Raw genomic sequence first — 57671 nt, forward strand, 5'->3', positions numbered from 1 at the left:
AGACTTAGCAAAAGATATTGCTATGCACATCGCGGCATCAAACCCAATCGTTGTATCACAAGATCAAGTACCAGAAGATATCGTTGCGAAAGAAAAAGAGATCTTTATCGCTCAAGCGCGTGAAAGTGGCAAGCCTGATGAGATCATTGAAAAGATGATCACAGGGCGCATTCGCAAGTTCTTGGATGAGCAAAGCTTAGTTGGTCAGCCGTTTGTTAAAAACCCTGATCAAAAAGTTTCAGATCTATTGAAAGCAAACAACGCAACAGTAACTGGCTTTATTCGTTTTGGTGTTGGTGAAGGCATCGAAAAAGAAGAGACTGACTTCGCAGCTGAAGTGATGAGCCAAGTTCAAGGAGCATAATTAATATGTCACACCTGACACTTAAGCGTGTTTTAATCAAATTAAGCGGCGAGTCGCTATCAACGGATGGCTTCGGTATCCAAGTATCAGCGGTTCAAGGCATTGTAAATGATATAAAAGAAGCGCTAAGTTCAGGTGTGCAGTTGGCTATAGTCATCGGCGGAGGCAATATCCTAAGAGGTGGGCGTGCTAATTTTCAAAATCAAATTGAAAGAAGTACCGCTGATACCATGGGTATGCTTGCGACGATGATTAACGCATTGGCGTTATCAGACATATTAACGTACGCAGGTATTGACAATGAAGTGTTATCCTCGCGCGGCATTGATGGCGTGCTAGAGTGCACCAATCCAAAACGTGCAAAACGCTATTTAAATGAAGGCAAAGTGGTGATTTTTGCTGGTGGCACAGGCAATCCCTTTGTGACAACCGATACCACCGCAACGCTTCGTGCCATTGAAATTGATGCCGATGCCATTTTGAAAGTGACGACTGTTGATGGTGTTTATGATAAAGATCCAAATAAACATGATGATGCGGTTAAATTTGACAGTTTGAGTTTTAATGAAACGCTCAAACGTGAATTGGCAGTAATGGATTTAGGTTCGTTTGTACAGGCACGTGATTTTAATGTCCCTATTTGTGTATTTAATGTAAATAATTCAGGTGCCCTATTACGTGTGCTTCAAGGCAAAAGAGAAGGCACTTGGGTTAGAGACTAGGAGAAACTCATTATGATTAAAGAGATTTTAGCGGATGCTAAAGACCGTATGGAAAAAAGTTTAGAGAGTCTACGTCATGATTTGGCAAAGATAAGAACAGGACGTGCTCACCCTGACTTATTGGCGCATGTAACGATTGATTACTATGGCATTGAAACACCGATTGCACAAGCCGCTAATATTACGGTTTTGGATGCGCGCACATTAGGTATTACGCCGTGGGAAAAAGGCTTGGCTTCAAAAATTGAAAAAGCAATTTTAATGTCTGATCTAGGGCTTAATCCAGCAAATATGGGGGATAGCTTACGTATTCCAATGCCAGCATTAAATGAAGAGCGTCGTAAAGAGATGGTTAAATTAGTGCGTTCAGAGGCGGAAAAAGGGCGCGTAGCGATTCGTAATATTCGTCGTGATGCGAACTCTGATATCAAAGATTTGTTAAAAGACAAAGAAATCTCTGAAGATGAAGCAAAAAAGGGCGAAGAAAATATTCAAAAATTGACCAATGACATGATTGCAAAGGCAGATGTCATCGTTCAAGAAAAAGAACAAGACTTAATGGAAATTTAGTGCTATATGCCAAATGAAAACATGCCCAAGCATGTTGCAATTATCATGGATGGTAATGGGCGTTGGGCAAAAAAGAGACTTTTCCCACGTACAGCAGGACACAAAGCCGCAGTCAAAAGTGTGCGTGCTGCAATTGAATTTGCCGTTGAGAAAAAGATTCAAATACTAACACTTTTTGCTTTTGGGCGTGAGAACTGGTTGCGTCCACAAGAAGAAGTTGACACGCTGATGACGCTATTTTCAGAGGTGCTTGTGAATGAAGTAGCGATGATGCAGGATAATAATGTGCGATTACATGTTGTCGGTGATCGTAGTCGCTTATCTGATGAGGTCGTTAACAATATCAGCAATGCTGAAAAAGAAACAGCACACTGTAGCGGACTGCAATTGAATGTTGCGATTGATTATAGTGGTCAATGGGAAGTATTAACTGCCGCTAAAAAGCTATTACAACAACTACAAAGTGGCGTATTGCAGGCTGATGAGATTGATCAAATCAGCGAAGAAGATTTTAATGCATGTTTGATTAAAGAAATTCAAACGCCAGTTGATTTATTGATTCGTACCAGTGGTGAACAGCGGATTAGCAATTTTATGATTTGGCAGTTGTCATATGCTGAGTTATACTTTTGCGACAAGTACTGGCCTGATTTTTCAAAAAAAGATTTTAAGTTGGCGCTAGATGAATATCAAAAGCGCACAAGACGCTTTGGCAAAACGGATGAGCAAATGAAGGGGAAAGTGTGAAGGAAAGAATTATTACTGGAATTATTTTAGGTCTTATCGTGCTATGGGCGATTTTTCGCTTAAGTGATACGATTTTTGATACCGCAGTGGCAATTATCTTATTGTTTGCTGCATGGGAGTGGGCTGCTTTTGCTAATGCAAAAACATTGCCTAAACGCATCCTATATTTGGTCATCACATTGGTTTTAATTTATCTATCACAATATGTTAAGCTGTCGATATTGATACTATCCTGTCTTTTCTGGATTTTCGCACTTTATTTGATACTGCGTTACTCTAATGTGCGTTTTAATGCGCTATCGAATAGCTCGCGTTACTTGATGGGTTTTTTTGTGATTGTACCACTATGGGTATCGGTTTCACTTTTACATCAACAAAAACCCTCATTTCTATTGTTAATGATGTTGGTGGTAACACTTGCCGATAGTGGTGCCTATTTTGTAGGGCGCCAATATGGCAAGAAGAAACTGGCGCCGGTGATTAGCCCTAAGAAAACGATAGAGGGTTTAGTGGGCGGTGTTATCTTTGGTGGCCTCGCGGGTGTTGTTTGTGCACTTATTATCAGTCATAGTCGCTATGAGCAAACCATTTTGATTATTCTGTCTTTTGTGATTGTATTGATTGCACTCTTGGGTGATCTTTTTGAAAGCATGATCAAACGCGAATGCGGTGTTAAAGACAGTGGCAATATTCTACCAGGGCATGGTGGTGTTTTAGATCGTATGGATAGTTTGTTTTCAAGCCTGCCAGTGTTTGTGTTAGTTTTGTTAGCATTTGGACTGTTGAGCTTGCATTAAAGACCCATATTTTTTATCGAGAAATTAATAACTGTAATTGTTCAAGATAGTTTGACTCATCAGGTGGCATATGATTTTTTTGCGCACTCCAGATCGATTCTGCTAGATGATCCATCATCATGTGCTGCACCTTATGCTCATCACGCTGTTGCTGGCAAAGCTGTTGGTAAATCTGATGGATACCATTAGGGCGATTAGTAACAACTTGCTCAATTAATCCCATATGCAGCCCCATATGCAGAAAGGGGTTGGTTTCACCGATTTCTGGTGGGAAGTCTTTGTCTAGATTATCCAGATTTGACAGATAATGATGATACTCAGGATGATGCTCTATAATCCGTGTGATTTGCGTTTCAAGGTCAGTTAATGGCTGCTTGATTAAATACTTATGCCAACTGTCAAAGTATAGTTTTCTAAGTTCTAAACGATCGGAGCTAAAAATCATAAATAGGCTTCTTTTTGTTTAAATTCACATAAATCATAAATGGGGCATGTGCCGCATTTTGGCTTTTTCGCAGTGCAGATATAGCGACCATGTAAAATAAGCCAATGGTGGGCGTCTTTTAAAAACTGTTTGGGAATGACTTTAAGTAAATGCATCTCCACTTCATCGACATTTTTGCCAGGGGCTAAATTGATGCGATTGGCAATGCGAAAAATATGCGTATCAACTGCCATGGTTAGCTCACCAAAAGCCGTGTTTAACACAACATTTGCGGTTTTTCGTCCAACACCTGGTAATGCTTCCAACGATTTGCGATCACGTGGCACAAGGCTGTTATGTTTTTCAATCAACAGCTGACAGGTCTTTATAACGTTTTTAGCTTTTGTTTTATATAGACCAATCGATTGAATATATTCCATAAGGCGTGCTTCACCCAGTGCCAGTATAGCTTCAGGAGTATTCGCAACGGGATAAAGCTTATCAGTGGCTTTGTTAACACTAACATCCGTGGCTTGTGCTGATAAGATCACAGCAATCAGAAGCTCAAAGTCTGAGCTGTAATTTAGCTCAGTTGTCGGATTAGGATTATTATGCTGCCAAATCTCAAAAATTTTTTGACGCTTTGCTTTATTCATGAGTGTCAATTAATCCATTTTTTTCTTAGCTTTAAAGTTTGCTAAGGCTTGCTCAATATAAGCTTTCTTATCAATGTTCATATTGCTTAAACGAATATTTTGTTGATGTTTTTTGGTTTCATTTTCTTTTTGCTGTTTAAGACGTATCGCACGTTTATTATGCTTATTGCGATAGTGTGCTTTTTGTGCTTCATATTGGACATCAGTTAATGCGTGAGATTGTGCCTCTAAAGGGAGTTCATGCATTTCGATACAATCCATAGGGCACGGTTCAACACATAAGTCACATCCGGTGCATTCTTCATTGATCACCGTATGCATCAATTTTTTAGCCCCCATAATGGCATCGACAGGACAAGCTAAAATGCATTTAGTGCAGCCAATACACAGATCTTCATTGATCCATGCGACTTTCTTTGGCGCATGCGTGCCACAGCTTTGATCAAGGCTTAATTTTTCTCTTTGTAATAATTTTGCCAATGCATCCGCACCTTGTTGCCCCCCCGGTGGACAGCGATTGTGCTTCTCACCATTGGTAATGGCTTTGGCGTAATCATAGCAATCTTGATAACCGCATTTAGTGCATTGGGTTTGTGGTAAAAGCGCATCGATGGCGTCAATGGATACAATCATTGGAGTATTAAATTATTTCATTCATCTGATAAGTTGGGCATTGTAGCACAAATCATGATTTTTGTAACAAGCACGCAGAAACTGCACCTTGCTTAGTTTGTTTGAGCATAGTGAAATGTGACAGTGATGGCGGTGGGTTGTTGGTTGCATATTCAGCATAAATAACGCAATCATTATCGATATTGACATTGTGAAGGATGCTAGAGAGTGACTGCTCCAATAGATCACTACTAAACGGCGGGTCAAGAAAAATAACATCATAGTTATCGCAAGTTTTAAGATGAGTTAAAACATCTCTTTGATAGATAGTGGCATTTTCTATGTTGAGTTTGTTTTTATTACTGTTTAAATGCTTTATCGCCTGAGCGTCAAGCTCAAAGAAATCACAAGATTTTGCCAAGCGTGATAGGACTTCAAAACCTAGCGTGCCACTGCCTGCGAAAGCGTCAAGACAGTCTGTGTCAACAACATAAGGCATAAGCCAATTAAATAGTGTCTCACGTAAGCGATCTGAAGTTGGGCGCAGAGTAGAGTTATTTGCGCCACTAAATTCAATTTGGCGTGATTTGTACTTGCCAGCAATAATGCGTACTTTGCTTAATGGTGCTTTACTAGTGTGTGTTTTAGAAAGAGGGCACATTGTTTTATTCTCGCATTTTCCAAAATAAGAAGCCCAAAATAATCAAAAAGATAATGCTTGGAATAGCTGCACCCCAGAATCCTGAGAGGTTATAAACAAGACTAAAGGGGCCAAAGGTTTGGTTAATTATATAGAAGCTAAAGCCAAAGAGCATGCCGATGATAAATTTATAGCCCAAGGCTGATGAGCGCATCGATCCTAAAGAGAAGGGCACTGCAATCAACATTAAAATAATCAGTGAGAGCGGTTGAAAGAAAGTCTGCCAAAATTTAAGCCAAATGCGATTGGCACTTTGCTGACCTTCTTTATTGACTTTGATATAGTCAATCAGCTCGCTTAAATTAAGATAATCAGTATTGGAGGTAATGATCTTAAGTAAAAAGGGTGGTAATAGGTTGTTCCAGTATTGTTGTTTATCATGGTAAACAATGCTGCTATCTTTGCCAATTTGCGTGCTTGAGACATCATTAACTTGCCATTGCTTATTAGTAAATAATGCATTATCGGCATGATCAATTGCTGTGAGCTGATTGTTGTCGATGGTATATTTAGTGACGTCTTTAAGCTTGCCATTAGCATCGTTTTTGCCAACATGGATAAAGGCGTTGCCTTCACGAATCCATAAGGTTTGCGTATCATACAATACCAATGCTTCATTGCCACCGGTGGCAAGTGTTTTGTTAATCGTTGCCTTTTTTTGGAAATACGGTGCAATATAGGCGCCAGTTAAAAATGTTAAAAACGCTAAACCAAAAGCTGCCAAAAGTACGCCTTTAGCAATTTGTGTGATCGATTGACCTGAAGCGCGCATGACGATCAATTCACTATTATTGGCTAGAAGCCCCAAGCCCATGAGTCCTCCCAATAAAGCGCACACCGGCATGATTAGGTAAATATTGGCAGGCACCTCATAGAGAACGTACAAAAAGGCAGCTAATGCGGTGAAGTTGCCTTTGCCAATGTCACCGGCTTGTGCAATATAAGTAAATAAAAAGAAAATGGCAGTTAATGCCAAAATCATAATAAAAGACGTATATAAAACGGTTGAGGCGACATATAAAGTTAAGCGTTTCATGCGTTGACCTCTTTGGTTTTCTCTTCAAAGATACGTCCGTTGTATTGTTTGAGTATCAAAAGCATAATGCCGGCAAAGACAATATGTACCCACCAAAGTCCAAGCCAACTTGGAATGTTGCCATCATTAAGCCATGATTTGGATAAAGATAAGAGGTTAAAATAAAGAATAAATACAATAAGGGCTGGAATGATTTTACTATAGCGACTTTGGCGTGGGCGCATTTTACACATCGCTAATGCGATGAGCGAAGATACGAGTATTGCCAAAGGAAAGCTTAAGCGCCATTGCAGCTCAGCCTGATAGCGTGGTTCATTGCTATTTATTAGCTCTGAAGTGGGGACAGATTCGATCGAGTTGTTGTAGCCTACGCTAACCTTGGTTGGAATAAATTGTGTCGCTTCAGTGAAATGACCTTTCTGCACCTCGGCAACACCTGGTTTTGCATCATAGAAATAGCCATTTTTAAGTACTAGATATTGATTGCCATCAGGTCTTGTTTCGGCATATCCCGTAGGGGCTGTGATAATCGTGCTGCCATTGTTGGGTTTTTGCTGATAAATGAAAATATCATGCAAAGTGCCATCAGGATCGGTTGACTTGGTATAAACGACTTGTTTGCCATCACTAAAGGGTGTGATTTTTCCTGGCTGAATAAAGCTTAAAAGCGAGCTTTTAGTCGTTGTCTTTTGTACCAGAAAATAGTTTTGATCCATTTTTGGTAAAACCAATAACGTTAAAATAAGCTCTATTGCAAAGAGACTTAATGCGGGAATCATGATGAATTTCAATAAGCGAAACCAGCTAGTACCACAGGCAAATGTAACAGTGAGCTCATTGTTTGCAAACATCTTGCCGTAAACAATCAAAATGGCAAAGAAAAAGGCGATTGGTAGTAAATAGGCGATATATTTGGGTAACATAACTGAAATCATTTTAAAAACAGCATCAGCTTCGATATTTCCGCCAGAGACGATCGATAGGTAACGCACAAACATGTTGCTGATGACAATCAACAGTAGGATAAGAATAATCGCCATCGTCATATTCACAAGCTCGCGATTAAGATAACGTAATAAAATCAAAATTTATCCTCTACAAACCATTATGTAACCAAATAAAAATCTAAGTTAATTAACTCGATACTAAAAACTTAGTGTATTTTACACGAATGTGTCAGAAAATCAGTGTTTTTGTCGGTTATTTTAAAGAAGTTGCATATGTTATGGGAGGATGCCCGACGATTTAACTTTAGCTGTAAATGCTGGAATGTAATCCAATGTTTTTATTAAAAATTTTGACTATACTCTAGTTTTTTTGTTTATTTATGTATATATTGCTGAGTTAAGTCGTGTTTTGTTGTATTTTTTATAGAGTTTGATCCAATGATTGATTTTTTGTGGCAGACACATCACCGCTTGGTTGGTAATGTGCAAACTAAATATAAACGCTTTATTTATCCTCAGTTAGATAGTGCTAGCCGACTTGTTGGAATCATTGGTGCGCGAGGTGTCGGTAAAACCACGTTGCTGTTGCAACATATACGTTTAAATGAGTCGTTGCATAAAAACTCGTTTTATTTTTCTGCTGATAATCTTTACTTTAATGAAAATACTTTACTGTCTGTCATTGATCAAAGTTATCATCAAGCTAATATTCGACATTTTTATATTGATGAGATACATAAATATCCTAACTGGAACCAAGAACTTAAAAATATACATGATTCTTATCCAGATATTAAAGTATTTTTTTCAGGGAGTTCAAGCATAGATCTTGTAACGGGCAGTTACGACTTGTCACGTCGAGCCCATTTATTATCTTTACCAGGACTATCATTTCGTGAATATTTAAATTTTATTCAGGAGCTTGATTATCCTGCGATCAATTTTGATGATTTAGTGAATAATCATCAAGAGATTGCAAGAAAGTTATCTTCTATTCCATTGCTACTTGAGCGTTTTAGACAGTATTTACTTTATGGATATTATCCTACTGTATTTGAGCTTGGTCAGGCAATATTGTATGACACCTTGCAAACGGTGGTAGAAAAAACGATTTATGAAGATATTGCCTTTCACTTCAATTTAAAGACGAGTTCTTTACTTCACTTTAAGCGAATGTTAAATTTTTTGGCAAGTTCTCCGCCTGCTAAAGTAAAAAGCAACACCTTTGCAACACGATTAGGCATCGACAATAAGACAGTTGATAATTATTTACAAATATTAGAGAAAGCTCACTTGATTAAAAAGCTTTATGCCAGTGGCTCAGGTTCACAGGTCTTATCCAAGCCAGATAAGCTTTATCTGGATAATACAACCTTGTTGGCAATGATTAACACATTATTATCAACTGATTTGGATATAGGTGTGTTACGTGAATTAGCTTTCTTGCAGTTTGTTCAAGGAGCAAAACTTCACGCATATTACCCTAAAGTTGGTGACTTTCAGGTTAAGGAGTTTACCTTTGAAATTGGCGGGAGAAACAAGACCGGCAGCCAATTAACTATGCTTAAAAATAATAAATACTTAGTCAAAGACGATCTAAGTGTGGGGTATGCTAATAGTATTCCATTATATTTATTTGGTTTTTTATATTAACCTGAACTTTCCCAAGTTTTGTTAAGCGGCAAGCCCAATAATCATTTGAATCCATGAATTTCTATGATTTTTTAGCTCAGATTCACCATTTTGACAAACCCTGAGTTTATTCTGACGCTTTATCAACAACTTTCGTGCCGCAGAAAAGGTGTATTGCGGCTTAGTGCCATTATGTGTTAGCTCATTGACTGCATCACTTGGAAGATGCATGACAGCGATCCAAATAATCGTAATGGCAAGCATGCACATATTCAAGTGGTTTATCACCGAATGCTCCAATCTTACTTGGGCTTTTTGGCTGCCGATGTCATGTTTGAGCTCTTTGAAACCAGACTCGATCTTCCACCGTGCGCTATAGTACTCCAATATCTGCGTTACGCTTAAGCTTAAGTCTGTTGTTGCTAAAGCAACGAAGTGATTTTTGTAATAGGCAAAGACAACTTTTATCGGGCATTTAAAAGCTTTAGACATGAAGTTTTTCTCGTAGACAAGCATGTCACGCTTTTTACCATAAACAAAGCTTGTGACTTTTTGGGCTTTAGCTTTATATTCATTTGCCAAATCCCTAACAGAACCTGCTTTGGCACCATATTTTGCAGGACGCCCACATGTTTTACCTTCGATAACCTCAGGAAAACCGTATAAAACACTGTTTTTGCGTAACATGGTGAGGATATGGACTCGATTACCTAGTTGATCTTTTAACGGGTTGTACAATTTACCATTACCAAACCATGAATCAGTCACAATAAGAATGGGGGATTTTGTCCAGGTGCTAAGCTTAAGAATCATTTGGCAGGCCAGTGTAATTTTACTGTTAAAACACTCAGCCGCTGCTTTGTTGCTAGAGTGATAAAATCGCGTCAACAATGGCAAAAATGCCCAACGGGTATGAATGAACTTTAAGAGCCCCAGTTGAACAAAGCACTGTGACCAAGGGTATTTACTTTGATTGTGCTTGGCTGCATGATCAAAGAAATGCTCACAACCAAATATTTCCTTACCGCTTTTAGGCGTGGTAGAGTCATCTAAGGCTATGATAAGGCGTCCATCAGTCAATGGTAATGGAATCAGTTTGAATATAGCTTTCCAAATCACATCCCAGTTAAAGCATTTACTTGCCATAAAGCGATAAAAGCGTGTTCTGCTAAGTGAGTAACCTATTATCTGAACGAGTTTACGATAAATTTGACTACTGATACCAGAACCGATAGGTATAATCATTGCTAAAATCACTGCACTAAAAAGCCGTCCTTTTTGAGTGCTTCTTTTAAAAAGTGCTTGCAAGTGATTAAGTAAAGGTTGTAAGGTATCCATCGATGAGTTGCTCCTGTTTTTTAGCAACCCTAAGATATAGGGATAAACTTTGGTCTGCAGCTCATCCATAGCAAATTCTTACAAAATTCGGGAAAGTTCAGATATTAACTTCTGATTGGCGTTATTTTGTTAATTTGTTAGATTAGCGGCATTAAAAGATAAAGTGATATCAATAAGGCAAAAATGATTTTAATAACTGGCGGTACTGGATTTATCGGCTCGCATACGGTGGTTGAGTTTTTAACAGCAGGCTTAGATGTTGTTATTTTGGATAATCTTTATAACAGCAGTGAGGATATCATTAAACGCATTGCAAAAATCACCGCTAAAAAGCCCGTATTTATTAAAGGTGATATACGTGATGAGGTCATATTGCATCAAATTTTTAGTCAATACGATATCAAGATGGTGATCCATTTTGCAGCATTAAAAGCCGTAGGTGAGAGTGTTTTTAAACCACTGGAGTATTATGATAATAATGTTGCAGGGACGCTAAATTTATTAAAAATCATGCAGCAACATAATGTCAAAAGCTTTGTGTTTAGCTCATCAGCTACGGTTTATGGTAATCCACAAGAAATCCCGATTACTGAAAAATGTCCGATTGGCACACCAACCAATCCTTATGGTGTCTCTAAAGTGATGGTTGAGAAAATACTGCAGGATTTGGCATTCGCTGATAATGAGTGGTCGATTGCGTTGCTAAGATACTTCAATCCAGTCGGTGCGCATAAAAGTGGGTTAATTGGTGAATTACCAAATGGTGTGCCAAATAATTTATTACCTTATCTCACACAGGTGGTTAGTGGCAAGTTGGCAAAGTTATCTGTTTTTGGTAATGATTATAATACGTCCGATGGCACAGGGGTCCGTGATTATATCCATGTGGTGGATTTGGCGTTAGGACATCTAAAAGCATATGAATATATTAAGAATCAAAAAGGTTGTCATATTTGGAACTTAGGTACGGGTAATGGTTATTCGGTACTTGAAGTCATTGATGCCTTTGAAAAAGCTACAGGAGAGAAAGTGCCCTTTGAGATAAAGCCACGACGCGCCGGTGATATTGATGAGTGTTGGGCAGATTGCTCAAAAGCAAAAAAAGAGCTTAATTGGCAAGCGATACGCGACATTAACGAAATGATGATCGATAGCTGGCGCTGGCAGAGTAGTCAATAAAATTTGACAAGTAAGAAAGTAAGATAAATAAAAAGTAAAGCTAGTTAAGCTTAAGCAAATAAGTGTAGAATTGCTTGAGTTTATATATTATTTAAAATACAGAGGAAAATATGGCATTAACATCACAACAGCGTCAACAGCTAAAGGCGCAAGCACATAGTTTAAATCCAGTGGTTATGCTTGGAGATAAAGGATTAACGGAGAATGTGTTAACTGAAATTGATTTAGCATTAACGGCACATGAGCTTATTAAAGTTAAAATCGCGGGTGCTGAAAAAGAAGTGCGTCAAGCAACGACTGAGGAAATTTGTCAGAAGACCAAATGTGAGTTGGTGCAATTAATTGGCAATATCTCGATATTATATCGCAAGAAGCCAAAGAAAAAAGGGGCATAACATGGGGTTTTTCCCGGTGACACGTCCAAGAAGATTGCGCCGCACTGAAGTATTGCGAGAGCATATTGCTGAGACGCGTCTGCATATGAGTGATTTGATGTATCCGGTATTTGTCGTCCATGGTGAGAACATCAAGCGCGAAATTACGGCAATGCCAAATCAGTATCACTGGTCACTTGATCTGCTGCCTGAGTTGATTGATGAGATAAAAAAAGCCGGTGTTTTATCGATTATGCTGTTTGGTATTCCGGCGAGTAAAGATAAATATGCCTCAGAAAATTATGCCGATGATGGCATCGTGCAGCAAGCGATTGCTAAGATCAAAGGGCTTCATCCACAATTGATCATTGCCACAGATGTTTGTTTGTGCGCATACACTGAAGATGGGCATTGCGGTATCGTGCATAATGATGAGATTAATAATGATCAGACCTTAGAGATATTGCAAAAAACAGCGGTTTCACATGCTAAAGCCGGGGCTGATATCGTGGCACCCAGTGGCATGATGGATGGCATGATTCAAGCGATGCGTTATGCTTTGGATCAAGAAGATTACGCCGAAGTTGCGATTATGTCTTATGCGGTGAAATATGCTTCAAGCTTTTATGGCCCTTTTAGAAGTGCGTGTGACTCAACGCCAAAGGGTGACAGAAAGTCTTATCAAATGGATTATCGCAATAAAAAAGAAGCACTTAAAGAAGCGCAAATGGATGAAGATGAGGGTGCTGATTTTTTAATGATAAAGCCTGCTTTAAGCTACTTGGATATTATTCAAGATGTTAAAGATAATAGCACGTTACCGATCGCGGCATATCATGTCAGTGGTGAGTATGCGATGATTAAAGCGGCAGCTGAGAAAGGCTGGATTGATGAAAAAGGCGTTACCCTTGAATCCTTAACAGCGATAAAGCGCGCTGGTGCCAAAATCATTCTTAGCTATAGTGCACTTGATGTTGCTAAGTGGTTATGAAGTAGTCGCAGCATCTAAAAACACCTACTGTACCCTGAGCAAAGTTGAAGCGCTGCACTAAGCATCAGTCGAAGTGGGTATCTCTAAAATCACATATTACTGAAAACTCCCCAAAAATTTAAAAGCGTGTACAATACGCCCGAAGCAATGATATGAGAAGAGGAATCACAAGGATGGCGCACACTACTTTTGGTGACCACATGAGCAAATTATTAAACAAAATGACATCAAAGGTGTCTTTTAAAAAATGTGAAGACGATACTGGAAAAGGTTTTAGAGCATGGCAGTTTAAACCTTTACTCAATCAGTAGCAGCCAAAAGGAGTACGAAAAATTGAGACGGACAATTACAGGTGACAATAAGCTAAATGACTTTGATCCCGAGCAAATTAGTGAAGTACTATGCGCTGAAACAGCCAAGAAATACGAGTCTTCGGATAATGTTATTTTGATTCATGATCCCAGCGAGATACGCAAAAAATATACCAAGCAAGCAGAGCATATAGGAAAAGTAAAAGATCTGAGTAAGAAAACCATCAATGGCTATAGTAGCTTCAATACAATTGCCGTTAATTTAGATAATAAACAGATTGATTTATTGGGTCATGAGCTATACAGCAACAAGCAGCCAGAGTTTTTATCAAAAGAAACGATTGAACAGTTAAGTGCCGGTGAGGATATCGTGATTTCACAGGCGTCTAAAGAAGCCTATGATGACGATAGTTATTTGACCTCAAAGCGCATAGCATTAAAGCATATTAAATCCTGCTCTAACGCCTTGAAAGAAAAGAATTCAGCATTAAATATTACGCATGTATTAGATCGTGAGTTTGATGATAGTGAGTACTTTGATTTTATACAGGAACTGAAAGATGAGTTTGTCATACGATTGAAGAAAAACAGGACAGTTTCAGGCTTAAGCGGTGATAAGGAGCAAAAAGGGAAATTGATAGATCACGCCTTTGAACATTCATATACTTTCTGTATTCAAAAGCTATACATCAGTGGACGCTGTTTTCAGGATTGCGTGATCAAGGCTAAATGGCAGAAGATTGGGCAGTATCATGTTGTTTTAATGACGCTGCTTGATCGCAAGGGCAAAGAAGCTTTTGACGAACCGATGCTTTTAATCACAAATAAGGAGCTTATGAATCAATATGACGTTTACAACGTTTATGATTGCTATTTAAAGCGCTCTCGTATTGAGGGTGTGTTTAAATTTATCAAAGGTGAGTTAGGCTGGGAAGAGTTTAGGATAAAAGACTTTGAAGGGATTAAAGCCATTACTGCTATTGGTTTCTTTGTTGCATCTTATTTATATGAGATTGGTCAAGGTGAAGTTTATGATGACTTTGTTGTATTGATTGCACAGCTTGGCGGCTCTAAATCAGGTGAAGTAACAAGGCATTACATCTTGGAAGGAATGAAAACATATCTTGCAAAACTACGCGTAGATCAGTTTATTGAGGAGCATCAGATAAGCCAAGCAGACTTAAAAGCCATATTGAATTTTATTGGGCGAGGAGAAATTTAAAAAATGAGGAGTTTTCAGCATATTAACAAAAGCTTAAATAGGTGCGTATTTCTGTAAACTTAAGCGCAGGTAGCACCATCACCAAATAGTTGATTTTTTATAATGAATTCTGCCGAATAATCTCTATATAATGAAACCTCATGCTAATTTTTGAAGGTGAGTTATTGATGGAATATATCGTACATAAATTTGGTGGTAGTAGTCTTGCAGACGTGGTGAAAATTGAGCGTGTAGTTAATATTATTGGCACGACACCGCAATCAGTGGTTGTTTCTGCAAGTGGTAAAACCACGAGTTTACTAAAAAAATCCATTGAACTTGCCTTAGAGAATAAAGATAGCAGTAAAGTGATTGCACAACTTACTGAACATCACCTATCTTTGATTAGCGCATTATGCCCTGAAGATAAAGCGCTTAAGAGTGCCTTTGAGAGTGATGTTACACATTTAAAGCAAATGCTCACGACAATTGCCTTAAGCGGTATTTGTGGTGATGCTTTGGAGTACTTTATTTTAGGGTTTGGTGAGCTGTGGTCGGCACAAATTTTAACAGGCGCTTTGCAACATAAAGGCATTAACACTGAGTTTATTGATGCATCGGAAGTGTTATTTATCGATGATAACCATAAACCTGTTAGTGTTGATTGGCAAAGAAGTCAGCAAGCTATTGATCAGAAGTTTAATGATCGCAAACATAAAATTTATATCATTACGGGGTTTATTGCCCAAAACCAAGAAGGTGTGCGTAGTATTTTAGGCATGAATTGTAGCGATTACTCCTCAGCTATTTTTGCTAAGCTTTTGCAAGCCAGTAAATTAGTGATCTGGACGGATGTTGCTGGTGTTTATAGTGCGAACCCACAAGTAGTTAAAACTGCGCGTCAATTGAAACAGCTATCCTATAAAGAAGCGTTAGAGCTCGCCTATTTTGGCGCTTCAGTGGTTCATCCATTAACAATTAATCCGATGATGGAAATGGGGATTCCGATTGAGATAAAAAGTAGTTATGAGCCGCAAAAAGAAGGAACAGAAATTATTCGCGCATTGGATAAGACCAACCTTGAACAATACCTTATTAAAGGCTTAACGAGTATTTCCAATGTTGCCTTGATGCGTGTACAGGGTGCGGGCATTATTGGCGTCTCGGGAATGGCAGCCAAAGTTTTTAGTGTGCTTGAGCAATCGCAAGTGTCAGTGATGATGATCTCGCAATCAAGCTCGGAGTATTCGATCTGTTTTGCAATTGAAGCAAAGCTTGCCAAGCGCGCTACTAAAGCACTTGAGCGTCATTTCAAAGCGGAAATTGAACGCGGTGATATTGAGCATATTTATTGCGAGACGGGATATGCGATGATTACCGCGGTTGGTGATGGACTAAGAGCGCAACCTGGTGCTTTAGCGCGTGTCATTAAACCACTAGCTGATGCTAAGATTAATATTCATGCAATTACCCAAGGCTCATCCGAGCGCAGTATTACCGTTACCGTTAAAAAAGAAGATGAAGATCTAGCGCTTAATTTAATTCATCAACAAGCCAAAAATCCACCCGTACAAGAAATGGTGATTGCACTGATTGGTGTTGGCGGTATTGGTGCCGAGCTTGTCAATCAGCTAAAACAACAGCAACAAGTCTTACATAAGCAGAATATTAATTTGCGTTTGGTTGCAGTAATGAGTTCAACGAAGTTATTGTGTGGCGATGATCTTTTGTTAGAGAGTGAGCTGACCCACCAGTTAAAAGCAAGTGATTGTAAAGCGGATACAAATGCGTTAGCAAAATACTTACAATCTATTTCATGTGCACACAAGGTGCTTGTCGATGCAACGGCAAGCGTTGATATTGCTAAGACCTATGTTGATTTCTTAGCACAAGGTATTCATGTTGTGACACCTAATAAATACGCTAATACGCAGTCGATGGATTATTATCGCAAACTTCGCCAAGTAGCACATAATCATAATGTTACATTTAAATATGAAACCAATGTCTGCGCGGGATTACCACTGATTAGCACTATAGAAACGTTGCAAAAAACGGGTGATAAAATCCATAAGATCCAAGGGGTTTTTTCAGGGACGCTGAGTTTTATTTTTAATGAAGTCAATAAAGGTAAAAGCTTTGTTGAGAGTTTAATGCTCGCTTATGACAGGGGTTACACTGAACCAGATCCACGTGAAGATTTATCCGGTATGGATGTCGCACGTAAAGTGGTGTGTTTAGCACGTGAAATCGGTGTAAATCTTGAATTAAGTGATGTTAAGGTTCAAAATTTGACACCTGAAAATTTAAGGTCATGCTCAAAAGAGGCGTTTTTAAAGAAAATCAACTCTCATGATAAGGAGTTAACACAACAGCTTAAAGCCTTACAAGGTAAAGCTTCAGCACTGCATTTTGTGGGAGAGGTATCAGACAATGGTGAGGCGAAAGTATCTGTCGCAGCATTGGTGCAAAACAGCCCCTTTGTTAGCCTCGATGGCGCGGATAATATGGTACTTATTTATTCTAAGCGTTATGCACATTCACCAATGGTGATAAGAGGCGCAGGCGCTGGTGTCGAAGTGACTGCTGCAGGTGTTTTTGGTGATATATTGGCGATTTCTAATTAAGGTGAATTTTACAGAAATAATGCGAAATTTGCAGGAATAGTGTCTAGTGAAAGTATATAAAAATACCCCTCACCCGCACTGCAAATGCAGTGCGACCTCTCCCGCAAGGAGAGAGGTAAATGGTGGAAGGAAACTCTATGCGGTCGAAGACAGAGCACCACGGGTATGCCCATGGGTGAATGAGAATACAGAAATTAAATTGAGTATTTAATTTTTGTCGCTTCACAACGTGGAGTGTTAACCGCGTAACGAAGTTGTGCAGCGGCTTTGCTGCTCAAGTAGCACGGGCTCAGCCCGTGGGTATTTATTGAAAAACAACTTACCTTTTGCGTAAGTGAGGGAGGTAGCTAGTGGAGCGAGTTATAGTGAGACTATTCTGGTTAGGAACTAAATATAAAATTCGTAATGCATTAGCGTGCGGGAAAATAACTTACCTCTCCCCTTGCGGGAGAGGTCGGCAGGCAAAGCCTGCCGGGTGAGGGGAAATTGTGAATATTAAAATATTTCAAAAGCAACTAAAAACAAATCAAACTAATGCTGAGCAAACACTTTGGTATTATTTAAGAAATCGTCATTTAGGAAACTATAAGTTCCGAAGACAAGTTATCATTGACTCGTATATTGTCGACTTTGTTTGTTTTGAAAAGAAGCTGATTGTTGAGTGTGATGGAGGTCAGCATAATGATATGGAGAAAAAGGCTTTGGATGAGGTAAGAACGCAGAACCTAGTGGGTAAAGGATATAGAATATTACGCTTTTGGAATCATGATATTTTGGAAAAAACAGAGGATGTGCTGAATAATATTTATAAGGAGTTGCAGAAGTGATAGATGAGAACACCCCTCACCCGCACTGCAAATGCAGTGCAACCTCTCCCGCAAGGGGAGAGGTAAATGGTGGAAGGAAGCGCTGGAGGCTTTTGCTAGGAGTTAAACCTAAGGTTGCTAACGGAATTAGCGTATTGGAAGATAGTTACCTCTCCCCTTGCGGGAGAGGTCGGCAGGCAAAGCCTGTCGGGTGAGGGGAAGTGATGCATTTAGAGGTAAAGGACTTAATCAATGGATGAAATGATAGAAAGAATAAAGAAAATAAAAGTAAATGAAAAAATAACCAAAGTAACTGCGTTTGCGCCAGCAACCAGTGCAAACTTTGCGGTAGGATTTGATTTGATGGGCTTTGCGTTATCAGGTGTCGGTGACACAGTGCATTTACAAAAGCGTGAGGATCAGCAATTAGTTATCAAACAAATCTGTGGGCTATTAACAGATAAAGAGTTAAGTCTAGATGTTGATAAAAATGTCTGTGGTGCGGTGATAAAGAAATTTTTGCAAGACCACCAACTATCAATTGGTTTAGATATTACCATTGAAAAAGGCATTCCTTTAGGTTCTGGCATTGGCGGTTCTGCCGCATCTTCAGTTGCGGCAATACTTGCAGTTAATGAGTTCTTGGTAAAACCTCTAGCAAAAGAGCAGTTAATTGATTATGCCATTTATGGTGAGAGTCTTATCTCTGGTGGCGTTTATCATGGTGATAATGCCGTGCCTGCGATGTTTGGTGGTTTGGTGTTGCTGCAAAACTCAAAGCCATGTGAGTTTATTCAACTGCCGAGTTTAGATTTATATGCTAGTGTTGTTGTACCTAATCTAAAAATCGAAACCAAAGAAGCACGAAAGTTGATTGATGTACCTTTTATGATCAAAGAGTTTGTCGCACAGAGTGCTAAAACTGCGGCGATAATTAGTGCGCTATATGAGGGTGATCTTGTGCGTTTTAAAAAACATTTTGTTGATGTATTGGTTGAGCCAAAACGCAAAGTATTGATTAAGGGTTTTGATCAGGCAAAACAAAAAGCAATTGAATTTAGCGCGCTTGGGTTTGGTATTTCGGGATCAGGTCCTGCTGTATTTGCGCTAAGTAGCAATAAAGATACTGCTGCAGTGATTGCAAATGAATTAGTTAAAGTATTTGCCAACGAGGGGCTATCAGCAGAGAAATATATTACAAGCTTATCTGCAAAAGGTGGGCAAATTATCGCAAAGGAGGAAGTATGAAATTTATCAGTACCAGAGGTGATGCCAAGGCTGTAGCGATATCAAGTGCATTACAAAATGGCTTAGCAGAAGATGGTGGGCTTTATGTCCCTGAGGCTTTTCCACTGTTTGATTGGAGGGCTTTAGATAGTGCAATGAGTTATCCTGACTTTGCAACAAAGCTTCTAACTCCATTTTTTAACGGCGATGCACTTGAAAACCAATTAAGCACAATATGTCATGAGAGCTTTAATTTTCCTTTGCCGTTGGTGAATATTGATCAAAAAACATCGGTGCTTGAGCTTTTTCATGGTACGACTTTATCATTTAAAGATTTTGGGGCAAGATTTCTAGCCAATGCTTTAAGTCATATTAAAACCGATAAAAAATTCACGATTATGGTCGCGACTTCAGGCGATACAGGCTCTGCGGTTGCCGCAGCCTTTTATCAAAAGAAAAATATCAATGTCATGGTGCTGTTCCCCAAGGGTAAAATCTCAATGCGTCAGCAAAAGCAGATAACTTGCTGGCAAGACAATGTCTGTGCAGTTGAGGTTGATGGCACATTTGATGATTGCCAAGCATTGGTTAAAGGCGCATTTGCCGATAAATGGTGGCAGAATAATACGTATTTAAATACATCTAATAGTATTAACATTGGACGGCTGTTACCACAAACAACTTATTACGCCTATATTGCTTGGCAGTATTTTTTAAAGCATGGCAAAAAGGCAAATTTCATCGTGCCATCGGGTAACATTGGTAATGTTTGTGCCTGCTTTTGGGCAAAAAAAATGGGCTTGCCGATTGGTAATATTGTCATTGCACAAAATGAAAATAATGTTATTGGACAGTTTTTAGAACATAAAACATTACCTAATAAAGCCAGTATCGAAACACTTGCTAATGCGATGGATGTTGGTAAGCCAAGTAACTTTGAGCGCCTTTATGCGCTTTTCTCTGATTTTGACGTTTTTGCTCATGAGGTAAAAGCTTTTAAAGCATCTGATAGTGATATTAAAAAGATGATTGCTGAGGTAAAGAATGAGCATAATATGCTTATTTGTCCACATACGGCAACTGCATTTTTTGCGCGTGAGTCTTTGCCAGAAGATATGCATTATGTCGTTGTCGCAACCGCCCATCCGGCAAAGTTTGAAGAAGTGATCGAGCCGATTGTTAAAGAGAAAATTAAAGTGCCTGAGCACTTAAACAAATTACTTGAAAAGAAACAACAAAGTGTTGGAGTTTCTGCAAATCTTAATGCCTTAACAGAGCAGTATCAGGCATACTTTGGTGTTTATTCTTCATCCTCATAATCATCGTAATCTTCATCGTCAAAGTCGTCATAATCATCGGCGAAATCAAAATAATCATCATCAAACTCATCTTCTTCATAGCTATATAAACTCTCAGCATCTTGGCGCAATGTGAGGATCAGCGCTTGCATATCTTTGGGAGGTTTAGCACTAAATTCAACAACTTCTCCGTGCACGGGGTGAATAAATGCTAATTTATACGCATGTAAGGCTTGGCGCTCAAAGTCTTTTAATACATCTTGCGCTTCATCGGATAAGCCGCGTGCGAGTTTCAATCTCGGGTTATAAACAGGATCTCCTACTAATGGCGCTTTAAGATGTGCCATATGCACACGAATTTGATGGGTGCGTCCGGTTTCTAGTTTGCAACGAATGCGTGTATGTGCACGATAGCGCTCCAATACCACAAAGTGGGTAATGGCTTCTTTGCCCGTAGGGGTCACCGCCATTTTTAAACGATTGTGAGGGCTTCTGCCAATTTTGGTTTTGATCGTACTGCCTACGGTAATATAACCTGTGGCAATCGCTTCATACTCACGCTTGACTTGACGCTTAGATAATTGGGCGACAAGTGATGCATGTGCTTTGAGACTTTTAGCCGCAACCATTAATCCAGAAGTATCTTTATCCAGTCTGTGAACAATGCCGGCGCGCGGTACCTTGGCAAATGCTGGATCATGCGCTAATAGCGCATTGGATAGTGTGCCAGATAAGTTGCCTGCCCCGGGATGAACAGTTAGTCCCGCAGGCTTATTAATAACGATGACATCATCGTCTTCATAAATGATATCAAGCGGAATATCCTCTGGCTGCCAGTGGTTTTTATCCTCCAGTGTCGCATTAAGTGATATTTCCTCGCCACCAATGATTTTATCTTTGGCTTTTTTGATCTCACCATTAACAAGAATGGCACCTTGTTTTAGCCATTTTTGTAGTTGTGAGCGTGAGTAGTCACTGAAAACGTTGGATAAGCATTGATCCAAACGTTGACCAGCACAGCTTTCAGGTGCAATAACATTTTGCTGAATGTTTTTAGATACGGTATGATGTGGCACAAATAAAATCCTATCAAGACGCCGGTTAAATTGTGCATCATTGTAAACAATAAATGACAAAGGCGGTAATAAATTAAAGGGTAATCGATGAAAAAGATCAGTTTGGCATTAAGCGGCTTGGGTGCGCTTTTGTTAATGGCAGGATGCTCAACAACAACGACTAAGGCATTGCCATATCAAGGCGAAAGTGCTGAATATATTTATGCCAAAGGGCATGAGCAGGTTAAAGATGGTGATTATTATAAAGCGATTGATACCTTTAGATCGTTAAACTCACAATATCCATTCCAAAGCTATACTGAAATGGGCAATTTAGAGCTTATTTATTCTTATTATGAAGATGGGCAGCCCGAGATGGCGTTGGGGTTGGCTCGTCAGTTTTTACGTGCTTATCCAACATCAAAACACTTGGGGTATGTTTATTATATGATGGGGGTGATTAACTATGATAACGGTCGTGGGTTCTTACAACGCCGCTTGCCATACGATATGGCGCAACACGACCCAGCATCTTATCTACAAGCCTTTAATGATTTGAAGCGTTCGGTGATACTAAGTCCTAAAGCTTCTTATGCCGAGGATGCAAGGCGCCGCATGGTGCATATTAATAATGTCGTGGCTGAATATGAATATAATATCGCTAATTTCTACTTTGAGCATGAAGCTTATGTTGCTGCGATTAATCGCGCTAAGATTGTTGTTGAGAAATACTCACAAAGCAGCTCGATTGAGAATGCGTTGGTTCTATTGATTAGAAGTTATGATATTTTGAAAATGCCTGAGTTAGCTGAGAAATCAATGGAAGTATTAAAGGCAAACTATCCTAATAATGCGTATTTAAAATCTTTAGAAGATGCAGCAAAACGCCCAACGGTAGTATTTAAATAAACTCAATCAATTATGTGAAGTTGGTTGATGTAGAACTCATAAAGCGCTTAATGATAAAAGCGCTTTTTTAATGAATAAAGGTAATAATTATGTGGTTTAAAAATTTAGCATTGTTTCAATTTACAGAAGACTTTACAACCAGTGCTGAAGATCTTGAAAAACAATTAGCCGAGCATGCATTTAGTCCGTGCTCAACAAGTGCACCCATATCAATGGGCTGGGTATCGCCAATGGCACAAGATATGCCATTAGTGCATGCAGCCTCGGGCTTTATGATGGTGTCATTTAAAATCCAAGAAAAGATGGTGCCAGCAGGCGTTATCAAAGAAGTCTTGGATGAAAAAGTTGAAGAAATTGAGCTAAGAGAATCGCGTAAAGTCAAAAAGAAAGAAAAAGATACGTTAAAAGAAGAGATCTATCAAAGCTTATTGCCGCGCGCCTTTACGCGCAACACCGTGATTAATGCTTATATTGACACGCAAGCAGGTTGGCTTATTGTCAATGCTTCATCCGCTAAAAAAGCGGAGCACTTAACCGTTAATTTACGCAAAGCCTTAGGCAGTTTGAAAATTCGTATTCCTGAGGTGTTGCCAGTTTCTATGCTTCTGACACAATGGCTTAAAACCAATGAATACCCGCAAGATCTAACCATTGAAGATCAATGTGTGTTACAAGATAATAAAGATGCCTCAGGTATTATCCGCTGTCAGCGCCAGAATCTATTTACCGATGATATTTTGTCACTGATTGACTCAGGGCGTGAAGTGATCCAGCTGGGGTTATCATGGCAGGATCAGCTAAGTTTTGTTATCAATGATGAGTTTATGTTGAAATCATTAAAGTTTTTAGAAGTCGTACAAGACAAAGCCAATGATATTGTTTCTGAAACAAAGCAAGAACGCTTTGATGCTGACTTTATTATTATGGCCGAAACCTTGCGTGAATTTATTGATTTTATTATGCAGATTTTTGCTAAAGAGGTTCAAGAAACTGAAGTTTCTGATACAGCAAATACAATGACTGATATAAGTCCTGTTGAAAATGACGAAGAAATAAGTCAAGCACATGATGAGGATGATGCGCCATGGGAAGAGAGTGAAGTAACAGATGATACACTCGATACTTCAGTTGATCACCAAAACCAGTAATGTGATAGTTTATGCACCCGAATGAAGTAATGTCTTTAAATAGTCAGCTTGAAAATATCAAGCGACCACCATCCTCAATCGATGCTGAGCGCTCGGTTATTGGTGGATTGATACTGGATAATGAAGCATGGTTTAAGATTGAAGAAATTCTGCGACCTGATGACTTTTACAGTACGCAACATCGCATTGTTTTTCGCCAAATGCAAAAGCTTATTAAAGATGAATCACCTTTTGATATCATTACTTTAAGCGACTCATTATCAAATGAGAAACTGCTAGAGCAAGCTGGTGGACTTCACTACTTAGCTGAGATTGCCAAAAATACACCAACTGCTGCCAACGTTGTCGCCTATGCTGAAATTGTTAAAGAGCGCTCAAAATTACGTGTGCTGTTAAATACGGCAACCGATATTGCCAATATGGTTTATGTGCCAGAAGGGCGCAAAGCCGAAGACATCTTAGATGTGGCTGAGCAGAAAATTTTGGCAATTGCTGAGAGTGATACTCAGCGTAGCGATGGTCCTAAGTCCGTGCGTGATATTATCCCGAGTGTGATTGATCGCATTGATGCGATGATGGAAGCAAGTGATGGTATTACTGGAATCTCCAGTGGCTTTACTGACTTGGATGAGTTAACTTCAGGCTTGCATCCGGCGAATTTAGTGATTGTTGCCGGACGTCCGTCAATGGGTAAAACAACCTTTGCCATGAATTTGGCTGAGAATGTTGCCAGAGGTGCTGAAAAGCCTGTACTTGTTTTTAGTTTGGAGATGCCTTCAGAAGATATTGTGCTGAGGATGATTTCATCTCTTGGTCGCGTTGAGCAAAATGCGCTAAGAAATGGTCGCCTAGAAGATGAGCACTGGGCAAAGATCACAACGGCAATGGAAGTATTGTCCAAAGATTTCAATATGCATATTGATGATAGTGCGGGTTTATCCCCTGCTGATATGCGCTCACGTGCACGTAAACTCTATAAAGAGCAGGGTGGCTTAAGCATGATTGTTGTCGATTATCTGCAATTGATGAAGGTGCCAGGCTATGAAAACAATCGTACCCAAGAGGTCTCAGAAATCTCACGTGCTTTAAAATCTCTTGCCAAAGAGCTGCATGTTCCTGTCGTGGCATTATCTCAGCTTAATCGTGCGGTTGATGATCGCGCGGACAAACGTCCTATGATGTCAGATCTACGTGAATCCGGTGCCATTGAGCAAGATGCGGATGTGATTATGTTTGTTTATCGCGATGAGGTTTATCATAAGGACAAGGAAGACAATAAAGGACTCGGTGAAATTATTATCGGTAAGCAACGTAATGGTCCAATTGGCAGTATTAAAGTGCACTTTGAAGGACGCTTCTGTCGCTTTGCTGATTTAACCTTTGAGCAGAGTGTGCCGTTTGGGGTGCATTAAATATATTTTATGATATACTAAAAAATATTTAAAAATGTGGAGGTTACTATGTCAACGATTTCATTAAAGTTGGATGATTCACTCGAGAAAGAGAGCATGCTAATTGCAAAGTCGTTAGGTTTATCTAGAACCAAATTTATTACCCATGCTATCGAGCATGAAATAGCGCGCATAAAACGCAAAAATGAACGTAAGAAAATGGCACAATTCTTAGTGCAAATGAATGGAAATACAGATTATCAAAAAGAATTGAATGAGATTGAAAAAGGTTTAGACGATGATTAAATACCTTAAGAACTCTGGTGTGTACTTGGCGAATTTAAATCCAAATAAAGGCAGTGAAATTGGCAAAAAAAGACCAGTCATCGTATTAACGCATCAAAGCTTCCTTGATAATGATATCTCTCCTATATTTATTTGCCCGTTAAGTACACAGTCATATGATAAAAACCAAATTTTGCACGTAAAAATAAAAGCAAGAGACTACTTGCAACAGGATAGTTTTGCTTTGCCTGAGCAATGTCGGTCAATATCAATGACAAGATTAGAGCCAACATTGATTACCAGTATTACAGACAAAGAGAGACAGGAAATCTTCAGTAAATTGGACTTATTAATTGGATTTAAGGAAAATATAACTAATTTTTAATTGTTTGGTCTATGCCATTGATATCATTTTGGCATAGAATGATGGGGTTAATTAACTACAGTAACAGAGCATTCTAGTGTTAGATATACAAAAAATTCGTCAAGACTTTCCTTTTTTAAAGCAAACGATTCATGGCAAGCCCGTGGTGTTTTTGGACACGGGTGCGTCAGCACAAAAGCCAAATATCGTCATTGATGCAGTCAAAGATAGCTATACCAATGATTATGCGAATGTTCATCGTGGCGTGTATTATTTAAGTGATCAAGCGACAGAGAAATACGAAGGCACACGTAAAATTGTGCAACACTTCATTGGTGCGCAAAAGATGGAAGAAATTATCTTCACAAAAGGCACAACGGAGTCGATTAATCTGGTGGCAAGCTCGTTATTGGATCAGTATTTTAATGTCGGTGATGAGATTATCATTACCGAGATGGAGCATCATGCCAATATTGTGCCGTGGCAGCTAATGAGTAAACACAAACCATTGACGATTAAATATATACCCGTAACCGATAAAGGGGAGCTTGATTTATCTGTTTTACCCACACTTTTAACAGATAAGACCAAACTTATCTCATTAACGCATTGTTCAAATGTGTTGGGGACGATTAATCCGATTAAAGAAATTATCCAAAGCATTCGCAAAACGCATCCTGACGTTGCAATTGTTGTTGATGGCGCGCAGTCTGTTGTTCATCAAAAAATTGATGTGGTTGATTTGGATTGCGATTTCTTTGCTTTTTCGTCACATAAACTCTATGGCACGACAGGCGTTGGCGTATTATATGCCAAAGAGAAATGGCATAAACTGATGTCTCCTTATCAAGGCGGTGGTGATATGATCAAGCTTGTGACGATGAGTGAGACGACATTTGCCGATCCACCGTATAAATTTGAAGCAGGGACGCCCGATATTATTGGCGTGATTGGTTTATCCAAAGCCATTGAATATGTGCAAAGTATCGGGCTTTGTAAGATTAAAGCACATGAAGAAACGCTGCTTCGCTATGGCACAGAAAAATTACAAACCATTTCAGGGCTTAGAATATTAGGTCAAAGCACACATAAAGCTGCGGTAATTACCTTTGTTATTGATGGATTCCATGCTAACGATTTGGGTACATTGCTTGATTTATCAGGTGTTTGTGTGCGCACGGGACATCATTGCGCACAACCGTTATTACAACGCTATAACGTGCCATCGACGGTGCGTGCATCGTTTGGTGTGTATAATACCAAAGAAGATGTTGATATGTTGGTTGAAGGACTGCATAAAGCGATTAAGATGTTATCTTAAATGGTAGTGAATTATTTAGGCTATGAACCAAGTCCAGCCATTCCAAACGTGCCCTGAGCAAAGTCGAAGGGCATGCAAAGATGAGTGGCTTCGACTAATGCTCAGCCAACGTTTATGTTTATAGTGAATTAAGTAGCCATGCAAATCTTATCAGGTATTTTTTGGATTCCTGGATCAAGTCCGAGAATGCCAGCAAGCCGTCATATTCGGGCTTGACCCGAATATCCATTATTACAATAAGCTATTGTTTAGGTACTTATTCTTTTGAGCGTGAATAGCGCTTACGGTCTGATTCGGTTAGAAGTTTTTTACGCAGACGGATTGATTTTGGTGTGATTTCAACTAACTCATCATCTTCGATAAATTCTAATGCATACTCAAGGGTAATTTTAATAGGTGTGGTTAACACGATACTTTCATCTTTACCAGAGGCGCGCATATTGGTTAGTTGCTTGCCTTTACAAGGATTAACCGTCAAATCATTATCACGTGAGTTAATGCCGATAATCATACCCTCGTAAACTTCAACGCCATGACCAATAAACATTTTGCCACGTTCTTGTAAATTAAACAGAGCAAATGCCACTGCCTTGCCAGCACAAATAGAAATTAACGTGCCGTTTAGGCGCGATTCAATAATTCCCTTTTTCATAGGACCATAATGATCAAAGATCTTATTGATAATGCCAGTACCTGAAGTAATGGTTAAAAACTCAGTGTAAAAACCAATTAGACCGCGCGAAGGGATGATGAATTCTAAGCGCACACGACCTTTGCCATCTGGCTCCATATTTCTAAGCTCACCTTGGCGTAAACCCATTTTTTCCATGACAGAACCTTGATATTGCTCATCAACATCAATAATAGCTTGCTCATATGGCTCACACATCTCACCATCAATTTCTTTAAAGATCACATGTGGACGTGATACAGCGATTTCAAAACCTTCGCGACGCATATTCTCAAGTAAAATAGATAAGTGCAGCTCACCACGACCAGAAACCTTGAATTTATCAGGATCATCTAGTTGTTCAACACGAAGAGCAACGTTGTGTAAAAGCTCTTTTTCCAAACGATCTTTGATTTGACGAGAAGTTACAAATTTACCTTCGCGCCCAGCAAATGGCGAGTTGTTCACTTGGAAAGTCATCGAAATGGTTGGCTCATCAACGGATAATGGCGGCAGTGCTTCAACACAATCCAATGCGCAAATGGTGTCAGAGATATTAATTCCCTCAATACCGGTAATGCAGATAATGTCTCCTGCGGATGCTTCAGGCACTTCAACGCGCTCAAGCCCCATATGCCCTAGTACTTGTAATACACGACCTTGTCTTGTGTTGCCATTTTTATCAACAATACTTACCGGTGTATTGGTTTTGATCTTACCACGCTTAATACGCCCAATACCGATTGTGCCAACAAAGCTTGAATAATCCAATGAAGAAATTTGCATTTGAAATGCACCTTCTTGATCAACCTCAGGTGGCGATACACGCTCAACAATCGTTTCAAATAGAGCATTCATATTGTCAGTGGTTTCATTTGCATCCATTGTTGCAAAGCCATTTAATGCCGATGTGTAGACAACAGGGAAATCAAGCTGCTCATCCGTAGCACCCAAACGATCAAATAAATCAAAAACCTGATCCATCACCCAATCAGGGCGGGCACCTGGGCGGTCAATCTTGTTAATAACAACAATGGGTCTTAAACCGCGCGCGAATGCTTTTTCAGTAACAAAGCGTGTTTGTGGCATCGGACCATCAACAGCGTCTACTAAAAGAAGTACAGAGTCAACCATTGACATTACACGCTCCACTTCGCCACCGAAGTCAGCATGTCCTGGCGTGTCAACGATGTTAATACGATAATCATTCCATTTAATAGCGGTGTTTTTGGCAAGAATGGTAATTCCACGCTCTTTTTCTAAGTCGTTGGAGTCCATCACGCGCTCAACGTCAGCGCCACGCGTTTTTAATGTGCCTGATTGCTGTAATAGTTTGTCAACCAGTGTTGTTTTGCCATGGTCAACGTGTGCGATAATCGCGATATTACGTAAATTTTCGATCATAAAATTATATTCTTTTAAGAGTTAGCGTAAATTGATTAGTGATTGTACGGTCACATTTAAAATACGCAATGTTTTTTTTGTGAGAATTGCATGTTGCGAGAGAAAAGATTTTCTCATTAGAGTTGTCATCTGCATTGATATTTAAGTTTGAGGTGTTCTTTGTATCTTTACGTAATACAGTAATGCTGCTATGCTACCTAACAAGGTACTAAACAAATGATTAATTACGTTGATTAAAAGTTTTAAACACAAAGGCTTAGAACAATTTTTTTACAGCGGTATAACGAAAGGTATTCAGTCAGAGCATGTAGCGAAGGTATCGCGGATTTTGTCTGCACTTAATGCTGCATCAAAAGCTTTGGATATGAACCTTCCAAGTTATAAGCTGCATAAACTTAAAGGTGATAAATCTGAATTTTGGTCAGTTACTGTTAATGGTAATTGGCGAGTGATTTTTAAATTTGAAGACGGTGATGCTTATATTGTAAATTATTTGGATTACCATTAAAAAACTTAGGAGGATATTAAAATGTTTAACCCAAGTCACCCCGGTGAGATTTTAAAGCATGATATATTAGAGGCGCTGGATGAGAAAATCACAATTACAGAGGCTGCAAAGCGTCTTGGTGTCACACGTGCAAACTTATCCAATCTGCTAAACTGTAAAATGAATGTAAGTATTGAGATGGCGATTAGACTATCAAAGGCAACAGGCACAACAGCAGAGTTTTGGATAAATTTGCAAGCGCAATACGATTTAGCTCAAGCAAGAAGCCGAGATAAAAATTTAAATATAATACCTTTTAGCGATGTTCAATCCCAAGCAGGTTTGCGTAGCCACTAAACAAACTATTTTACGCTTAGCGATGGCTGATCGGGTATACCTTAATTAGCTGGTATATTTAGCGAATCTTCTTATTAATGAGTTCAATCTGATAACCATTAGGGTCTTTGACAAAAGCAATGACACTGGTGCCACCTTTGACAGGACCTGCTTCACGCGTGACAATCCCTCCTTGTTTCTTAATCTCCTCACAGCTTTGATAAACATCCTCGACTTCAATGCACAGATGTCCAAAAGCATTGCCATGATCATAACTATCGGTATCCCAGTTATGAGTCAGTTCGATGGCAGTGATGGCATTGATGTCATTGCCATAACCCATGAATGCTAATGTATAGCGATAAGCCTCGTTATCCATCTTTTTAAGTAAGTTCATACCAAAAATGTTTTGATAAAAATTAATTGATTCCTCGAGATTGTTAACACGGATCATAATGTGAGCTAGACGCATAATGTTGTCCTTTGTTCTTATTGTATGAAGTTGTGCAGAATGTTAATAAAACAGCATCGGTCTGACAAGGTAAATCATACCAACCTCCAAGCAATAAGTTCTACAAAACGTCTGATGATAGGTATATACCCATCGTAAGCCATTTTATAGTGTTTAATGTTGAAGAAGTTTTTGGTGTTTTTGAATGATTGGATTGCAGGTAATAGCTAGGACTATTAGCAAGATCCAATCATTCAAAAGTGCAAGAAATTCAATAGCAGAAATACTGTAAACTGGTTTGTGATGGGTATATAATGCTCGCCATTATTTGAGTAAAGGTAACATGCATGCAAATCGTAGATGAAATCTGTTTAAAAGCATTAACAGACGTCGAAAACACAAAAAATAGACAAGATTTAGATCATATTCGCGTTCAGTACTTGGGGAAAAAGGGTGAACTTACCGAGATTATGAAACAATTAGGAACTTTGCCAAATGAAGAAAAGCCAAAGCTTGGGCAAGCAGTCAATGAAGCGAAGAGTAAATTGCAAATGGCTATTACCGCGCGCTTGGATGTGTTAAATGCGATTGAATTGGCGCAAAAATTAGCAGCTGAGAAAATTGATGTCACGCTTTCAGGTATTGGACATGAACAAGGTACATTGCATCCGGTTTCAACAAGCATGCAGCGAATTGAAGGCTTTTTTAGTAAGATGGGTTTTGCGATTGAGTATGGTCCTGAAGTTGAGGATGACTATCATAACTTTGAAGCGTTAAATATTCCTGATCATCATCCAGCGCGTGCCATGCATGATACTTTCTACTTTAATCCTAATACTGTATTAAGAACGCATACTTCTGGTGTGCAAATCAGAACAATGGAAAAACAACAGCCACCGATTCGCATGATTGCACCTGGGCGTGTTTATCGTTGTGACTCTGATATGACACATACGCCGATGTTTCATCAGGTGGAGGGTTTGTGGATTGATGAGAAGGCATCATTTGCTGATCTAAAAGGCTTGTTAAATGCCTTTTTAAATGCCTTTTTCGAGAAAGATCTAAAGATGCGTTTTCGTCCTTCATATTTTCCATTTACCGAGCCCTCAGCCGAAGCCGATATGGAATGTGTGATGTGCGAAGGGCAAGGTTGTCGTGTGTGCAAGCAAACCGGTTGGCTTGAGGTGTTAGGTTGCGGTATGGTGCATCCTAATGTGTTAAAAGCCGGCGGCATTGATAGTGAGAAATATCGTGGATTTGCTTTTGGCATGGGTGTTGAGCGCTTAACTATGTTGCGTTATGGTATTAATGATTTACGTTTATTTTTTGAGAATGATTTACGGTTTTTAAAACAGTTTTAATTGCTTTGTATTGCACTCAATATATCAGAGGTAGCGTTAGCTCATGAGCTAACGCTACCTCGAAAATTACAGGATAATAAAATGAAATTTAGTCATCGTTGGTTAGAAAATTATTTGGATAAAAATCTTGAGGTAAATACCTTAAGTGAAAAGCTTACGGCTGCCGGTTTGGAGGTTGATTCAATTGAAGCCGTCGCATCGCCATTCACACAGGTTGTTGTTGGGCAAATTAAAAAAATTGATAAGCATCCTGATGCGGATAAGCTAAATATTTGTGAAGTCGATGTTGGCGATGATGAGTTAGTTACCATCGTCTGTGGCGCGCCAAATGTCTATGCGGGGATGAAAGCGCCTGTCGCTAAGATTGGTGCATGTTTGCCTGGTGATTTTAAGATAAAGAAAAGTAAACTTCGCGGTCAACCATCGCATGGCATGATGTGCTCGCAAAAAGAACTTGGGTTGAATGATGAAAGCGAAGGTTTGATGGATTTGCCAGTGGATGCACCTGTTGGTGTTGATATTCGTGAATATTTGCAGTTGGATGATCATATTGTTGAAGTGGATTTGACACCGAATCGCGCGGATTGTTTAAGTGTCTATGGAGTGGCAAGAGAAGTCGCCGCTTTAACTGATGCTAAGCTTAAACCTCTTGATGAGATTAAACTTAATCTTGTTAAAGGTGTGCAAAAACAAGTTGTTTCAGCGGTGTCTGAGGCATGTCCACGCTATTTTGGACGGATGATTTATAATATTGATGCGAAAGCGCAAACGCCCCTTTGGATGAAAGAGCGCTTACGCCGTTCAGGCTTAAGATCAATCTCTGCGATTGTTGATATTACTAATTATGTGTTACTTGAACTGGGTCAGCCACTGCATGCCTTTGATGCTGATAAAGTTGGCAGCACTGTCTATGCGCGCATGGCGAAAGGGAATGAAAAAATTACCTTATTAGATGAAACTGAAGTAACCCTTAAACCCAATACTTTAGTGATTGCCGATGAACATAAAACATTGGCGATTGCCGGTGTGATGGGGGGGCTGGATTCATCCGTAACTGATAATACGCAGAATATCTTTCTAGAAAGTGCTTATTTTGCGCCTAAAGCAATTGCAGGTAAAGCACGTCAATATGGATTGCATACAGACTCATCACATCGCTTTGAACGCGGTGTTGATCCGAAGCTATGCCAATATGCGATTGATTATGCCGCACGTTTGATCGTTGATATTGCTGGAGGTGAAGTCAGTGAAGTTGTTAAGGCGGATCATTACAATGAAACAACGACTCAAATTCCGTTACGTTTAAATAAGCTAAACTCAATTCTTGGTATGGATTTTAGTGCCGCATTTGTTGAAGACGTATTAACAGCGCTTAATATCACACTGGAACCAGTTAACGATACCAGTAATGAGATTAAATGGTTGGCGGCTGCCCCAAGTTATCGCTTTGACATGGCAATTGAAGAGGATCTAATCGAAGAAATCGGGCGTGTATATGGTTATCAAAATCTGCCGATGACTTTACCTGAAGTGATGTTATCGCAACAACTGGTGTCTGAACAAGTGATTACATTAAGCGCATTAAAAAATACATTGGTGAATCGTGGCTATCATGAAGTGATCAATTATAGCTTTATTGATCCTAAATTAGATGAATTGTTTTTTGATACAGCAGGATTGGCTTTGCAAAATCCGATTTCACAAGATATGTCGGTGATGCGCCAAGGCTTGATTCCTGGACTTGTATCAACATTTAAAGCCAATTTAAATCGTCAGCAATCGCGTATTCGTATTTTTGAAGAAGGTGTTTGCTTTCAGCCAGCTGAAACATTAGCGCATGAATACTCACATTTTGCTGGTCTTGTTTATGGTGATATCAATCCACTGAATTGGCAGGAAAAAACGGCAAGCGATTTTTATTCAGTTAAGGCAGATGTTGAGGCGCTGCTGCAATTAAATAAAAAGACAGTCAATTATGTTGCTTGTGAAGATATCGATTGGCTGCACCCAGGACAATCCGCTTATATTTATCAAAATGGTGAAAAGGTTGGTGTTATTGGTGTTTTGCATCCAAGTGTAATGAAAGTGTTGCAAATCAAAGGCAAATCACCGGTAGTATTTGAGCTGCAAACCAGTAAAATCTCAAACAAAGACGTTACTAAATTTATGGCAATTTCTAAGTATCCATCGGTTTCACGTGATATTGCGGTTATTGTTGATTGTAATATCAGTGCACAAAGCTTGATTGATGCAGTGAATAAAGCAGATGTGAACTTGTTAAATCAAGTTGATTTATTTGACGTTTATCAAGGTGAAAACCTGCCAGAGAATAAAAAGAGTATTGCTTTGAATCTCACTTTTCAAGATAACACACAGACTTTGACGGATGAGCTTATGAATGATGCGATGGCTAAGATTCTTAAGTCTCTGAAAGAAAATACTAATGCCAATCTGCGTGAGTGATTGTTTATGTTAGATGTACAGTTTTTAGAGCGTTGTAATGCAACGTTAACAGAAGCTTATCGCTTACTTGGTGAGGCTGAGGTAAACAGTGTTCATTATGACTTATATCGTTCGGCAATTATCAAGGAGTTTGAGGTTATACTTGAGCAATCAGGCAAGTTGCTAAAAAAGGTGCTATTACCTTATTTTTCCTCTAAAAACGCATTAGATAAGTTAACGTTTAAAGATATTTTTCGTTATGCCTCAAATCATGATCTATTGACTTTGGATGAGGTTGAGCGTTGGTTGCTATATCGTGATAATCGCAACTTAACTGCACATGATTATGGCTTTGATCTGGCAGAGGAAACTTTACCAATTATTCCAGAGTTTATAGTGGATGTGGCAAGACTGATTCAGGTTATAAAAGAAAACAATGCTACTAAGAGATAAAGATCATAAGTTGCTCATGGTGTTGGCAAAAAAAACAATCAAAACACCTTGTGAAATATGGGCATATGGTAGTCGTGTAGATGGTTCAGCGCATGAGGCAAGTGATTTGGATCTTGTGATTAGAAGTCATGATTTGAAACCATTACATATTTCTGAACTACAGGCTTTTAAGGAAGCAATACAGATATCAAATATTCCTATTCTAGTGCAAGTGTTAGATTGGGCTAGAATCCCTGAAGTTTTTCATGAAAGCATTCTAAAGGGCTATGCTATTTTAAAACCTTTGGGCTAGGCTTCTTTAATATACCAATTATAGATTTGTATCAGTGCATATTGTTGACTAGAATCACTAAAAATATGAAATATTATGATGATTATGAATAATGGTGGGTCGTGCAGGATTCGAACCTGCGACCAATTGGTTAAAAGCCAACTGCTCTACCGACTGAGCTAACGACCCAAAGACAGGGCACATTATAGGGAATATGGAGTTAATTGCAATATGAAGATGAGAAAAAATGGCAAAAACAACAGAGGCGCTCGAAATCTAGGCTTTAGCTTGATTGAGGGAATGGTGGTTATTGTTGTAATGGCGATTGTTATTGCAGTTGCTGTGCCTTTGATGGTTGGCACTTTTGGGCGCGCTAATTCAGAAATTTATTTAGATAAAGTCAAAGCGGCTTTAGAGTTAGGCAGAATCACAGCAATGTCAGAAGTAACATCAGTATTTCTGTGCCCAAGCACGGATGGTGCTACCTGTGCGACGGTACCAGCAAGTAATTGGGGTAATAATCGCTTGATTTTATTCACAAGTTCGGATGGAGTATCCACTGATGTTGATCGTATTATTACAACGATTGAGGCTCCAACCACAGGAGAATATATTTCAAGTACAAATGGTGATTCGATGAAATTTCAGCCAAGTGGATTATCCTCAACCGCTGCATCTTTACGTTATTGCGCTACCGTTGATGGGCAAGGCGCGGGGCGCTATGATCGAGAAATAGTGATTAATATGATTGGCAGAATCAAGATTGATATTTTTAGTACCTCACAAGTGTGCTAATGTAATTGACATACTAGCTGAGTTAACGCGTGCTCTACATCACCTTGTTCGATTCCTTTAACGAGTAAATCAATGGCAAAGCATTGATTAAAAAGCTGAGCATAATGCTGCTTGCTAAATTTTCTAGCTAGGCGTGCATAGACGGCTTGCCGTGTTTTCCAGATATTGTTGCGTACAAAGGTTTGTTGTTGCTGTTGTGGCGTTTGCATGCTCAGGTTATAGCAAATGCGTAACTCTTTTAAAATTGCCCAAAGAATAATGGCACTTTCAACACGCTCTTTGAATAGATGCTGTAATATCACCAGTGAGCGATTTATATCTTGTTCAATAAGGCTTTGCGCTAGATCAAATACATTGTAATTCATCGCATTGGATAAATACTCAGTAAGCGTCTTATCATCAAAGTGCGTCTGTGGTTGATGTTGCAGTAAGCTAATCATTTGGTTAGCAGCAAAGAGATTGCCTTCGGTTTTTTGTGCTAAAAGCATCAAGGCATCTTCGGTTAATGTAATCGATTTATTTAGAGAGCTAAGCTCAAGTTTGATGAGTTTAATCGACTCTTGAATGCTAACTGGCCATACTTGAATATATAATGCCTTTTGCACAAGCGATTGAAACCATTTGGTTTTTTGTTGCGCACTCGTCAGATCATCAAATATCAATAAAAAACGATCACTTTGTGAGATGTTGTTAAGGCAATCAACGAGCAGTTTTTGCGCATTCTTATCAGGCGCTTTAGTAATGGTGAGTTGCAATAAACGTTCTTCGGCAAACAAGCTAAAGCTATTGAAGTTGCTTTGTAAAAAATCATACTGCTGGTTGATGATTTGTGTGCGCAGAATCTCAAAGTTTTGTGCTTTATATTTGGCATTAATTTGCTCAATGAGTTTATTTTTTTGATAAGGCTCTTTGCCGGTGATGATATAACAAGGGAAGTCTTTTTTTTCAATGACTTTTAAGGCTTCTAGGTAGTTAGTGGCTTTGATCATTATTTTTCCCTTATGGTTGGCACTGTGGGCAATAGAAGGTGTTGCGTTGATTGATAACAATCGATGAAATAACGGTTGAACAGATCTGACATGCTTTGTCTTTTTGTCCGTAAACTGCTAAAGATTGGGCAAAATAACCAGGTTTGCCTGTGGCATTTTTGTAGTCTTTCAAGGTGGTGCCACCGGCTTTAATCGCTTGCAACAACGTCGATTGGATGGCATTGACAAGCTTGCTAATCTCATTTTTTGTTAAGGTGTTAGCGGGTTTCAACGGTGAAATGCCTGCTTTAAATAAACTTTCACAAGCATAGATATTGCCAACACCAACCACGATTTTGTTATCCATAATCACACTTTTGATCGCTTGTGTGCGTGCTTTAAGTGCGCGTTGCAAATAGCGACTATTAAAATGTTGCGTCAAAGGTTCAGGACCATAGTTTAAAAAGTATTTATGAGCCAAAGGATCACCGTCGGTAATATCCCAATAACCAAAGCGCCGAGGGTCATGATAAAAGATTGTCTGACCGTCATCGAGTTGTAAAACAATATGATCATGTTTTTTATGCTGATAGGCATTGCTATCAGTAATTTGTAAAACGCCAGACATGCCAAGATGAATAATCAATGCATAATCATCTAAGGTGATAATCAAATGCTTGCCACGCCTTGAGATATCATGGATTGATTGGTTAGTTACTTTGTCACTAAGCTTAGGATCCAGTGGGTAACGTAGTTTATCAATATAAGTATGAGCGCTTATAATCTTGCGCTTTAAGCAATGTAAGCTAAGACCGTTTTTAACCGTCTCAACTTCAGGTAATTCAGGCATTTTTCTTTTGACCTATTTTACTTTCGCTGCCATTGATAAGGCGTTTGATGTTTTCATGATGTCGTAAGATGACAATAATCGCAATAATAATAAATGGCAGTGCAGTGTGAAAACTAAAGATGAAAATCACACAAACAGCAGAAACAATCGTCGCAATTAATGCAGATAATGAAGAGTATTTGGTAATTAATGCGCATATGAGCCATGTGGCAAGGAAAATAACGCCAATCAACCAATAAAATCCAAGAATGACACCAATTAAGGTAGCAACGCCTTTGCCGCCTTTAAAACCAAAGAACACAGGAAATATATGCCCAATAACGGCAAGAAGTGCGACATAACCAATCTCAGTTGCGCTTAAGTGTAAAGCATGGGCAATGAGTACGGGAATTAAGCCTTTCAGTGCATCACCTAAAAGGGTGATTGCTGCGGCTTTTTTGCCACCTAGACGTAAAACATTGGTCGCTCCTGGATTACCGGAACCAATACTGCGTGGTGAAGGTAAACCCATCAATTTACAGGTGATGATGGCACTATTAATTGAGCCAAACAAGTAGCCAATGATAAGCATTAAAATAAATAGCATGATTTCATACAGTATGATTTAAACTGCCCATGAGTGTCTAAATTTTTGAGGATTAAGTCAAGTGCTTATTAGATCAAGTATCTTAAAACATGATGCCATACCCATCACAAACCAATTTACAGAGTTTCTGTTATTGAATTTCTACAGACAATATTAAATTCATTCTTTATTTATCTGTTTTTTGATCTATATTTTACCTTGAGCGGGTGAAATTTCGGGGCGATGATATGCAGAGTTATCAGCAAAATACAGCGTTATTAGCGCTAATACAGGCAGCCAGTTTATATCAGGTGGCATTAGATCCTAAAACGATTTTTCATCAATTTGCTGTGGATGGCATATTTGGACATGCAGCATTGATGCGAGCACTTAAAGCCAATGGTTTTCATGCCAAAGAGATAAGCTGCGATATGGTGGATATTAAGCTATCTACGCTACCTGCGATTATTGTTGGCAAAAACGATTATTTTGTTTTGGTCGGTGTTAATAATCAGCAAGAGTATCTTGTGATTTTAGCCAATAGTAATGAGCTGATAAGTTTGACATCAGCTGAATTTAGTCAATTATTTAATGGTCAAGTCATCTATCTTAACCCTAAAAATAATACTTCAAAAGATAAGGCATTTAATATTAAATGGTTTATTCCAGCACTATGGAAATACAAACACGTCTTTCGTGATGTGCTTATCGCGTCATTTTTCTTGCAGTTATTTGCTCTGGTAACACCACTATTTTTCCAAGTGGTAATGGATAAAGTGGTTGTCCATCAAGCCTTAACCACATTGGAGATATTAGCCATTGGCTTTGTGGCAGTGAGTATTTTTGAGGTAATCCTAGGTGCGATTCGTACTTATTTGTTTGCGCATACGACAAGTCGCGTTGATGTTGAGTTGGGTACTAAACTATATCAGCATTTGTTAAGTTTACCTCTTGCCTATTTTGAGGCGCGGCAGGTGGGTTTAAGTGTCGCACGTGTTAAAGAGCTTGATAGTATTCGAGAGTTTTTAACCAGTAGCGCATTGACCTTGATGATCGATCTTGGCTTTACTTTTATCTTTTTCGCGGTCATGTGGTTTTATTCAGCCAAACTGACATTAATCGTATTAGCGACCATTCCTTGTTATGTTGTCTTGTCCCTTTTGATTACACCCATACTAAAGGCGCGCCTTGATCAGGCATTTAAAGAAGGTGCCAAAAATCAAGCATTTCTAACCGAATCATTAACCGGAATTCAAACCGTTAAATCATCAGCAATTGAGCCACAAATGCAACATAAATGGGAAGATAATCTAGCAAATTACGTGCGAACCAACTTTCGCGCACGCAACTTAAGTAATATCACTTCGCAAATTGCACAATTTATTAGCAAGATCACGACACTTTTAATTATTTTTCTAGGGGTTAACTTAGTGATTTCAGGTGACTTAACCATTGGTCAATTGATTGCTTTTAATATGCTCGCCGGACGTGTTACCAGTCCTATTTTAAAAGTAGTGCAATTGTGGCAAGACTTTCAGCAAGCACGTATATCATTAAAACGTTTGGGGGATATTTTAAATACCACAGCGGAAGGATCGACCGTAAGCAATAATCAGCAATTAGCCCAATTATCTGGAAGTATCGAATTTAAGAATCTTACATTTCATTATGGCATCAATACCCCTGCGGTACTAAAAGAGATTAACTTCAACGTTGAAGCCAATCAAACCGTTGGTATTGTCGGGCGCTCAGGCTCAGGTAAAAGCACATTAGCAAAACTCTTACAAAAGCTTTACCTACCGCAATCAGGCAGTATTTTACTCGATGGTGCTGATATCTCAGCATTAAGTGCTGTATGGTTAAGGCAACAGATCGGCGTGGTGTCACAAGAGAGCTTTTTATTTAATCGCAGTATTCGTGAGAATATTGCACTAACATGCCCTGGCGCCTCTTTGGACGTAGTAATTAATGCTGCTAAATTATCAGGGGCAAATGAGTTTATTGTCAAATTAAAACATGGTTATGACACGATCGTAGAGGAGCAAGGTGCCAATTTTTCTGGTGGGCAAAAACAACGTATTGCCATCGCCAGAGCATTGATCAATGAGCCTAAAATACTTATTTTTGATGAGGCAACATCGGCTTTAGATTATGAATCCGAGCGCATGATTCAGCAGAATATGCGTGAAATCACCCATAATCGCACGGTGTTTATTATTGCTCATAGACTATCAACGGTGATGCATTGCGATAAGATTATCTATCTTGAAGCAGGTAAAGTGGTTGAGGAAGGAAGTCATAATGAACTATTAGCATTGGGTGGTCACTATGCCAAGCTGTATCGTGCACAATTTGCAAGTACAAGGGGATGATGATGAGAAAGTTATATCGCAAAATTGTCCAACTTTATCAGCGATTGGTGCAATGGCAAGACAGGCGCAATCAGCAAAAGGATGCGTTAAGTTTTCTACCCTTGGCACTTGAGATTGAAGAGAGACCACCGCACCCCTTAGCGCGCATCATGATGTGGCTTTTGGTTGTGTTAATTGTCATTGCGGTACTATGGGCATGCTTTGGCAAAATGGATGTTGTAGTGAGCGCACAGGGTAAGGTCGTACCCGAAGCGCAAGTTAAATTAATTCAACCGTTAGAGAAAGGGGTGATTAAAGCGATTTTGGTGAAAGATGGTCAGCTGGTAACAAAAGGGCAAGTATTGATTGAGTTAGATCAGCGCGTTACTCAGGCTGATATTGAGAATATTACGCAACAGCGCAAGGTGGCGTACTTTATGTTGAAAGAATATCAGAGTCTTTATCAGTTATTACAGTTAGCAACGAAGGATGGATTAGCAAAAAAGGATATTGATGAGCTGTTGTTTACACAAGGATTAACGTCAATAGAAAGAGAAGCTTTGATTGAGCTGATATGGCGAAAATGGCAAGCCTATAGTGCGGATATTGATTATCTTGTGTCTGAGGTCAATGCCGCCAAAGCGGAGAAAACAGCACTTGAGATGCAACTTGAAATGCTCAATAAGACACTGCCGATTATTACCGAGCAAAACAGCATGTACCAAACCCTGCATCAAAATGACTATGGCTCAAAAGCTGATATGTTACAAAGTCAAAAAGTTGTGATTGAAACCGAACAAGCATTAGCACAACACAAGGCAACAGTAGCGCAGTTAACTGCAAATATTAGCAGTAAAAATAGTGCGCTTATGCGTGCCAAAGCGGATTATTTAGCGCAAGTGTTGGAGCAGATAGAATTAAATCAAAAGGATTTTAAAAGCTTAAGCAATGAGCTTAATAAATATCAATTAATGCAGCAGGCACAAAGTCTAAGCGCGCCACTTTCAGGCTTTGTCCAGAGCTTATCTGTGCATACCATTGGTGCGGTGGTGACGCCTGCTCAAGTATTAATGCAGATTATTCCCAAAGATAGTCCACTAGAAGTCAATGCCATGATCTCAAATAAAGATATTGGCTATGTGCATGAAGGTCAAAAGATACAAGTCAAGATCGATACGTATCCTTTTACTGAATACGGATTATTAACCGGTGAGATTGTTGAGATAAGTGACGATGCGATTGACGATCAACAGTTGGGATTGGTCTTTAAAGTCATTACAAAGCTTGATAGCACGACATTATACAAGCAAGGAAAAGAGTTTAGCATTCGCTCAGGCATGACGGTGACCGTTGAAGTGAAAACTGGTGAAAGACGAATTATTGAATATTTTCTAAGTCCGTTAACTAAGGCATTTAAAGAAAGCTTGCATGAGCGGTGACGCTAATCAAATTTTAACCAGCTCCCTGAGCGAAGTCGAAGGGGAAATATCAAAAAATGTATAAGGGCTTCGACTGACGCTCAGCCCACGGTTACAAAATATAGTTACGAACAATATTTTTGCGTGCAATCCGATGGTGATTAAGCACAATTTTTCAAAAAATCAAGAATAAAATTTGAACTTTAGAGGTAATGATCTAGGCTTAATTCGAGGCAACTCTATTTTATCCCCCCGCGCTTGATTTTTATCATATGGATTGATTGTACTAAAAGCCGATTTTTGAAGGTTTGGTTTGAATGAATTGGTTATGTTGTTTTGTGAAAAACATGTAAGGAGATAATCGTGGTCTTAAAAGATAAACAAGATAGCGCTGATAAATCCGACAAATGGAGTAGAAATTGGCTTAAGTGTAAGCTTGTAAAAGATGATTATTATATTCTACCCCAAAGTGTCAATACAGTTTTTTAAAAATTCTTATTCCTATACATGTCATGCAACCTGCAATGTTTTTTGCACCTGACTTTTAAATTCAATAGCACCTTCTTTGTACACATTCATTGGTTTTTTGTATCCCAAGCTCTCATGAAATCTACGGTGATTATAAAAATCAATATAATCAGCAAGATCAGACCTAAGCTCAGGCAAAGAACCATATTCATTAAGATAAATTCGCTCGCATTTTGCACTGCGCCAAAAACGCTCAATACAAATGTTATCAGTAGCTCGCCCCTTGCCATCCATTGAAATAGTAATACCTCTACTGGATAATGCCTCAGTATGTATATGCGAGGTATATTGACTGCCTTGGTCAGTGTTAAAAATCTCAGGGTTGCCAAAGCGATCAAGGGCTTCATGCAAAACACTCATTACCAGGCTACTATCCATCGTATTCGATATACGCCAACTTAATACGGCTTTTGAATACCAATCAATTATCGCAGCAAGATAAACCATACCACCCTTAAGCTTCACATACGTGATATCAGTAGACCACACTTGGTTAACGCGACAAATATTAATACCACGCAGTTTATAAGTGTATTTAACATGTTGTTTACAAGGCTCGGACAAATTAGGAAACCTGACAGCCAACACCGCTTTTAAGCCCATTTCCTGACGGTATTTCTGCACCGTATTCACGCTGACACTAAATCCATCCTCAAGCAATTGCTGATGAACCTTCAGCGCACCATAAATAGGGATTTCTTCATGGATTTTCTGGATATGCGCTTTAATTTTAAGTGCTTCCTTATTGATTTTAGGCGTGTAATAGCAGGTGCCTCGATTAATACCCAGTAATTGGCATTGCTTAACTATGGAAATAGTTTCTAGCTTGGACTCTACCATAGATTTTCTAGTTGATAAGTCCAAGCTTGCGAGCTTTCCCTCAAGCCAATCCCTCTCAATAGTAAGCTGACCAACTTTCTTAGCATACTTATCCACCTCGTGTTGAAGCTTATCATTTTCAGACTTGTACTCTTTAACCGCCTTGGCTGGCTCCATAGCAATAACGGCATTATCCAAGAAGATTTTCTTCCAGTTTTGGATGTTTTTTGTCGTTATATTATGCTTGCTAGCAAGCTCTGCTAACGTAAGCTCATTTGCCAATAATTCCAATACAACTTTGACCTTAAACTCGGATGAGTAACTTGTCCTTTTTGTGCTCATAAATACGCCCTCTGTTCATTTCACTTTCAACAATATATCGGAAATGAATTTCAAAAGATACTGTTTAAATTTCTTGGGGTATTATATTATTTAATGAATTTTGCAAAAGATGAAGAAATAAAAAAAGCTTATCGATTTAGGCGTTTGCTATCGCTTATAATATTGCTGCTAACTATTTCAGTGGCACCATTTTTTTTGATGACTCCTTTAATTTTAATCATTATATATTTTATCTCTTTAAGATTTTTTTGGTTTATCCTTGGCTTGTTGATTATGGCTGTATGTTGTTTTTTTACATACGCATCATTGACCAAAGGAGAGTATGTTGTTGCTTTTATATTTGTTTTAATAATAAGTGAGGTTACTGTCTTTATACTTTTTTTGATAAATCAAGGAGCATGTAAAAGACTGGATGAAATTTATTTTGAATCGATTTATTTAAAGTTAAAACAAATGGGTTCTAAAGATAATCTAACAAATAATTATATTATTAATGCTTTCTTGCAAGGCGCACAGCTATCTGGTGTTTAAAGTCGGATGAAAAAACACCTTACTTATTTGCGTTTAAAACTAAATACTTTAGGTATATGTGTGTATATCCTTGGCTTATTTATAGTAAGCCTGAGTGGTTTGGAGAGGAGGTTGGGACCCTGCGGTGCTTTGCACTTTGTCGTTGGATAATCATTCTTCCAATCATTATGTTTACCGGCGCTTGTGTTCTGTATATTTACAGTAAATTATAAATAAAGCAGGAGATTTATTATGTGTTCTAAATTAGAAAAACTAAAGAGTTTACCGGTTTAGAAAAAGCTGTTGGAGGGACTAGTGTAGCATTAACACAGACTCACGAAATATCTGAAAATTTTTTGTCTTAAGCGCTTGTCAGCGCATGGGCACAATCAGCTGAAGGATTTACTTCAGCCATTACCACACTGGAAGGACTAATGCTTAAAGAATCATCCCGTTCCCTGAGCTAAGTCGAAGGGGAAATATCAAAAAATGTATAAGGGCTTCGACTAGGCGCTCAGCCCACGGTTATGGAATATAGTTACGAACAATATTTTTGCGTGCAATCCGATGGTGATTGAGCAGAATTTTTCAAAAAATCAAGAATGAAATTTGATCTTTAGAGGTAATGGTCTAGGCTTAATCCGAGGCAACTCTATTTTATCACCCCGCGCTTGATTTTTTATCATATGGATTGATTGTACTAAAAGCCATTTTTTGAAGGCTTGATTTGAATGAATTGGTGATGTTGTTTTGTGAAAAACATGTAAGGAGATAATTGTGGCATTAAAAGATAAACAAGATAGCGCTGATAAACCCAACAAATCTGAAAACTCCCCAAAAATTTAAAAGCGTGTACAATACGCCCGAAGCAATGATATGAGAAGAGGAATCACAAGGATGGCGCACACTACTTTTGGTGACCACATGAGCAAATTATTAAACAAAATGACATCAAAGGTGTCTTTTAAAAAATGTGAAGACGATACTGGAAAAGGTTTTAGAGCATGGCAGTTTAAACCTTTACTCAATCAGTAGCAGCCAAAAGGAGTACGAAAAATTGAGACGGACAATTACAGGTGACAATAAGCTAAATGACTTTGATCCCGAGCAAATTAGTGAAGTACTATGCGCTGAAACAGCCAAGAAATACGAGTCTTCGGATAATGTTATTTTGATTCATGATCCCAGCGAGATACGCAAAAAATATACCAAGCAAGCAGAGCATATAGGAAAAGTAAAAGATCTGAGTAAGAAAACCATCAATGGCTATAGTAGCTTCAATACAATTGCCGTTAATTTAGATAATAAACAGATTGATTTATTGGGTCATGAGCTATACAGCAACAAGCAGCCAGAGTTTTTATCAAAAGAAACGATTGAACAGTTAAGTGCCGGTGAGGATATCGTGATTTCACAGGCGTCTAAAGAAGCCTATGATGACGATAGTTATTTGACCTCAAAGCGCATAGCATTAAAGCATATTAAATCCTGCTCTAACGCCTTGAAAGAAAAGAATTCAGCATTAAATATTACGCATGTATTAGATCGTGAGTTTGATGATAGTGAGTACTTTGATTTTATACAGGAACTGAAAGATGAGTTTGTCATACGATTGAAGAAAAACAGGACAGTTTCAGGCTTAAGCGGTGATAAGGAGCAAAAAGGGAAATTGATAGATCACGCCTTTGAACATTCATATACTTTCTGTATTCAAAAGCTATACATCAGTGGACGCTGTTTTCAGGATTGCGTGATCAAGGCTAAATGGCAGAAGATTGGGCAGTATCATGTTGTTTTAATGACGCTGCTTGATCGCAAGGGCAAAGAAGCTTTTGACGAACCGATGCTTTTAATCACAAATAAGGAGCTTATGAATCAATATGACGTTTACAACGTTTATGATTGCTATTTAAAGCGCTCTCGTATTGAGGGTGTGTTTAAATTTATCAAAGGTGAGTTAGGCTGGGAAGAGTTTAGGATAAAAGACTTTGAAGGGATTAAAGCCATTACTGCTATTGGTTTCTTTGTTGCATCTTATTTATATGAGATTGGTCAAGGTGAAGTTTATGATGACTTTGTTGTATTGATTGCACAGCTTGGCGGCTCTAAATCAGGTGAAGTAACAAGGCATTACATCTTGGAAGGAATGAAAACATATCTTGCAAAACTACGCGTAGATCAGTTTATTGAGGAGCATCAGATAAGCCAAGCAGACTTAAAAGCCATATTGAATTTTATTGGGCGAGGAGAAATTTAAAAAATGAGGAGTTTTCAGAACAAATGGAGTAGAAATTGGCTTGAGTGTAAGCTTGTAAAAGACGATTATTATTTAATGAACTGGGCAGAAGAAAGTGAAATTAATAGATCCTATAATAGGAGATTATTAATTTGGATTATTATTGCTGTTTCGATGACGTTATTAGCAGTGTTTAGTGTTTATACTATTATTTATTTGCTTATAGGTCGTGTTGATTTGGTAGACAAGTATCCTTACTGGTGGACACCAATAGTATTGTTGGTTTTGCTTGTTATATCTTTAAGGTTGTTCTTGATAATATTTGTATTGATGATAAACGTGGTTCTTTCTTATGCATTTTTCATATATATATTACAGTATTCATATGATGCAGCATATGTAATGTTAATACTTCTTTCGGAGTTAATCGTTGTTATTTTCTTTTTGCTAATTCAACGAAGAGGAGAATATATCGATAGCGTATGTTTTGATCGTATCTACTCAAACCTAACTAGAGTGAAAGGAGATGAAAAAATTGTGAGAAATAAATTGATTGATATTTTTCTACAAGGTGCCTTCGGCTTTACAGCTATCTGGTGTTTAAAGTCGGATGAAAAAACACCTTATTTATTTGCGTTTAAAACCAAGTACTTTAGGTATATGTGTGTATATCCTTGGCTTATTTATAGTAAGCCTGAGTGGTTTGGAGAGGAGGTTGGTACCCTGTGGTGCTTTGCACTTTGTCGTTGGATAATCATTCTTCCAAGCATTATGTTTACCGGCGCTTGTGTTTTGTATATTTACAGTAAATTTTAAATGGAGTAAGTGGTGTATGTATGTTTTACATTATGTTAGTTTTTATCTTATTGCTAGTAGTGCTGATTCTGAAAGCGCACAGATTATTTAAGCAAAGAGTAGATGGCATAGTGATGTTGCCTAACGAGGATGGCTGTGAAAAGTTTCCAACACAATCGTTTTGGCATAGAAATTGGGCTGAAAATAAGATAATTAATGATGATTATTATGCTATGTACATGGCATCTGAGAGAGAAAGAAAAGTTATCCATTCTCGTCGAATATGTATTTTTGTTGTGATTTATATTATTTTGTTTTTTGCTTTTTATATTAACTATAAAATCTTGATTACTCAAAGTGCAAGTAATCAACATCTCTATGACTTAATTAAACCATATGTATTATATATTGTCTTTATAAGCATGCTGGTAGTGCCGATATGGTATAAAGACTTTTTACTCTGGGGAGGAACTACTATTACTTTATGTCTAGCCGTGTTTGCACTCAGATCGGATGATTACATCGTTATTTTTTTGTCAATATTTGGCATAACTGAATCGTTATTATGGTTGTCATTTTTATGTAATAAACATTACTTTTATCGACTAGATAAGCTTTATTTTCTAGTTATACATAAAATTCTTGAGAGCCATCCAGAGTATTTTGGTAAGCGTCTTGATATTATGTTATTTATGCATGGATTTGTGGGTCTATCAACAATTTGGATGCTAACAAATAAAGGAAATAACGGGATGTTATTTGCCTTTAAAATTAAATTTATTAGATATGTTTTTATATATCCATGGCTGTTATATTTAAAGTCAAATTGGTTTGAAGAGTTAGGTGTTAGAAAAGTGTTAATAGGTATTTGGAGGGTCTATTTGTATATACCTTTAATACTCATGATTGTTTGTAACTACCCAGCAGCTTGTTAATTGAACTGTGGAACTTTGCCATTAAAGACATCCGCAATGGTATCAATAATCTTCCAACCCTGTTTGCGTGCAGTTGATAATAATGTGCGAATACGCACAAACTTTTGAGCGCCAGTTTCACTACGAAAGCAGCCTGATACCTTTTGTTTTACCTTCATCATACGCAAGTCATTCTCAGCCTGGTTATTAGTAAAAGGCACTTCTGAATCATAGATAAATCTAAGCACGTCATTCTTGTAATCACGCAATCGTAATAATAAGTTGTGCCCCGTTCGTCGCTTTTTTCTACCTCGTTTACCAGTGCTTCCTAAAGGCATCAAAATTTCATGGTATTTAAGACCATCCGCTACAATCCGATCATAAATTTTGCTGATTAAAACTTGCTTATTAGGCAATAGTACTGATTGATCAGATATATTCACCAAATGACAGCTTTTCCTCAGTAATCTCATCATACGTTTTGCCCAAATTTCGCCATCTTCAGCTAAAGATCTTAACTCACGCAAGTGATGAGCATTGCATAATGCATGACTTATACCTTCAAGGGTAAAATAGGATTTCCAATGATCATGAACCACGATACCTGTTAGACCAGTCAGTAGAGATTTACGCTTAGGACTCACGTGATAATAAGTATAGTTAGCATTTGAGCAAACATGTAACCATTGGGTTTTTGAGCATATGCGATAACCAGTTTCATCTAAATGTTTAACTGGAGCATTTTTAAGCTGATCAAGAACCATTTGCTCGAATTCAATCAATTGATCAGCACATGTTTGACTAAACTCTGCAATACTGGCTTTTGCCACACTAACACCAAATAAATCTTCTAACAACTGCTGAATGCGTTGCTCAGGAATAAAGTGTTGATTTTGCAAATACGTTGTATAGCTTTTTAGCTTATTACCATACTGCACTGGCGCATTAATACCTTCTGGAAAACTTGCCGTCGTATATTTCTGACAGTTCGGACAACACTTTTTCTCATGACAATATTCAATCACCTTAAGCTTTGGCATTTCAGGTAGATCATGTAACTGGCGTCTTACATAGCCTTGTGCTTTTGTGTCACTTAAATCGCTCTGGCAATGATCGCAACTCGTTACAGATTTAGTCACGACTTCATCTGGTTTAGCTTGCCAAAGATTGCTACCATTATGATCTTTTTGACCACCTGATTTCTTCTTGGTAGCCTTGGATTTAAGTTTACCTTTTTCGCTGACACTGTTATTTTTGTTAGGACGTGACAAACCATCGCTTGAAGGCGGTTTTGAGCTGTTACGACTATTCTTGGAAAGCCGCTTCTTAAGTTGCTCAATCTCCTCTTTTAATCGAGCATTTTCACGCTCAAGCGTGTCGATTCTAGCCAATAGCTCTTGAATCATTTTTTCTAGTTTCATATCCATCGATCAAATTACGCCATATTTATTTGCAAATGAAAACATCAAATCTGGAAAAATTGCCAAAAATTACTGTTTATCAAAATCTAACCTGCTGGGTAGTTACGATTGTTTTTGTTTTTACTGTCTTGTATTTGTTATTTTGTAACTAACTGAGGAGATTATCATGTGTTCTGAATTAGAAAATACTAAAGAGTTTACCGGTTTAGAAAAAGCCGTTGGAGGGACTAGTATAGCATTAACACAGACTAAAGAAATTGGACATGCTGCTGAGGAGTTAGCCAAAGGTAAAAATATGAAAGATATGGGGGCTGCTATAAAAGGTTTTTCAAGTCATTTTGGTAGAATGCTTTCAATCGGAGATATTGTGATTGAGTATTTACATGGTAAGCCTGTAGCAATTATTGCTATAGAATCTGCTATGGCAGCTACAGGTGCTGCAACTGGAGGAAAAATAGTGGCAAGGATGAATGTCTCAGGATGGTATCGAAGTGGACTTAGGATTGCTGGGAAAGGTGTAGGTGCTATAATTTTGCTTGCAGCAACAAAAAGAGCCTTTAGTGACTTATATTTTGCAATTAATAATTTTGATGGGAGTTTTCAAGACTTTGCCAATAAGTTTACGTATAAATCAAAAGGAAGTTGGACAGACTCGGTCTTGAATTTTTGGAAAGAAAACTCACCAGATAGTTATAATCAAGTATCAAAGGCAATATATGATGGGGTTCAGCTCTATTTGGATAGTGATGTGAATGCATTTTTCAATTTATTAGGTGAGAAATTAGGGGGAATGATGAACGAGGTATTAACATCTTTTCTTGATGGAGATCAAAGAGATAGAGTTACCTCAGAGTTAGATGATTGCCCTGAAGATAAGAAAGAAGATAATAAGGAAGACCCTATAGATAAAACTATTAATAATGACTTCAACGCTGCAGCCAATGTGGCACCGCCACGCATGGATCCTCTGGTTTTTGATTTAGATGGAGATGGCATTGAAACCGTAGTTGCGGATGGAAGTGTGCTATTTGATCACAATGGTGATGGAGTGAAATATGCCTCAGGTTGGGTTGGTGCTGATGATGCGTTACTGGTACGTGATGTAGATCAAAATGGACAGATTGATAATGGATTAGAGTTATTTGGGGACAATACCATTAAAGCAAATGGAGATAAAGCCACAGATGGTTTTGATGCGCTATCAGATTTGGATGATAATAACGATGGTGTTTTTGATCATAATGATACAGCATTTGATGAGCTTCGATTATGGCAAGATAGCAATCAAGATGGTGTTGTGCAAGAAGGCGAGCTCAAAAGCCTAGATGATGCTGGCATATCAAGCGTTGATTTAAATGCGATTAATGATGGCAGTGGCTCAGCCGGTGGTGTGATCGCTAAGAAATCAACTTATAACATGATCAATGGTGAGAGCTTTGTCGTCGCTGCTTTAGATTTTAATGCCAATTTATTTTATCGTGAATATCATGATGACTTTAACCATCAATTTGCTGATGAATTGGAAACCATGGATTTGGCGTTTAATATGCAAGGCTCAGGAGCTGTAAGGGACTTAAATCAAGCGGCATTACTCAATCCAGACATTGCTAACGTTGTGCAAAGTATTATACAAACCAATAGTTATCAACAGCGCAAAGGTTTATATCAAGAACTTGTTAAGGTATGGTCACAATCAGCAGAAGGGTTTACCTCAGCTATTACGACATTGGAAGGGTTAACATTCGAGTCAGGTGCACAGATTAGTTTTGACATTAGTGATGAAACATGTCAGCGCTTAGAGAAGATTGCTGTACTTGAGGCATTTAATTTTAGTCATATGCTTGATTATGCTATCACTGAGAATGGGGAAAATTCGGAAATTAGAATATTCATTGGTAATTGGTCAAACGTGATGAAGTTTAACAGTAATGAAAATTTAGTGTTAAATGATGCGATGTTCGTGGGATTTTCACAGCAAGCGCCATTGATTAATAGTGCATATGATAAATTATTGGTGTCTGTTGAGAACAATGTTTTTAAAACGTATGATTATCAACGGTTGGTTGATATGGTTGAATTTTATATCGATGATCAGGATCAATTGGCGATAAATTTTGAGGCTATTGATCAGTATTTTACTGATAGTGTACAAATTAGTGCGATTGATACGATTGGCTTGTTATTATCACTTAATACGGTAGAGAATAATCAGCTATCAGCGCTTGGTTGGGATAGTAACAAAACATTAGCAAATGTCTTAAGAACGTTAAATGATGAGCAAATGGCTGAGCTATCACAAATACAATCACATCACTTTAAAAATGGCATGATCAGTGCCATACACACGCTACAAGAATCTCTGGAGCATACTATTCAAGGCAATGAAATTATTATAGGTAGTGATCAAAATGATGTAATCAATCCAATAGATAGCCCTAGATGGTATACAACAAGTCCAAGCAGTATCTTAGCATTTAATTATGTTGATGGCGGTGATGGTGATGATTGGATCCATACCGAAAGTGGGAGTTTTTATATCGATATTGTTTTTGGTGGCGATGGTAATGATTATTTGGCATCAGATATGCGTATTTTTTCAAACTATAATAATGAAGATTTTATAGCTGATGCATTATATGGTGAGGCAGGGGATGATGTTTTGCATGGTGGAGGTAGCAATAATATTTTAGATGGCGGTGAGGGTGACGATATGATTGTTGCTAGAGCTGGAAACAATAAAGTTTTTGGTGGCAGTGGTGATGATGTTATTGTGTCAGGAGTTGTGGTGTCAGAGGTATATTACGTTGCCACTGACGGAGGTTTCACTGGAGGGCAATTTCTAGCAAATAGCCATACCATAACGGAGGCGGGCAAAGGCGATGATATAATTGTTAGTGGTTACCGCAATCAATCGACTTATATTTACCATTTAGGTGATGGGCATGATGTTGTTGTGAAGAATGCCTTTTTGGATGCGCAAGGGCGTATTGGCTTTAATTATGATGGCACTTATATGATGGATTACCTCTTTAGTGCTAAAGATGAGGGGACAATCAATGACACTTTTAATGATGTATTGCGTTTCTCTGCCGGTATAAGTCCTGAGAGTATTTCTCTCAAAAGAATTGAGTATGATCTGCAATTAACAATCAATGAGTATGATAGTGTTAGGCTTACTAATTTTTATAAAGCGCTTGATGACTATGTCGATTTAGGCAAAGTGTCACGAATTGAGTTTGCAAATGGTACCGTTTGGCAACGAGGTGACGAGGTTTTTAATATTACACCTGAGAATGTTCATTATGTGGGGACGGATCAGGCAGATAGCTTTCATGGGACGATTGCTGATGATGTTTTAGAAGGGATGATTGGAAATGATTATTTATATGGAGGTAAAGGAGATGATGAGGTTTTTGGTGGTGAGGGCGATGACCAATTATATGGCAATGATGGAGATGATATATTGAATGGCGGGCAGGGCAATGATCTTTTAGTTGGAGGGTATGGTAAGAACAACTATATATTTGGCGTAAACTTTGGTAGAGATGAAATTCAAGCAACTCACTTGTATAATAGTGGGCAGTTCGCGAATGATACCGTAGTGTTTACAGATGGAATTATGCTTGGTGATGTTTTTTTTGTTAAAAATCTAGATGATCTCATTGTTAAGCACGCAAATAATCAGGATCAGATTGTATTAAAAAACTTTTACACCACGACATCAAATTACCGCTCAGGCGTGAATCAATTTGTTTTCGCCGATGACGAAATGGTCGATAGATCCCATATGTTACTTGATCCAGCTACGGTAAGAGGGACGCCTTATGATGATAAGCTAATAGGTAGTAATGAAAATGATTTGATGTATGGGCAAGATGGGGATGATAATTTAGAGGGAAATGCTGGTGACGATACACTTGATGGCGGCTTGGGTGATGACCGCTTAGCTGCTGGAGCGGGTGATGATACTTTAATCGGTGGCAAAGGTAATGACTATCTTTATGGTGATGTGGGACATAACCGTTATGTTTTTTCGGCAATGGATGGAGAAGATAAAGTTAAAAAAATGGATTTATCACGACAAATTACTGAAAATAGTTCAACGTTAGTATTTAATGAGGGTATCCAATTAAGTGATTTTGACCAGATCAATTTAACATCATTTTCGCAAATTCAATCAAAGCTAGGGGAGCGTTATCTTAAGTGGCATATCAAAGACTTAATATTTATTTCCAAGGAGCAAGGGCTTAATATTACCCTAGTAGATTATGGCATGACCAAAGATTACGATGAGGATAAACGGGATTATTCTTCACCGACATATCTTGAATTTAACAATGGCACCGAGCGTTGGCAACTAATGCCGCATAAAGCCATGAGTATCGAGATCAATGGTGAAGACAAGTCATTTCATAACAGTGTGACTTTAACGTGCTTTGATGAAGTAGCACAAATGATACATATCAAAGGGATAGGCAGAAGCGAGTATTTACAAGGCACTGAAGGTAACGATATTTTAGATGGTGGTGGCTATCATGATTATTTAGCCGGAGGCTTAGGTGCTGATCATTATGTATTATCAAATCTTTCTTTCAATGATGATGTTATCATCGCTGATGAATTAAATACAGAGGATGCTATTTTACTTAAAGATGTGAGCATGGATGAGCTTTATTTTCTAAGGGACAACGATGATCTTTCAATCATTGCATTCAACAGTGATTTTGAGCAGGCGGGCAGTTATCAAAATAATGGTGGTTTTTATCGTAGCAGCATAAAGCTAAGTGGCTACTTTAAGGGATTAAGTGTTGAAACCATTATTGATAGCGAAGGTAATACGCATTCAATCGCAGAGCTATTAAAGGATGAAAATAAATATAGTGCAATAACGGATGATGTACATCGCATAGGTAGCAAAGGTAATGACTATATCGAAAGCTATGCTGGAGATGATGTCATTCATGCCAAATCAGGCGATAACTGGATTGAAGCTGGTGCCGGAAATAATACCATTACAGCCGGAAGTGGTGATGATAGGGTGCATGTAGATAATGGTAATAATATCATTAAGGCAGGAAGTGGCGATAATGTGGTTGAAGCTGGTGATGGTGAGAATACGATTATCACAGGCAGTGGCGCTGATACGATTGACGTTGGTCAGGGTGACAATGTCATTAAAGCAGGGCATGGCGAAAACAGCATTCAAGCAGGCAGCGGTGACAATCAAATCTATGGTGGTGCGGATTATGATTATGTTTATGTTGAGGACGGTAATAATCTAATCAAACTAGGGAACGGTGATAATGAGCTGGATGCCGGAGACGGTGATAACATGGTTTATGCAGGCTCAGGTGACGATTCAGTTAGTCTAGGAGATGGTAACAATACCGTGAAATTAGGTAACGGAGATAATCAAGTCTACGCTTATGATGGTAATAATATCATTATGACAGGGGGCGGTGATGATTACATTGAATTAGGCGATGGTAATAATATCATTCGCGCTGGACATGGTGATAATGAGATCGATGTGGGTGATGGCGATAACCAAATTTATAGTGGCAATGGCGCTGATGTGATTTATGTTTATGATGGTGATAATGTCATTAAAGCGGGTCATGGTGAGAATGAGATCTATGCAGGCAACGGTAATAATATCATTACCACAGGCAATGGTGATGATCTTATCGAGGTTCAATCCGGTCAAAATACTATTCGCTCAGGTGCTGGAGATGATACCGTTTATAGTGGCAATGGGAGTGATTTGATCTATGCAGGTAAAGGTGATGATGTCATTTATGCAGGAGGCGGCAATGATCAGCTTTACGCGCAATGGGGTGATAATAGCTTATATGGTGAGGCTGGAAACGATACCTTATATGCAGGCAATGATGGCGCGGATCAGCTTTTTGGTGGTCAAGGTGATGATACACTTCGTGCTAAAAACGGTAATGATTTGCTTCAAGGTCAGGACGGAGATGATACCCTTATCGCGCATGGTGATAACAATATCTTAAGCGGTGGCAATGGCAGTGATCACTATCAAATCAACTTCAAAAATGCTAATAATACGATCATTAATAACTATGACAGTGATGGCAGTTCTGACTTTATGAAGCTCAACGGCATTAAAACAACGGATTTAAGATTTTATCGTGAAGTAAGCAACTTAATGATTAAGAATTTGGCAGACAAAAACAAACCCAAAGAGATCATTGTAACGGATTGGTTTGAATCTGAGGATCATCAAATTGATGAGATAGAAGTTGGTAAATTTGTACTAAGCAACAAACAAATTGATGTGATTATTCAAACATTGGCAAGCTTTAATGTTGAAACCGGTGTCGGTGAAGATCTGTTAAGCAAAGATCAGCAGGATGAGATTAAAAATACACTTACCAATGCTTGGATGCCAAAATCAGCTTAGTTATCGGCAATAATCTGCATCAACCATTTCTTATTTCTATTTAATAACTCATATTCGCTTAATGGCTGCTGATAAGGCACGCCCATATATTGCAAGGTGTGCTGAGCAATACTGGCAAAAACAGGTGCCGCTGATACGCCACCGAATTGATAAAAATGGCTACCTTTAGGGTTGTTGATCCAAACGACAATCGAAAGCCTTGGATTTTTAACGGGTGCGACACCAGCAAAAATAGCGTTATATTCATTAACAAATTTACCATTGGCAACGCGATGTGAAGTACCTGTTTTACCAGCAACATCAAACCCAGGAATATTAGCAAGCACACCTGTGCCATGGATGCTGACCACCGTTTGCAGCATGGCTAATACTTCTTTGGCAATATCTTGAGGTAATACTTGACGACAATTGATTTCATCTGAGTGTTTAGGCTTGATTAAGCTTACTGGACAAAGCTTGCCATCATTGCCAAAAATTGTATAAGCATGTGCTAACTGTAAGGCTGAGCTACTTAATGCATAACCAAAGGAGAGTGTGGCAAATTCAAACTCACTTAATGAGCTTAAAGGCGGTAAATAACCATTGGTGGCACGTGGGAAATCAATGGTTGATGGCTGTCCAAAGCCTAAGCTTGATAGGAAGTTATAAACCTTTTCTTTATCGAGTGTTAAGGTCACTTTACTAACACCAACGTTACTGGATTTCTCAAGAATTTGTGTCAAGGTGATATCACCAAAGTTGGCATCATCACGAATGCGATGACTATGCAGGAAATAATAGCCAGGGTTCGTGTCAATCATGCTATCTGGTGTGTATTTGCCCGAAAGAAGTGCCTGAGAGATGAAAAATGGCTTAATGGTAGAACCTGGTTCAAAGGTCTCAATAACGGGTTGTAAGGCAATGGTTTTGCCGGTATGTTCATTGAAGTTATTAGGGTTAAAGCTAGGGTAACTGGCAAGTGCTAAAATCTCACCATTTTGCGGATCAACAACAACGGCAGCGCCTGAGTCGGCATTGGTGTCAATGACCCCTTTTTTAAGCGCTTGATAGGCAAAGCTTTGGATATTACTATCAATAGTTAAGTAAATACTTTTGCCTAAATGGTAATGTTTAGGTTTATCATTAAAACTTATAGCGCGCCCTTTACCATCCAAAGTGCTAGATAGTGCACCTTTCTCTGCGTGGAGCTTATCTTGATAGGTTAGCATCAAGCCATCTTGCCCTTTATTAGTAATATTGGTAAAACCAATAAGCGGGGCTATCTCATCGGCTTTAGGATAGTAGGTTCTATTTTGATCTTCTATCTCAACCCCTGGGATATTTAATGCTTTTAAATCATCGATTTTTGAGGGTTCAACAAACTGTGCAGCGATATAATATTGTTTATTGGGATACTTACTAATGAGTGTTTCAAGGTCATTTAATGAAAGACCATCAATATTTGCCGCATTGACCTTTTGATATTTTTCAGGGTAATCTTTTAAGACTTTGATATCCAAAATAACTTTATACAAATTGGTACTGACTGCCAATGGAATGCCGTTGCGATCATAGATAATGCCACGTGTTGCATCTAAATCAATGGTGCGATGACTTTCGTTTTGACCGTGATCAGATAAGAAGCTGTGATCCTTGGTTTCTAGATAAAATAAGCGATAAACCAGCACAAGAAAGACCGCAATAATCAGAAAGAATGTAAAGAAAAAGCGCCATTTATGCTTGGGTGTACGCTTTGGCTTGTCATTATAGGTGTTAGTTTTTTTTGGTTTTTTTAGTTCTTTATCTTTCTTATTGTTATATTGTCTCATGCATACAAATATCGTGG

The 57671-nt window shown here is 38.5% G+C and carries 50 protein-coding genes and 1 tRNA gene (1 of these 51 running past the window's edge); 34 read left to right on the top strand and 17 right to left on the bottom strand.

Annotated features, from left to right (window positions below):
• The 5 genes in view from tsf to NYP54_RS11130 are tightly spaced (at most 12 nt apart) and all read left to right on the top strand, a layout consistent with a single transcriptional unit that may run on beyond the window.
• A protein-coding gene (gene tsf, locus NYP54_RS11110; protein WP_283156553.1) for a translation elongation factor Ts crosses the window boundary here: on the top strand, window positions 1–364 show its final stretch. 509 nt of this gene lie to the left of the window's left edge; the window shows 364 of its 873 coding nt (coding positions 510–873); its start codon lies beyond the left edge, outside the window; the stop codon is at window positions 362–364.
• Between the two features lie 5 nt (window positions 365–369).
• On the top strand, window positions 370–1086 hold the full coding sequence (gene pyrH, locus NYP54_RS11115) for a UMP kinase (RefSeq protein ID WP_283156554.1): 717 nt from the start codon (window positions 370–372) through the stop codon (window positions 1084–1086).
• Window positions 1087–1098: 12 nt separating this feature from the next.
• Window positions 1099–1656 carry a ribosome recycling factor gene (gene frr / locus NYP54_RS11120; protein WP_117001588.1) on the top strand — a complete coding sequence of 186 codons (558 nt, stop codon included), beginning with the start codon at window positions 1099–1101 and terminating at the stop codon, window positions 1654–1656.
• Window positions 1657–1662: 6 nt separating this feature from the next.
• The gene (gene uppS, locus NYP54_RS11125) at window positions 1663–2403 is read left to right on the top strand and encodes a polyprenyl diphosphate synthase (protein WP_283156555.1); all 741 of its coding nucleotides are present in this window, start codon (window positions 1663–1665) and stop codon (window positions 2401–2403) included.
• A complete protein-coding gene (locus tag NYP54_RS11130; protein WP_283156556.1) occupies window positions 2400–3200 on the top strand; it encodes a phosphatidate cytidylyltransferase in 801 nt (266 codons plus the stop codon). Before uppS ends, NYP54_RS11130 begins: the two co-directional genes overlap by 4 nt.
• A 13-nt stretch (window positions 3201–3213) precedes the next feature.
• Here the strand turns inward: NYP54_RS11130 and NYP54_RS11135 are convergent, their stop codons facing one another.
• From NYP54_RS11135 to lptF, 6 genes are read right to left on the bottom strand one after another with little or no spacing between them, the layout of a single operon-like run.
• A complete protein-coding gene (locus NYP54_RS11135; RefSeq protein WP_283156557.1) occupies window positions 3214–3645 on the bottom strand; it encodes a DUF1841 family protein in 432 nt (143 codons plus the stop codon).
• Window positions 3642–4280, bottom strand: coding sequence for an endonuclease III (nth, locus tag NYP54_RS11140; RefSeq protein ID WP_283156558.1), 639 nt, complete (start codon window positions 4278–4280; stop codon window positions 3642–3644). The genes NYP54_RS11135 and nth overlap by 4 nt, the downstream gene beginning before the upstream one ends.
• A gap of 9 nt (window positions 4281–4289) precedes the next feature.
• Complete coding sequence (locus tag NYP54_RS11145) at window positions 4290–4913, bottom strand: RnfABCDGE type electron transport complex subunit B (protein ID WP_283156559.1); 624 nt, start codon at window positions 4911–4913, stop codon at window positions 4290–4292.
• A gap of 52 nt (window positions 4914–4965) precedes the next feature.
• Window positions 4966–5553, bottom strand: a complete 588-nt coding sequence (rsmD, locus tag NYP54_RS11150) for a 16S rRNA (guanine(966)-N(2))-methyltransferase RsmD (RefSeq protein ID WP_283156560.1) — start codon at window positions 5551–5553, stop codon at window positions 4966–4968.
• A gap of 4 nt (window positions 5554–5557) precedes the next feature.
• Window positions 5558–6628: an LPS export ABC transporter permease LptG gene (lptG, locus tag NYP54_RS11155; protein WP_283156561.1), complete on the bottom strand. Its 1071-nt coding sequence runs from the start codon at window positions 6626–6628 to the stop codon at window positions 5558–5560.
• Window positions 6625–7713 (bottom strand): LPS export ABC transporter permease LptF, encoded by a 1089-nt coding sequence (lptF, locus tag NYP54_RS11160; RefSeq protein ID WP_283156562.1) that lies wholly within the window; start codon window positions 7711–7713, stop codon window positions 6625–6627. Before lptF ends, lptG begins: the two co-directional genes overlap by 4 nt.
• Window positions 7714–8013: 300 nt before the next feature.
• On the opposite strand from lptF, the gene NYP54_RS11165 reads away from it, so the two are divergent.
• Window positions 8014–9228 (top strand): AAA family ATPase, encoded by a 1215-nt coding sequence (locus NYP54_RS11165; RefSeq protein ID WP_283156563.1) that lies wholly within the window; start codon window positions 8014–8016, stop codon window positions 9226–9228.
• A 21-nt stretch (window positions 9229–9249) separates the two neighbouring features.
• Here the strand turns inward: NYP54_RS11165 and NYP54_RS11170 are convergent, their stop codons facing one another.
• A complete protein-coding gene (locus NYP54_RS11170; protein WP_283156153.1) occupies window positions 9250–10614 on the bottom strand; it encodes a transposase in 1365 nt (454 codons plus the stop codon).
• 114 nt (window positions 10615–10728) lie between these two features.
• On the opposite strand from NYP54_RS11170, the gene galE reads away from it, so the two are divergent.
• From galE to thrC, 8 genes are all read left to right on the top strand, one after another.
• Window positions 10729–11724, top strand: coding sequence for a UDP-glucose 4-epimerase GalE (gene galE / locus NYP54_RS11175; protein WP_283156564.1), 996 nt, complete (start codon window positions 10729–10731; stop codon window positions 11722–11724).
• 110 nt (window positions 11725–11834) lie between these two features.
• Window positions 11835–12119, top strand: coding sequence for a ribosome assembly RNA-binding protein YhbY (yhbY, locus tag NYP54_RS11180; protein WP_117001578.1), 285 nt, complete (start codon window positions 11835–11837; stop codon window positions 12117–12119).
• A 1-nt stretch (window position 12120) separates the two neighbouring features.
• Window positions 12121–13089 carry a porphobilinogen synthase gene (gene hemB, locus NYP54_RS11185; RefSeq protein WP_283156565.1) on the top strand — a complete coding sequence of 323 codons (969 nt, stop codon included), beginning with the start codon at window positions 12121–12123 and terminating at the stop codon, window positions 13087–13089.
• 249 nt (window positions 13090–13338) lie between these two features.
• Complete coding sequence (locus NYP54_RS11190; RefSeq protein WP_283155944.1) at window positions 13339–14622, top strand: transposase; 1284 nt, start codon at window positions 13339–13341, stop codon at window positions 14620–14622.
• Window positions 14623–14762: 140 nt separating this feature from the next.
• The gene (thrA, locus tag NYP54_RS11195; protein ID WP_283156566.1) at window positions 14763–17228 is read left to right on the top strand and encodes a bifunctional aspartate kinase/homoserine dehydrogenase I; all 2466 of its coding nucleotides are present in this window, start codon (window positions 14763–14765) and stop codon (window positions 17226–17228) included.
• A gap of 488 nt (window positions 17229–17716) precedes the next feature.
• Window positions 17717–18055, top strand: a complete 339-nt coding sequence (locus tag NYP54_RS11200) for an endonuclease domain-containing protein (protein WP_283156567.1) — start codon at window positions 17717–17719, stop codon at window positions 18053–18055.
• 231 nt (window positions 18056–18286) lie between these two features.
• Window positions 18287–19282 carry a homoserine kinase gene (locus NYP54_RS11205; protein ID WP_283156568.1) on the top strand — a complete coding sequence of 332 codons (996 nt, stop codon included), beginning with the start codon at window positions 18287–18289 and terminating at the stop codon, window positions 19280–19282.
• Window positions 19279–20580 (top strand): threonine synthase, encoded by a 1302-nt coding sequence (gene thrC / locus NYP54_RS11210; RefSeq protein ID WP_283156569.1) that lies wholly within the window; start codon window positions 19279–19281, stop codon window positions 20578–20580. Before NYP54_RS11205 ends, thrC begins: the two co-directional genes overlap by 4 nt.
• Here the strand turns inward: thrC and rluD are convergent.
• Window positions 20562–21635: a 23S rRNA pseudouridine(1911/1915/1917) synthase RluD gene (rluD, locus tag NYP54_RS11215; RefSeq protein WP_283156570.1), complete on the bottom strand. Its 1074-nt coding sequence runs from the start codon at window positions 21633–21635 to the stop codon at window positions 20562–20564. The genes thrC and rluD overlap by 19 nt on opposite strands.
• Window positions 21636–21722: 87 nt before the next feature.
• Here rluD and NYP54_RS11220 point away from each other — a divergent pair, with 87 nt between their 5' ends.
• From NYP54_RS11220 to NYP54_RS11245, 6 genes are all read left to right on the top strand, one after another.
• Window positions 21723–22523 (top strand): outer membrane protein assembly factor BamD, encoded by an 801-nt coding sequence (locus NYP54_RS11220; protein WP_283156571.1) that lies wholly within the window; start codon window positions 21723–21725, stop codon window positions 22521–22523.
• Between the two features lie 89 nt (window positions 22524–22612).
• Window positions 22613–23671: a recombination-associated protein RdgC gene (locus tag NYP54_RS11225; RefSeq protein WP_283156572.1), complete on the top strand. Its 1059-nt coding sequence runs from the start codon at window positions 22613–22615 to the stop codon at window positions 23669–23671.
• A gap of 29 nt (window positions 23672–23700) precedes the next feature.
• Window positions 23701–25083 carry a replicative DNA helicase gene (gene dnaB / locus NYP54_RS11230; RefSeq protein WP_206609084.1) on the top strand — a complete coding sequence of 461 codons (1383 nt, stop codon included), beginning with the start codon at window positions 23701–23703 and terminating at the stop codon, window positions 25081–25083.
• 48 nt (window positions 25084–25131) lie between these two features.
• Window positions 25132–25368 (top strand): hypothetical protein, encoded by a 237-nt coding sequence (locus tag NYP54_RS11235; protein ID WP_117001570.1) that lies wholly within the window; start codon window positions 25132–25134, stop codon window positions 25366–25368.
• Entirely contained in the window at window positions 25361–25732 is a 372-nt protein-coding gene (locus tag NYP54_RS11240) for a type II toxin-antitoxin system PemK/MazF family toxin (RefSeq protein WP_283156573.1), read from the top strand. Before NYP54_RS11235 ends, NYP54_RS11240 begins: the two co-directional genes overlap by 8 nt.
• Before the next feature lie 76 nt (window positions 25733–25808).
• Window positions 25809–27032, top strand: a complete 1224-nt coding sequence (locus NYP54_RS11245) for a cysteine desulfurase (protein ID WP_283156574.1) — start codon at window positions 25809–25811, stop codon at window positions 27030–27032.
• 256 nt (window positions 27033–27288) lie between these two features.
• On the opposite strand, the gene typA is transcribed toward NYP54_RS11245, so the two are convergent.
• Window positions 27289–29106, bottom strand: coding sequence for a translational GTPase TypA (gene typA, locus NYP54_RS11250; RefSeq protein WP_283156575.1), 1818 nt, complete (start codon window positions 29104–29106; stop codon window positions 27289–27291).
• Window positions 29107–29335: 229 nt separating this feature from the next.
• On the opposite strand from typA, the gene NYP54_RS11255 reads away from it, so the two are divergent.
• Window positions 29336–29614, top strand: coding sequence for a type II toxin-antitoxin system RelE/ParE family toxin (locus tag NYP54_RS11255; protein ID WP_117001566.1), 279 nt, complete (start codon window positions 29336–29338; stop codon window positions 29612–29614).
• Window positions 29615–29635: 21 nt separating this feature from the next.
• Entirely contained in the window at window positions 29636–29950 is a 315-nt protein-coding gene (locus tag NYP54_RS11260; protein ID WP_206609080.1) for a HigA family addiction module antitoxin, read from the top strand.
• A 58-nt stretch (window positions 29951–30008) separates the two neighbouring features.
• Here NYP54_RS11260 and gloA read toward each other — a convergent pair whose 3' ends face one another.
• On the bottom strand, window positions 30009–30401 hold the full coding sequence (gene gloA, locus NYP54_RS11265; protein WP_117001564.1) for a lactoylglutathione lyase: 393 nt from the start codon (window positions 30399–30401) through the stop codon (window positions 30009–30011).
• Window positions 30402–30727: 326 nt separating this feature from the next.
• Between gloA and pheS the strand changes: the two genes are divergently transcribed.
• The 4 genes from pheS (at window position 30728) to NYP54_RS11285 (ending at window position 34928) form a co-directional block, all read left to right on the top strand.
• Entirely contained in the window at window positions 30728–31741 is a 1014-nt protein-coding gene (gene pheS / locus NYP54_RS11270) for a phenylalanine--tRNA ligase subunit alpha (protein WP_283156576.1), read from the top strand.
• An 81-nt stretch (window positions 31742–31822) separates the two neighbouring features.
• Window positions 31823–34204: a phenylalanine--tRNA ligase subunit beta gene (gene pheT, locus NYP54_RS11275; RefSeq protein WP_283156577.1), complete on the top strand. Its 2382-nt coding sequence runs from the start codon at window positions 31823–31825 to the stop codon at window positions 34202–34204.
• 6 nt (window positions 34205–34210) lie between these two features.
• A complete protein-coding gene (locus tag NYP54_RS11280; protein ID WP_283156578.1) occupies window positions 34211–34636 on the top strand; it encodes a nucleotidyltransferase substrate binding protein in 426 nt (141 codons plus the stop codon).
• Complete coding sequence (locus tag NYP54_RS11285; RefSeq protein WP_283156579.1) at window positions 34620–34928, top strand: nucleotidyltransferase domain-containing protein; 309 nt, start codon at window positions 34620–34622, stop codon at window positions 34926–34928. Before NYP54_RS11280 ends, NYP54_RS11285 begins: the two co-directional genes overlap by 17 nt.
• Before the next feature lie 92 nt (window positions 34929–35020).
• Here NYP54_RS11285 and NYP54_RS11290 read toward each other — a convergent pair.
• A tRNA-Lys gene (locus NYP54_RS11290) sits at window positions 35021–35096 on the bottom strand.
• A 42-nt stretch (window positions 35097–35138) separates the two neighbouring features.
• On the opposite strand from NYP54_RS11290, the gene NYP54_RS11295 reads away from it, so the two are divergent.
• Window positions 35139–35702, top strand: coding sequence for a GspH/FimT family protein (locus NYP54_RS11295; RefSeq protein WP_283156580.1), 564 nt, complete (start codon window positions 35139–35141; stop codon window positions 35700–35702).
• Here NYP54_RS11295 and holA read toward each other — a convergent pair.
• Genes holA through plsY form a run of 3 tightly spaced genes read right to left on the bottom strand, consistent with a single transcriptional unit; the run spans window position 35699 to window position 38106 of the window.
• Window positions 35699–36691, bottom strand: a complete 993-nt coding sequence (holA, locus tag NYP54_RS11300) for a DNA polymerase III subunit delta (RefSeq protein ID WP_283156581.1) — start codon at window positions 36689–36691, stop codon at window positions 35699–35701. The two genes, NYP54_RS11295 and holA, sit on opposite strands and share 4 nt — an antisense overlap.
• 10 nt (window positions 36692–36701) lie before the next feature.
• Complete coding sequence (mutM, locus tag NYP54_RS11305; protein WP_283156582.1) at window positions 36702–37520, bottom strand: bifunctional DNA-formamidopyrimidine glycosylase/DNA-(apurinic or apyrimidinic site) lyase; 819 nt, start codon at window positions 37518–37520, stop codon at window positions 36702–36704.
• On the bottom strand, window positions 37513–38106 hold the full coding sequence (gene plsY, locus NYP54_RS11310) for a glycerol-3-phosphate 1-O-acyltransferase PlsY (protein ID WP_283156583.1): 594 nt from the start codon (window positions 38104–38106) through the stop codon (window positions 37513–37515). Before plsY ends, mutM begins: the two co-directional genes overlap by 8 nt.
• 227 nt (window positions 38107–38333) lie before the next feature.
• Here plsY and NYP54_RS11315 point away from each other — a divergent pair, with 227 nt between their 5' ends.
• Window positions 38334–40457: a type I secretion system permease/ATPase gene (locus tag NYP54_RS11315; RefSeq protein ID WP_283156584.1), complete on the top strand. Its 2124-nt coding sequence runs from the start codon at window positions 38334–38336 to the stop codon at window positions 40455–40457.
• 2 nt (window positions 40458–40459) lie between these two features.
• Complete coding sequence (locus NYP54_RS11320) at window positions 40460–41875, top strand: HlyD family type I secretion periplasmic adaptor subunit (protein ID WP_283156585.1); 1416 nt, start codon at window positions 40460–40462, stop codon at window positions 41873–41875.
• Window positions 41876–42364: 489 nt separating this feature from the next.
• Here the strand turns inward: NYP54_RS11320 and NYP54_RS11325 are convergent, their stop codons facing one another.
• On the bottom strand, window positions 42365–43543 hold the full coding sequence (locus NYP54_RS11325) for an IS3 family transposase (RefSeq protein ID WP_283155794.1): 1179 nt from the start codon (window positions 43541–43543) through the stop codon (window positions 42365–42367).
• 93 nt (window positions 43544–43636) lie between these two features.
• On the opposite strand from NYP54_RS11325, the gene NYP54_RS11330 reads away from it, so the two are divergent.
• The 4 genes from NYP54_RS11330 to NYP54_RS11345 all read left to right on the top strand — a co-directional run bounded on the left by NYP54_RS11330 (window position 43637) and on the right by NYP54_RS11345 (window position 48019).
• The gene (locus NYP54_RS11330) at window positions 43637–44074 is read left to right on the top strand and encodes a hypothetical protein (RefSeq protein ID WP_283156586.1); all 438 of its coding nucleotides are present in this window, start codon (window positions 43637–43639) and stop codon (window positions 44072–44074) included.
• 952 nt (window positions 44075–45026) lie between these two features.
• Entirely contained in the window at window positions 45027–46310 is a 1284-nt protein-coding gene (locus NYP54_RS11335; protein WP_283155944.1) for a transposase, read from the top strand.
• A gap of 3 nt (window positions 46311–46313) precedes the next feature.
• On the top strand, window positions 46314–47105 hold the full coding sequence (locus tag NYP54_RS11340) for a hypothetical protein (protein WP_283156587.1): 792 nt from the start codon (window positions 46314–46316) through the stop codon (window positions 47103–47105).
• 20 nt (window positions 47106–47125) lie between these two features.
• Window positions 47126–48019, top strand: a complete 894-nt coding sequence (locus tag NYP54_RS11345; protein ID WP_283156588.1) for a hypothetical protein — start codon at window positions 47126–47128, stop codon at window positions 48017–48019.
• Here NYP54_RS11345 and NYP54_RS11350 read toward each other — a convergent pair.
• The gene (locus tag NYP54_RS11350; RefSeq protein WP_283155771.1) at window positions 48016–49425 is read right to left on the bottom strand and encodes an IS66 family transposase; all 1410 of its coding nucleotides are present in this window, start codon (window positions 49423–49425) and stop codon (window positions 48016–48018) included. The two genes, NYP54_RS11345 and NYP54_RS11350, sit on opposite strands and share 4 nt — an antisense overlap.
• 160 nt (window positions 49426–49585) lie before the next feature.
• On the opposite strand from NYP54_RS11350, the gene NYP54_RS11355 reads away from it, so the two are divergent.
• Window positions 49586–55846: a calcium-binding protein gene (locus tag NYP54_RS11355; RefSeq protein WP_283156589.1), complete on the top strand. Its 6261-nt coding sequence runs from the start codon at window positions 49586–49588 to the stop codon at window positions 55844–55846.
• Here the strand turns inward: NYP54_RS11355 and NYP54_RS11360 are convergent.
• The gene (locus tag NYP54_RS11360) at window positions 55843–57654 is read right to left on the bottom strand and encodes a penicillin-binding protein 2 (protein ID WP_283156590.1); all 1812 of its coding nucleotides are present in this window, start codon (window positions 57652–57654) and stop codon (window positions 55843–55845) included. The genes NYP54_RS11355 and NYP54_RS11360 overlap by 4 nt on opposite strands.
• Window positions 57655–57671 lie beyond the last annotated feature (17 nt).

This window comes from Cysteiniphilum sp. QT6929 (genome assembly GCF_030035755.1).
Taxonomy (GTDB): domain Bacteria; phylum Pseudomonadota; class Gammaproteobacteria; order Francisellales; family Francisellaceae; genus Caedibacter; species Caedibacter litoralis.

Bases quoted from the DNA above. Each gene is read 5' to 3' on its own strand.
- NYP54_RS11315 (WP_283156584.1), top strand. From the start codon at position 38,334: ATGCAGAGTTATCAGCAAAATACAGCGTTATTAGCGCTAATACAGGCA.
- uppS (WP_283156555.1), top strand. From the start codon at position 1,663: ATGCCAAATGAAAACATGCCCAAGCATGTTGCAATTATCATGGATGGT.
- NYP54_RS11345 (WP_283156588.1), top strand. From the start codon at position 47,126: ATGTTTTACATTATGTTAGTTTTTATCTTATTGCTAGTAGTGCTGATT.
- yhbY (WP_117001578.1), top strand. From the start codon at position 11,835: ATGGCATTAACATCACAACAGCGTCAACAGCTAAAGGCGCAAGCACAT.
- lptG (WP_283156561.1), bottom strand. From the start codon at position 6,628: ATGAAACGCTTAACTTTATATGTCGCCTCAACCGTTTTATATACGTCT.
- thrC (WP_283156569.1), top strand. From the start codon at position 19,279: ATGAAATTTATCAGTACCAGAGGTGATGCCAAGGCTGTAGCGATATCA.
- NYP54_RS11145 (WP_283156559.1), bottom strand. From the start codon at position 4,913: ATGATTGTATCCATTGACGCCATCGATGCGCTTTTACCACAAACCCAA.
- pyrH (WP_283156554.1), top strand. From the start codon at position 370: ATGTCACACCTGACACTTAAGCGTGTTTTAATCAAATTAAGCGGCGAG.
- mutM (WP_283156582.1), bottom strand. From the start codon at position 37,520: ATGCCTGAATTACCTGAAGTTGAGACGGTTAAAAACGGTCTTAGCTTA.
- typA (WP_283156575.1), bottom strand. From the start codon at position 29,106: ATGATCGAAAATTTACGTAATATCGCGATTATCGCACACGTTGACCAT.
- NYP54_RS11170 (WP_283156153.1), bottom strand. From the start codon at position 10,614: ATGGATGAGCTGCAGACCAAAGTTTATCCCTATATCTTAGGGTTGCTA.
- frr (WP_117001588.1), top strand. From the start codon at position 1,099: ATGATTAAAGAGATTTTAGCGGATGCTAAAGACCGTATGGAAAAAAGT.
- NYP54_RS11360 (WP_283156590.1), bottom strand. From the start codon at position 57,654: ATGAGACAATATAACAATAAGAAAGATAAAGAACTAAAAAAACCAAAA.
- pheS (WP_283156576.1), top strand. From the start codon at position 30,728: ATGCAAATCGTAGATGAAATCTGTTTAAAAGCATTAACAGACGTCGAA.
- NYP54_RS11280 (WP_283156578.1), top strand. From the start codon at position 34,211: ATGTTAGATGTACAGTTTTTAGAGCGTTGTAATGCAACGTTAACAGAA.
- NYP54_RS11350 (WP_283155771.1), bottom strand. From the start codon at position 49,425: ATGGATATGAAACTAGAAAAAATGATTCAAGAGCTATTGGCTAGAATC.
- dnaB (WP_206609084.1), top strand. From the start codon at position 23,701: ATGTCTTTAAATAGTCAGCTTGAAAATATCAAGCGACCACCATCCTCA.
- NYP54_RS11330 (WP_283156586.1), top strand. From the start codon at position 43,637: ATGAATTTTGCAAAAGATGAAGAAATAAAAAAAGCTTATCGATTTAGG.
- NYP54_RS11240 (WP_283156573.1), top strand. From the start codon at position 25,361: ATGATTAAATACCTTAAGAACTCTGGTGTGTACTTGGCGAATTTAAAT.
- NYP54_RS11135 (WP_283156557.1), bottom strand. From the start codon at position 3,645: ATGATTTTTAGCTCCGATCGTTTAGAACTTAGAAAACTATACTTTGAC.
- hemB (WP_283156565.1), top strand. From the start codon at position 12,121: ATGGGGTTTTTCCCGGTGACACGTCCAAGAAGATTGCGCCGCACTGAA.
- NYP54_RS11260 (WP_206609080.1), top strand. From the start codon at position 29,636: ATGTTTAACCCAAGTCACCCCGGTGAGATTTTAAAGCATGATATATTA.
- nth (WP_283156558.1), bottom strand. From the start codon at position 4,280: ATGAATAAAGCAAAGCGTCAAAAAATTTTTGAGATTTGGCAGCATAAT.
- NYP54_RS11320 (WP_283156585.1), top strand. From the start codon at position 40,460: ATGAGAAAGTTATATCGCAAAATTGTCCAACTTTATCAGCGATTGGTG.
- NYP54_RS11355 (WP_283156589.1), top strand. From the start codon at position 49,586: ATGTGTTCTGAATTAGAAAATACTAAAGAGTTTACCGGTTTAGAAAAA.
- pheT (WP_283156577.1), top strand. From the start codon at position 31,823: ATGAAATTTAGTCATCGTTGGTTAGAAAATTATTTGGATAAAAATCTT.
- NYP54_RS11205 (WP_283156568.1), top strand. From the start codon at position 18,287: ATGGATGAAATGATAGAAAGAATAAAGAAAATAAAAGTAAATGAAAAA.
- gloA (WP_117001564.1), bottom strand. From the start codon at position 30,401: ATGCGTCTAGCTCACATTATGATCCGTGTTAACAATCTCGAGGAATCA.
- plsY (WP_283156583.1), bottom strand. From the start codon at position 38,106: ATGCTATTTATTTTAATGCTTATCATTGGCTACTTGTTTGGCTCAATT.
- NYP54_RS11285 (WP_283156579.1), top strand. From the start codon at position 34,620: ATGCTACTAAGAGATAAAGATCATAAGTTGCTCATGGTGTTGGCAAAA.
- NYP54_RS11325 (WP_283155794.1), bottom strand. From the start codon at position 43,543: ATGAGCACAAAAAGGACAAGTTACTCATCCGAGTTTAAGGTCAAAGTT.
- NYP54_RS11225 (WP_283156572.1), top strand. From the start codon at position 22,613: ATGTGGTTTAAAAATTTAGCATTGTTTCAATTTACAGAAGACTTTACA.
- galE (WP_283156564.1), top strand. From the start codon at position 10,729: ATGATTTTAATAACTGGCGGTACTGGATTTATCGGCTCGCATACGGTG.
- NYP54_RS11340 (WP_283156587.1), top strand. From the start codon at position 46,314: ATGAGGAGTTTTCAGAACAAATGGAGTAGAAATTGGCTTGAGTGTAAG.
- rsmD (WP_283156560.1), bottom strand. From the start codon at position 5,553: ATGTGCCCTCTTTCTAAAACACACACTAGTAAAGCACCATTAAGCAAA.
- NYP54_RS11220 (WP_283156571.1), top strand. From the start codon at position 21,723: ATGAAAAAGATCAGTTTGGCATTAAGCGGCTTGGGTGCGCTTTTGTTA.
- NYP54_RS11165 (WP_283156563.1), top strand. From the start codon at position 8,014: ATGATTGATTTTTTGTGGCAGACACATCACCGCTTGGTTGGTAATGTG.
- NYP54_RS11235 (WP_117001570.1), top strand. From the start codon at position 25,132: ATGTCAACGATTTCATTAAAGTTGGATGATTCACTCGAGAAAGAGAGC.
- NYP54_RS11295 (WP_283156580.1), top strand. From the start codon at position 35,139: ATGAAGATGAGAAAAAATGGCAAAAACAACAGAGGCGCTCGAAATCTA.
- holA (WP_283156581.1), bottom strand. From the start codon at position 36,691: ATGATCAAAGCCACTAACTACCTAGAAGCCTTAAAAGTCATTGAAAAA.
- thrA (WP_283156566.1), top strand. From the start codon at position 14,763: ATGCTAATTTTTGAAGGTGAGTTATTGATGGAATATATCGTACATAAA.